Source organism: Flavimarina sp. Hel_I_48 (assembly GCF_000733945.1).
Lineage (GTDB): Bacteria > Bacteroidota > Bacteroidia > Flavobacteriales > Flavobacteriaceae > Leeuwenhoekiella.
In genome coordinates, this window is the sequence record NZ_JPOL01000002.1 from 2,842,811 (window position 1) to 2,900,481 (window position 57,671).

39 protein-coding genes (2 of these 39 running past the window's edge) are annotated in these 57,671 nt (G+C 40.4%); 17 read left to right on the plus strand and 22 right to left on the minus strand.

All coding sequences use genetic code 11. From position 1 onward, the window contains the following. A protein-coding gene (locus tag P162_RS12485) for an exopolysaccharide biosynthesis polyprenyl glycosylphosphotransferase (protein ID WP_031427758.1) crosses the window boundary here: on the plus strand, positions 1 to 28 show its final stretch. Its footprint begins 1,361 nt before the window's first position; only the last 28 of its 1,389 coding nucleotides appear in the window; the start codon falls outside the window, past its left edge; the stop codon is at positions 26 to 28. Here P162_RS12485 and P162_RS12490 read toward each other — a convergent pair. Together P162_RS12490 and lnt are read right to left on the minus strand one after the other, a co-directional pair. Next, positions 22 to 1,326, minus strand: coding sequence for a DUF2254 domain-containing protein (locus tag P162_RS12490; RefSeq protein WP_031427760.1), 1,305 nt, complete (start codon positions 1,324 to 1,326; stop codon positions 22 to 24). The genes P162_RS12485 and P162_RS12490 overlap by 7 nt on opposite strands. Positions 1,327 to 1,481: 155 nt before the next feature. Continuing rightward, positions 1,482 to 3,098 (minus strand): apolipoprotein N-acyltransferase, encoded by a 1,617-nt coding sequence (gene lnt, locus P162_RS12495; RefSeq protein WP_031427762.1) that lies wholly within the window; start codon positions 3,096 to 3,098, stop codon positions 1,482 to 1,484. 339 nt (positions 3,099 to 3,437) lie between these two features. Between lnt and P162_RS12500 the strand changes: the two genes are divergently transcribed. Then, positions 3,438 to 4,349 carry a TIGR01777 family oxidoreductase gene (locus tag P162_RS12500; protein ID WP_031427764.1) on the plus strand — a complete coding sequence of 304 codons (912 nt, stop codon included), beginning with the start codon at positions 3,438 to 3,440 and terminating at the stop codon, positions 4,347 to 4,349. A gap of 47 nt (positions 4,350 to 4,396) precedes the next feature. Here the strand turns inward: P162_RS12500 and P162_RS12505 are convergent, their stop codons facing one another. Beyond that, positions 4,397 to 5,065 (minus strand): YceI family protein, encoded by a 669-nt coding sequence (locus tag P162_RS12505; RefSeq protein WP_031427766.1) that lies wholly within the window; start codon positions 5,063 to 5,065, stop codon positions 4,397 to 4,399. A gap of 152 nt (positions 5,066 to 5,217) precedes the next feature. Between P162_RS12505 and P162_RS12510 the strand changes: the two genes are divergently transcribed. The 8 genes from P162_RS12510 (at position 5,218) to P162_RS12545 (ending at position 13,579) form a co-directional block, all read left to right on the plus strand. Next, positions 5,218 to 5,793 (plus strand): nucleotide exchange factor GrpE, encoded by a 576-nt coding sequence (locus tag P162_RS12510; protein ID WP_031427768.1) that lies wholly within the window; start codon positions 5,218 to 5,220, stop codon positions 5,791 to 5,793. Positions 5,794 to 5,840: 47 nt separating this feature from the next. Continuing rightward, on the plus strand, positions 5,841 to 6,950 hold the full coding sequence (dnaJ, locus tag P162_RS12515; RefSeq protein ID WP_031427770.1) for a molecular chaperone DnaJ: 1,110 nt from the start codon (positions 5,841 to 5,843) through the stop codon (positions 6,948 to 6,950). Positions 6,951 to 7,285: 335 nt separating this feature from the next. After that, positions 7,286 to 8,242: an ABC transporter ATP-binding protein gene (locus tag P162_RS12520; RefSeq protein ID WP_031427772.1), complete on the plus strand. Its 957-nt coding sequence runs from the start codon at positions 7,286 to 7,288 to the stop codon at positions 8,240 to 8,242. A 4-nt stretch (positions 8,243 to 8,246) separates the two neighbouring features. Further along, the gene (locus P162_RS12525; protein ID WP_031427774.1) at positions 8,247 to 9,536 is read left to right on the plus strand and encodes an ABC transporter permease; all 1,290 of its coding nucleotides are present in this window, start codon (positions 8,247 to 8,249) and stop codon (positions 9,534 to 9,536) included. A gap of 3 nt (positions 9,537 to 9,539) precedes the next feature. Then, positions 9,540 to 10,451, plus strand: a complete 912-nt coding sequence (locus P162_RS12530) for a mechanosensitive ion channel family protein (protein ID WP_031427776.1) — start codon at positions 9,540 to 9,542, stop codon at positions 10,449 to 10,451. A gap of 3 nt (positions 10,452 to 10,454) precedes the next feature. Continuing rightward, positions 10,455 to 11,342, plus strand: a complete 888-nt coding sequence (locus tag P162_RS12535; RefSeq protein WP_241077769.1) for a hypothetical protein — start codon at positions 10,455 to 10,457, stop codon at positions 11,340 to 11,342. Between the two features lie 2 nt (positions 11,343 to 11,344). Continuing rightward, complete coding sequence (locus P162_RS12540; RefSeq protein WP_031427780.1) at positions 11,345 to 12,508, plus strand: sigma-54-dependent transcriptional regulator; 1,164 nt, start codon at positions 11,345 to 11,347, stop codon at positions 12,506 to 12,508. 201 nt (positions 12,509 to 12,709) lie between these two features. Continuing rightward, on the plus strand, positions 12,710 to 13,579 hold the full coding sequence (locus tag P162_RS12545; protein ID WP_031427782.1) for a PPK2 family polyphosphate kinase: 870 nt from the start codon (positions 12,710 to 12,712) through the stop codon (positions 13,577 to 13,579). A 3-nt stretch (positions 13,580 to 13,582) separates the two neighbouring features. Here P162_RS12545 and P162_RS12550 read toward each other — a convergent pair whose 3' ends face one another. The 3 genes from P162_RS12550 to P162_RS12560 all read right to left on the minus strand — a co-directional run bounded on the left by P162_RS12550 (position 13,583) and on the right by P162_RS12560 (position 15,531). Then, complete coding sequence (locus tag P162_RS12550) at positions 13,583 to 13,828, minus strand: hypothetical protein (RefSeq protein WP_031427784.1); 246 nt, start codon at positions 13,826 to 13,828, stop codon at positions 13,583 to 13,585. Positions 13,829 to 13,880: 52 nt separating this feature from the next. Further along, a complete protein-coding gene (locus P162_RS12555; protein WP_031427786.1) occupies positions 13,881 to 14,132 on the minus strand; it encodes a hypothetical protein in 252 nt (83 codons plus the stop codon). A 376-nt stretch (positions 14,133 to 14,508) separates the two neighbouring features. Next, entirely contained in the window at positions 14,509 to 15,531 is a 1,023-nt protein-coding gene (locus tag P162_RS12560) for a PorV/PorQ family protein (protein ID WP_051908077.1), read from the minus strand. Positions 15,532 to 15,702: 171 nt separating this feature from the next. Between P162_RS12560 and P162_RS12565 the strand changes: the two genes are divergently transcribed. Continuing rightward, a complete protein-coding gene (locus P162_RS12565) occupies positions 15,703 to 16,443 on the plus strand; it encodes a CDP-alcohol phosphatidyltransferase family protein (RefSeq protein ID WP_031427789.1) in 741 nt (246 codons plus the stop codon). 58 nt (positions 16,444 to 16,501) lie between these two features. After that, entirely contained in the window at positions 16,502 to 17,647 is a 1,146-nt protein-coding gene (bshA, locus tag P162_RS12570; protein WP_031427791.1) for an N-acetyl-alpha-D-glucosaminyl L-malate synthase BshA, read from the plus strand. A 59-nt stretch (positions 17,648 to 17,706) separates the two neighbouring features. On the opposite strand, the gene P162_RS12575 is transcribed toward bshA, so the two are convergent. After that, positions 17,707 to 18,198 (minus strand): hypothetical protein, encoded by a 492-nt coding sequence (locus P162_RS12575; protein ID WP_031427792.1) that lies wholly within the window; start codon positions 18,196 to 18,198, stop codon positions 17,707 to 17,709. A gap of 196 nt (positions 18,199 to 18,394) precedes the next feature. Here P162_RS12575 and P162_RS12580 point away from each other — a divergent pair, with 196 nt between their 5' ends. Continuing rightward, the gene (locus P162_RS12580) at positions 18,395 to 21,322 is read left to right on the plus strand and encodes an FAD-binding and (Fe-S)-binding domain-containing protein (RefSeq protein ID WP_031427793.1); all 2,928 of its coding nucleotides are present in this window, start codon (positions 18,395 to 18,397) and stop codon (positions 21,320 to 21,322) included. A 335-nt stretch (positions 21,323 to 21,657) separates the two neighbouring features. On the opposite strand, the gene P162_RS12585 is transcribed toward P162_RS12580, so the two are convergent. The 9 genes from P162_RS12585 to P162_RS12625 all read right to left on the minus strand — a co-directional run bounded on the left by P162_RS12585 (position 21,658) and on the right by P162_RS12625 (position 29,852). Beyond that, positions 21,658 to 22,149 carry a hypothetical protein gene (locus tag P162_RS12585; RefSeq protein ID WP_031427795.1) on the minus strand — a complete coding sequence of 164 codons (492 nt, stop codon included), beginning with the start codon at positions 22,147 to 22,149 and terminating at the stop codon, positions 21,658 to 21,660. Positions 22,150 to 22,214: 65 nt separating this feature from the next. Then, positions 22,215 to 22,796, minus strand: coding sequence for a phosphatase PAP2 family protein (locus P162_RS12590; protein WP_031427797.1), 582 nt, complete (start codon positions 22,794 to 22,796; stop codon positions 22,215 to 22,217). Continuing rightward, a complete protein-coding gene (locus tag P162_RS12595) occupies positions 22,796 to 23,074 on the minus strand; it encodes a twin-arginine translocase TatA/TatE family subunit (protein ID WP_031427799.1) in 279 nt (92 codons plus the stop codon). Before P162_RS12595 ends, P162_RS12590 begins: the two co-directional genes overlap by 1 nt. A gap of 124 nt (positions 23,075 to 23,198) precedes the next feature. After that, positions 23,199 to 25,505 (minus strand): M1 family metallopeptidase, encoded by a 2,307-nt coding sequence (locus P162_RS12600; protein ID WP_031427800.1) that lies wholly within the window; start codon positions 25,503 to 25,505, stop codon positions 23,199 to 23,201. Positions 25,506 to 25,564: 59 nt separating this feature from the next. After that, the gene (locus P162_RS12605; RefSeq protein WP_241077770.1) at positions 25,565 to 26,050 is read right to left on the minus strand and encodes a DUF6702 family protein; all 486 of its coding nucleotides are present in this window, start codon (positions 26,048 to 26,050) and stop codon (positions 25,565 to 25,567) included. Between the two features lie 75 nt (positions 26,051 to 26,125). Then, positions 26,126 to 26,947: a hypothetical protein gene (locus P162_RS12610; RefSeq protein ID WP_031427803.1), complete on the minus strand. Its 822-nt coding sequence runs from the start codon at positions 26,945 to 26,947 to the stop codon at positions 26,126 to 26,128. A gap of 18 nt (positions 26,948 to 26,965) precedes the next feature. After that, positions 26,966 to 27,757, minus strand: coding sequence for a hypothetical protein (locus P162_RS12615; protein WP_031427804.1), 792 nt, complete (start codon positions 27,755 to 27,757; stop codon positions 26,966 to 26,968). A 90-nt stretch (positions 27,758 to 27,847) separates the two neighbouring features. Then, on the minus strand, positions 27,848 to 29,002 hold the full coding sequence (locus P162_RS12620; protein ID WP_031427805.1) for an MFS transporter: 1,155 nt from the start codon (positions 29,000 to 29,002) through the stop codon (positions 27,848 to 27,850). 70 nt (positions 29,003 to 29,072) lie between these two features. Beyond that, positions 29,073 to 29,852 carry a hypothetical protein gene (locus P162_RS12625; RefSeq protein WP_031427807.1) on the minus strand — a complete coding sequence of 260 codons (780 nt, stop codon included), beginning with the start codon at positions 29,850 to 29,852 and terminating at the stop codon, positions 29,073 to 29,075. A 105-nt stretch (positions 29,853 to 29,957) separates the two neighbouring features. Between P162_RS12625 and pepE the strand changes: the two genes are divergently transcribed. Further along, positions 29,958 to 30,659, plus strand: coding sequence for a dipeptidase PepE (pepE, locus tag P162_RS12630; protein WP_031427809.1), 702 nt, complete (start codon positions 29,958 to 29,960; stop codon positions 30,657 to 30,659). Positions 30,660 to 30,691: 32 nt separating this feature from the next. Here the strand turns inward: pepE and P162_RS12635 are convergent, their stop codons facing one another. Continuing rightward, complete coding sequence (locus tag P162_RS12635) at positions 30,692 to 31,120, minus strand: GNAT family N-acetyltransferase (RefSeq protein ID WP_031427811.1); 429 nt, start codon at positions 31,118 to 31,120, stop codon at positions 30,692 to 30,694. A 120-nt stretch (positions 31,121 to 31,240) separates the two neighbouring features. Here P162_RS12635 and P162_RS12640 point away from each other — a divergent pair, with 120 nt between their 5' ends. Both P162_RS12640 and P162_RS12645 read left to right on the plus strand, forming a co-directional pair. After that, on the plus strand, positions 31,241 to 31,528 hold the full coding sequence (locus tag P162_RS12640) for a GNAT family N-acetyltransferase (RefSeq protein WP_031427813.1): 288 nt from the start codon (positions 31,241 to 31,243) through the stop codon (positions 31,526 to 31,528). Between the two features lie 869 nt (positions 31,529 to 32,397). Further along, positions 32,398 to 47,571, plus strand: coding sequence for a PKD domain-containing protein (locus P162_RS12645; RefSeq protein ID WP_031427815.1), 15,174 nt, complete (start codon positions 32,398 to 32,400; stop codon positions 47,569 to 47,571). Positions 47,572 to 48,414: 843 nt separating this feature from the next. Here the strand turns inward: P162_RS12645 and P162_RS12650 are convergent. After that, on the minus strand, positions 48,415 to 48,972 hold the full coding sequence (locus P162_RS12650; protein WP_164076259.1) for a mechanosensitive ion channel domain-containing protein: 558 nt from the start codon (positions 48,970 to 48,972) through the stop codon (positions 48,415 to 48,417). An 18-nt stretch (positions 48,973 to 48,990) separates the two neighbouring features. Further along, positions 48,991 to 51,471: a M14 family metallopeptidase gene (locus P162_RS12655; protein WP_031427818.1), complete on the minus strand. Its 2,481-nt coding sequence runs from the start codon at positions 51,469 to 51,471 to the stop codon at positions 48,991 to 48,993. A gap of 150 nt (positions 51,472 to 51,621) precedes the next feature. Here P162_RS12655 and bshC point away from each other — a divergent pair, with 150 nt between their 5' ends. Next, positions 51,622 to 53,232, plus strand: coding sequence for a bacillithiol biosynthesis cysteine-adding enzyme BshC (gene bshC / locus P162_RS12660; RefSeq protein ID WP_031427820.1), 1,611 nt, complete (start codon positions 51,622 to 51,624; stop codon positions 53,230 to 53,232). Positions 53,233 to 53,312: 80 nt separating this feature from the next. On the opposite strand, the gene P162_RS12665 is transcribed toward bshC, so the two are convergent. The 3 genes from P162_RS12665 to secA all read right to left on the minus strand — a co-directional run. Continuing rightward, on the minus strand, positions 53,313 to 54,233 hold the full coding sequence (locus P162_RS12665) for a GYDIA family GHMP kinase (RefSeq protein ID WP_031427822.1): 921 nt from the start codon (positions 54,231 to 54,233) through the stop codon (positions 53,313 to 53,315). A 9-nt stretch (positions 54,234 to 54,242) separates the two neighbouring features. Further along, entirely contained in the window at positions 54,243 to 55,559 is a 1,317-nt protein-coding gene (locus P162_RS12670) for a hydroxymethylglutaryl-CoA reductase, degradative (protein WP_031427824.1), read from the minus strand. A gap of 146 nt (positions 55,560 to 55,705) precedes the next feature. Further along, positions 55,706 to 57,671: the 3' portion of a preprotein translocase subunit SecA gene (gene secA / locus P162_RS12675; protein WP_031427826.1), read on the minus strand. Its footprint extends 1,397 nt past the window's final position; the window shows 1,966 of its 3,363 coding nt (coding positions 1,398-3,363); the start codon falls outside the window, past its right edge — the gene reads right to left on this strand; it ends in the stop codon at positions 55,706 to 55,708.

A 57,671-nucleotide genomic window follows, 5' to 3' on the forward strand; every position in this document is an offset into this window, starting at 1 on the left:
CACCATGATTTATTTTAGGGGTCAATAATGCTCTGTAAGACCGCTTTTGTCAAATAGACGTATGACGCGCTGTTTATCAGTTTCATTTTCTATGGAGTCTTCAATATCCCTTTTAAGTGCAGCAAGTTCAGCTTCTATAACGGCTTTTTTATCCTGGGAAATATCAGGTTCCTGATTGATAAACTGTAACGCTTCAATTAACACGTAGCAAACCGCACTATCCTGTTTAGAGTATTGCCGTATAGGTTGTATCAACAGGCGCATCGCTTCATCTGCATCAATTATTTTTTCGATAACCGTGAGTTTTCTGTCGTAAAATTTTTCTACGGAAATCTGCGGTAACTGTAAAAGTAAACGCAGCAATTGCGTGAGTTTTAAGATGGCATCTATGGCCGTCCCGGGATCGTTTATTCCGGGAGACATCGCCTTAACTGCGATTTCCATAAGTTTGATCATTCCGCCTATTCCCTTTTCTCCCTCTAACCGGTCAGGGGATAAGGTGACGCAAAAATCAAGATTTTCTTTTTGCTCTTCATCCACCTGTTTTTTGATTTTTAAAAGAGGTGCCCCTTTCCAAATATGTTGGTTCAAGTAAGGGATTATAAATATATCATGGTGCTCTTCTTTTAGTGAATCAAGGAGCAGCGCAGGATCAAAACCCCTGAAATAGCCAGATTTATTACTTTTAATAACTGTCCATCCCGTAGTATCTATAGTTTTTAAACCATCTTTAGTCTTCTTCTGTATTTCAAGTTTTTTCATGAGATAATTACTACTTGCGTCTGAAATACTGTCCACAATATTTTGAATCTGTATGGCTCTGGAAATATTATGTATGAAATATACAAACAGGCCTATACAAATTACACCCAGTAGCGCAGCAAACATGGTACTGAGCCCCAGGGAGCTAGAGTCTACACCAGAAGCCCCCAGCGAGATCAGGATAATTATACAATAGGAAAGCGTACCTATATAAACGCCAAGGATGATCTGGTGTTTTTTATTAGAGATCAGATCTGGTAGTAATCTTGGGGAAAAATTAGAAGAAGCCTGACTCAACACAGACATTACCATGGTAAAACTGAACACGGTAAGTGATAGAATACCGCCAATCAATGTTGAGAGTATAGAACGAGCGGTCTCATAATCCTGAATGAAAAAGTAGGGGAGGTTCTTTTTCAATTCCTGTATAGGTTCAAAATTTTCTACTTCCAGACCACCAAAGGCAATAAACAAAAATACCAGGGTTATAAGGACAGGGTAAAATGCAATACTATGCAGTACGTTTTTATAGGTATTCTTTAAAAATTTAAGTACTATCTTCATTAAAAGTCGACTTTCTATTTTAAACGTATTTGTATATAAACTCTCAGATGACGCTGTTTATCATTTAGTATTTCCTGAAAAAAGCGCATATTATGAGCAAAAACGCCTTAATTTCGGTTGAAAATAGTGGTTTTTTGTCGGTTTTCAGATAATTACTAACGCAATGTTAGTGCTTTCTTCTTCTTGAAAAAAGAAAGCAGGAGTATTACGAAGGCAGGGATTAGGGCAATTTTTGGTATAAAATTGCCATATTTAGTATAGAAGGTTAAAGTGGCATTTTTATTTAATGTTCCTTTTAAAGTTCCACGTTTTCCATAACCCAGTTGATCTGTGATCTTTCCGGTTTGATCTATAAAGGCGGAAATACCGGTGTTTGCACTCCGCGCGACACTGCGCCTGTTTTCAATGGCGCGCAGCCTCGCATAATTAAGGTGCTGCTTGTGGCCCTGTGTTTCGCCCCACCAGGCGTCGTTTGTAATGATGGCCAGAAATTGGGCGCCGTTGCGTACATAACCGGTGACAAATTCACCGTAAACGGATTCATAGCAAATAACCGGCGCAACATGAGAATGGTCTGATCCCTCAAAAACGGTACGGTCCAGCTGCTTTGTTTTCATGGACACAGTCCCGCCAAGGTCTATCATTATATTTCCCAGCAACGGTTTCAAAGTACTTTGATAAGGAAAGTTTTCCACACCTACCACAAGCTTGCTCTTATGATAAATCTGGCTGCTATCGCTTTTGTTCAGCAATACTGCCGAATTGTAAAAATCACCCCATACGGTATCGCCCACGCGATCCCTACCCAGAAAATTACTGGTGGGCAAGAGGTCTTTTCTGTCCTTATGGAAATTATAGAACTGTATCCCGGTAAGAAAGTTAAGATTAGGGTATTTTTTTAGAAAAAGCTGCGCCTTTTCTTTTTCGCGGGAATAATCAAAAGTGTTGAGTGTTGTGCCAAAACCCTCTGCAAGTACGGTCTCAGGGGCTATAAGATAATTGGTGTTATCGTCTACCGCTTTGGCGGCATCCTCATATAAAAGAGTTGCTATGCGCTCATTTGTAATATTGTATTTCTCTTTGTAAGGATCAATATTAGGCTGAAGGAGCACGATTTCTTCGGGATCTTCCTCTTCGGAATAATTGTTTAATATAAATTGAGAAACAATGATAGGAACCGCAATAAGACTTATAAAACAGGCAATTACATAATAAAATGGTCTTCTATTTTCCTGACTAAAAAAACGATTTATGGTAAAAAACAGCAAAATATTTGTCGCCCAGATCCATAAACTTCCTCCAAATGTGCCTGTGTATTCATACCATTGTATCCAGCTTGTTGAGGTCGCAAATCCATTACCAAGGTTTAGCCATGGCCAGGAAAATTCCCAGTGTAGGTGCATCCATTCAAAAAGCATCCACAGCGAGGAAAGAAAAACAAGGCTGGGAATAGCCGATAGCCGCTGGCGCACAAAAAAATAAATACGCCATACCAGTGTCATAAGTAGAGCATTGGCGAGTACGGCAAACCACATCCCAAAAGGTGTAGAAAAGTAGAGCCAGTTTGTCGTGATAATATTAAATATGAAAAAGCTTATATACGCAAGGCCCAGTACTTTCCACCCTTTTTTATCCTTTGTGGAATTCTTAATTTCTTCAGTAGCGAATAACAGGGGCACAAATGCGAAAAATAATAAAAAAGCAAAACCATACGTAGGCCACGCCATAGCGAGAAGAAAGCCAGATACTAAAGCCAAAAGCAGGTTTTTCATACTAAAAAAGGAGTATTTTTGTCGGTTTTTAAGCTAAAAAAAGTTGTTTTCCTGAAAATGAAGCAGTATATCGCATTCCTAATACACGAATTATAATGCTAAAGATACGCGGATGTGCAAAGCTTTGCAAATAGCTCTAATGGTATGTGAAAATAATGAGAAAATCTACCAGGAATATATAATCAGTATGGCTTCCGTTTTTAAAAATTCAATACATAGATAATATACTATACGGTATGGGCAAGGCCTTTAGTTAAAGGTTTGTATATGCCTGTTAAACCTATAACAAATAAGATTGTATCGCGGGTTTTTCTGATTAATTTTAAGAAAACACAATGTATGCGTGTATTGATTACAGGAGCGACAGGACTTTTAGGCCAACAACTGGTAAAAGAATGCCACACTAAAGGAATTGATGTCAATTATTTGACCACCAGTTCTGATAAACTGGAAGATAAAGAAAACTACAAAGGCTTTTTGTGGGATGCTAAAAACAAGGAGATAGATGCGACTTGTTTAAAAGGGGTGCATACGGTTATTCATCTTGCAGGCGCAAGCATCGCAGAACGTTGGACAGATGAGCACAAGCAAGCCATAATTGATAGTAGGATCAATACGGCCAATTTATTATTCGATTTGCTTAAGGAAAAGGAAAACATGGTAGATCATTTTATATCTGCCAGTGCTATTGGAGCCTATCCATCTTCATTGGAAACCCTGTATACAGAGGAATATCCAGAATACAACCCCAGTTTTTTAGGAGATGTGGTAAACGTATGGGAGCAAGCCGCAGATCAGTTTGAAGAAATTGGCCTAAAAGTGACTAAAATACGTATAGGAGTCGTTTTGGCCGAAAATGGCGGAGCTTTGCAACAATTAATAAAGCCCATCAAAATATATGTAGGCGCTCCTTTAGGATCAGGAAAACAATTTCAATCCTGGATACATATTAAAGATCTCGCTAACATATTTGTTCATTGTATGGAACAGAAACTTGCTGGTATTTACAATGCCACCGCACCACATCCGGTAACGAATGCAACACTGACAAAAACAGCCGCTGAGGTTTTGAATAAACCCTTATGGTTACCTAATGTTCCTGAGTTTGCGTTGAAAGCGGCTTTAGGGGATATGGCAGCAGTTGTACTTGAGAGTCAAAAGGTAAGTTCTGCCAAAATCCAGGGTGAAGGATATGTTTTTTCATATGAGCGTATTGAGAAAGCTTTAGATTGCTTACTATCTACCAAATAAAAAAAGCCCGTCGTACGACGGGCTTTTCAGTTTTAAGTAATAATGGATTACATCTGCTTTTTAGCAACGATATCTATTGTAAGGGTTATATCATCACTGATAAACTTATCTCCAAGATCATCAAATACAGATTTAGAACCGTAGTTTACATTCCATTTGGTACGGTCTATAGTAAAAGGCTCACTTTTAAGAGTCATTGTGCTACCATCTACAGAATAGGTTACCGGAAATGAAATGTTATTTTTGGCATCTTTAATAGTAAGATTACCTTCTAACATCTGTTTTCCATTGTCATCCATAACATCAGTAATTTCAAATGCTGCGGTAGGATACTTTTGAACGTTAAAGAAATCTCCTTCTTTACCTTCTACAGTTCCTTTAAGGTGCTGCTCAAGATTGGTTTTTTGTTCACCTTCCAGGTCAGTATCAGTTATTGTGGTCATATCTATAAGAAAACTTCCACTTAGGCTATCCCCTGCTACTTTTACTACTCCAGATTCCAGGTTAACCGTGCCAGTGTGCGTACCTGTGGGCTTGTTGCCTTCCCATGTAATAGTCGATGCTTGTGTATCAACCATGAACTTTGATGCCTGCATACTGGTTTCAGCGGCTACTTCTGCTTCGCCTGCTTCGGTCTTATTTTTACTGTCTTTACATGATACCATGCCGGTTAAGAGTACGGCAAGGCTAAGTACGGGTATTAATTTAATTTTCATAAACGATTTATTTAGGTATATATTAAGAGGCCAAATTACGATTTTGATTTTTCTCCCTTCTTAAATTTTTTGTAAATATAATCTAGTGACATTTTGACATTTATATTGAAGTGGCAGTACTTTTGCCTCATGTGATTAAAATAAAGATACAGATGAGCACAGATAATATAAAAGAACAAGAGCAAGACCATCAGGATCAGCATAAAGATCACGAAGGAAAATTAGACCAGGAAGCGGTACAGGGTGAAGCACAGCAAGAGGATGACGCCAGTGATGAAGATATTTTAAATGCGTATAAAGCGGATCTTGAAAAGGAAAAGGATAAGTTTTTACGTCTATTTGCCGAATTTGAAAATTACAAACGACGTACTGCAAAAGAGCGAAGCGAGCTTTTTAAAACTGCCGGTCAGGAAGTAATGCAGGCAATGCTTCCCGTACTTGACGATTTTGACAGGGCGTCTATAGAGATTGCAAAGGCAAAAGATAAAAACCTTTTAAAAGGTGTTGAGCTGATAAGAAATAAACTTAGTGAAACCCTCAAGGCTAAAGGTTTATCCCTTATGGAAGTCAATGAAGGGGATGTGTTTGATGCTGAAAAACATGAAGCTATTACCCAAATACCCGCACCTAAGGACGCTTTAAAGGGAAAAATTGTGGACGTTGTAGAGAAAGGCTATATGCTGGGCGAGCGTATTATACGATTCCCTAAAGTGGTCGTGGGCAACTAAAAATTTCCTGCTGCCTACAAAAGGAATTAATTACCAAAGATTTACTGATGAAAGAAGATTATTACGACATACTTGGCATTGCGAAAGGAGCAACTGCTACGCAAATAAAAAAGGCATACCGCAAAAAGGCCATTGAGTTTCATCCTGATAAAAATCCAGATGATCACAAGGCCGAAGATATGTTTAAAAAAGCAGCTGAGGCCTACGAGGTACTGGGAAATGAAGAGAAAAGGGCCAAATATGACCGTTATGGCCATCAGGCTTTTGAAGGTGGCGGCGGCTTCGGTGGAGGTGGCATGAACATGGATGATATATTCAGCCAGTTTGGTGATATTTTTGGTGGTTTTGGCGGCGGTGGCGGCTTCTCTGGTTTTGGTGGCGGTCAGCGCCGTATGAAAGGAAGTAATTTACGCATACGTGTAAAACTAACCTTGGAGGAAATCGCAAATGGAGCCGATAAAAAAATCAAGGTAAAACGTAAAACGTTAGCGAAAGGCACAACGTATAAAACCTGTAGTACCTGTAATGGTCAGGGTCAGGTGATGCGTGTGACCAATACTATTTTGGGACGTATGCAGACAGCTACAACCTGTAATACCTGTGGTGGTTCTGGTCAGATGATAGATTCTAAGCCAGCAGATGCTGACGCTGATGGTATGAAGGCGAGCGAAGAAACGGTTTCCATAAAAATCCCGGCGGGAGTTGTTGAAGGTATGCAGCTTAAAGTATCCGGTAAGGGTAACGATGCCCCTGGAGACGGTATCCCTGGTGATCTTCTTGTTTTAATTGAAGAGCAGGAGCATGATACCCTAAAGCGTGAAGGGGACAACCTTCATTATGATCTTTACGTGAGTATTCCTGATGCTATATTGGGTACTAGCAAAGAAATTGATACCGTAACAGGTAAAGTACGCATCAAGGTGGAAGAAGGTACGCAAAGCGGAAAAATCCTTCGATTACGCGGTAAGGGAATTCCTTCCATAAATGGTTATGGTAAAGGGGATCTACTCGTGCACGTAAATGTGTGGACGCCAAAAGATCTGAATAAAGAGCAGAAAGAATTCTTCGATCGTATGGTGGATAATGAGCATTTTGAGCCGAAACCACAAACGGAGGATAAATCCTTTTTTGACAAAGTGAAGGATATGTTCTCCTGATGTATTGAGATAATCAAAAAATATGTATATTTGAATATCACTAATCACTAGTTAGTGATATTTTTCTTTTTCATAGCAATTTTTTTCCCATCCTCGGTGCAGATTGAGGGTGGGTTTTTGCATTTTACGATATAGGGGAATTGATTGATAATCCTATTATTGCCTTAATATAAAGTCTCGATTCTGATTCATAAGTATATAATTGGCTACTTTGGTAAGATTTCGCCTGTTTTTGGGCATTTTTCCATCATAAATGAAAGATTTTAATCTTTAACGTTGAGGAGCGTTCATAGATTTAAACCATTTTCAATACCTTTATCCCTTATTACATAACTATGGAATATCTTCTTGCCGCAGACCACGTTTCTAAGAAATTTGGCAAGTATACTGCTCTTAATGATCTTTCTATCGCAGTCCCCACGGGAAGTGTTTTTGGCCTTTTAGGGCCTAATGGGGCAGGCAAAACAACTTTGATCCGTATTATCAATCAGATTACTGCTCCAGATGAAGGAAGCGTAACTCTGGGTGGCGAACCGCTGCAGCAAAAACATATTTTGAACATAGGTTACATGCCAGAAGAACGCGGACTGTATAAAAGTATGAAAGTAGGGGAGCAGCTGCTTTACCTGGCACAACTTAAGGGAATGACGCGCAGCGATGCCAAATCCCAGAGCGAATACTGGTTTTCAAGGCTGGGTATTACCGGTTGGTGGGATAAAAAGATCCAGGAACTTTCCAAGGGGCAGGCACAAAAAATACAGTTTATCGTGACAGTGCTTCATAGACCTAAACTACTCATATTTGACGAACCTTTTAGTGGTTTTGATCCTATTAATGCCAATTTGATCAAGGATGAGATTCTAAAATTGAGGGATGATGGTGCGACCATTATCTTTTCTACCCACCGTATGGAATCTGTTGAGGCCATGTGCGATCATATCGCACTTATCAATAAATCCAATAAAATACTGGACGGAAACCTCGCAGAGATTAAGCGTAATTATAGATCAAATACCTATGAGATAGGACTGGAAACTGTTGAGGATACCCATGAAGCCCAGCAACGACTTAACATGGAAGTTACCACTGCACTCCCGGAAAACTGGAATGTAACCCCGGCGACTTTTAAAACTATACATGACCACGATCTCAAACTAACGGTACAGATGCCAGAAGGTGCAAGCGCCAATGATTTGCTGCGCTATCTTACTACAAAAGGAATGGTCAATCATTTTGTGGAAGTGATCCCTTCGGTAAATGACATTTTTATTCAAACCATAAGTTCCAATTAAATAAATGGGAAAACTGAGCCTGATTGTAAAACGGGAATACAAAGCACGCGTGAGCAACCGGTCATTTATCGTAATGACCTTTCTAAGTCCCATAATCGCGGTAGGTATGATATTTCTTATCGTCTATCTTACTCAGGTAAATCAGGATGGACAGCGCACGATCGTTGTTGTAGATGATTCTGGTCTTTTTTACAAGGATTTTGAAAGTACCGAAGAAATAAATTACGTAGACCTCTCACCTGTAGGTCTGGATAATGCCAAAGAAAATGTTAGAAAGAATGGATATTTTGGTCTTCTTTATATTCCCGAAGAAGTCAAAACCCAGCCCAGCACCGTACGTTTTTTTGGAGCAGAAGTTCCCGGTTTTGCCACACTGGATGCAATGGAAGAGCAAATCGAAAAAAAACTTACCGATGAGAAGCTGATAGATCGAGGCGTTAATCTCGATATGATCGAAGAATCAAAAACGGTGGTTTCCATAAATATAGAAAATTTCACCGGTGAGCGTACGTCTAAAGTCTCAAATTGGATTAAGGCCGGTTTTGGCGGTGGCGCTGGGTATCTGCTCATGATGTTTATCATAATCTATGGCAATATGGTTATGCGTAGTGTCATTGAAGAAAAGACAAATCGTATTATAGAAGTGATCATTTCTTCGGTAAAACCTTTTAAATTAATGATGGGCAAGATCATAGGGACGACTTTAGCCGGTATTACCCAGTTTACCATCTGGATTATTCTGGGAGCGGTACTTTTACTGGGCCTTGTAAGCTTCCTGGGCATAGATGCCACTGCGGGCCAGGTTCCGCTGGGCAATATGGCTGCTACAGATCTGGATAAAATGGAGCTTATTATTCTTGATATTCTTAAGCTTCCCCTTATTGAGCTGGCTGTATTTTTCATCATCTATTTTATAGGCGGTTACTTTCTGTACAGTTCCATTTATGCAGCCATAGGTGCTGCGGTAGATAGTGAAACCGATACGCAGCAGTTTATGCTCCCGCTCATAATGCCGCTCATGTTAGCCATTTACGTTGGCTTTTTTGCGGTTATTGACAATCCGCATGGTATTGTTGCCGTTGTTTTTTCTTATATTCCACTTACATCCCCCATTGTCATGCTCATGCGTATTCCGTTTGGCGTGGTCTGGTGGGAGTTGCTTATTTCTGTAGCGATATTAGTGGGGAGTTTTATGTTTACCGTCTGGTTTGGCTCTAAGATCTATCGTGTGGGAATCTTAATGTATGGTAAAAAGCCAACTTATAAAGAGCTAATGAAATGGCTCAAGTACTAAAACATGATTCAGGAAGTACAGGAAAATATAAAAGAAGGGGCTGAGAAAGTAAAAGATATCATCCAGGAGGATATCTGGTCTACGATATCTAAGTTCCTTAATCTGGGCTATACTTTAGGAGAGGGTGAAAACCCTATCAGGCTCACCATAGGAGGTGTGCTACTGGTTATTGTTTCTTTTTTGGTAGCATCCCTTTTGCTTCGGTTGATACGTAGCTTCATTACCCGTAATATGGAGCGTAATGATGAGCTTAAATTTATAAGTATCTTCAAATTCATTCGGTATTTTACTTACCTCATTGTCATTGTGCTTAGTTTAAGTGCTTCTGGGATAAACGTAACGGTTTTGATTACTGCTTCCGCAGCGTTATTTGTGGGTCTGGGGCTGGCACTTCAGGAGCTATTTCAGGATGTTATAGGCGGTATTTTCATAATGATAGATAAGTCGCTTGCAGTAGGCGACATTATTGAACTGGACGGTAAAGTGGGTCGTATTTTTGAGATTAGATTACGTACCACAAGGGCGATTACCCGTGACGATAAGGTGATAATTATCCCCAACCATAAATTTATAAGTGAGATTATTTACAATTTCACTCAAAACCATAACACAACGCGTGAAGCGGTCAACGTTGGCGTGGCCTATGGTAGCGATACAGAACTGGTAAAAAAGATTCTTTTGGACTGTGCTGACGCACAGAATGGCATTCTTAAAAGTCCGGCACCTTTTGTGCTTTTTGAAGATTTTGGCGATAGTGCGCTTCTATTTGGGATTTATTTCTTTATTCAAGATAGTTTTGTGGATCCGCGTATAAAAAGTGAGATGCGTTTCAAAATAGATCAGGAATTCAGAAAAAGCGGTATTACCATACCATTTCCCCAGAGGGATGTTCATTTTTATAAAAATAATTCATAGGATTTGCATATCAATTATTTAAGAGTCTTTTTAGTATGCATATTTTCCGTCGCTTTTGCGAATGCGCAAACTACAGATATTGCGCGCGTGGAATATATGCATATCCCCTTTGCAAAATCAAAAAACTCCCTGAGCCGTTATCGCGCGCTTCTACAGATCCCGGTTCCTTTAGATAAAGAACGAAATCATATTTTGGTTTTGGGTCTGGAGTATCGCTTTATTGACATTACCATAAAAGATTCGGTTCCTTTTGATCCCCTTCAGGTAAATTCCGTTGAGCGTATGGAACTTGCATTGGGATATGTGTTTAAAATAGCGGGCAACTGGCGTCTGGGCATACGTACTGCTGCCCGGATAAGTTCTACATTGAATCAGAGTGCACATGGTGACGATTACATTTACAATGCCGCCGTTTATGCAATTAACAACGTAAGCAATCCCAAAGATGGTAAACCCTACCGCTTGATTTTTGGGTTGAACTATTCCACGACGCCCGGCCGCAATTACCCACTGCCGCTTATTGACTATTCAAAACGATTCCGTCCCAATTGGGATTTTACCCTGGGCGTGCCTAAGACGAGTGTTCGGCATTATTTAAATGAATCGCATAAAGACGCTTTTCAGGCGTTTGCAACGCTTGATAATTTCTTCGGAAACCTGCAGCGTCCCATTACTATTGATGGGAAAACAGCCGAAAATATATCCATGACCATAGTGCTTGGTGGTCTGGGCTATGAGCATTTTTTTACTAAAAAGCTCCGGTTTTTTGCCTATGCAGCGCATTCCGTTTCTAATGATTTTAGGCTGCGGAACAACGATAGGGATGATATCTATACCATAAATGACGATAATTCTTTCTATTTTAGGGGAGGAATGAAATTTAAATTTTAGACATGTCAAAAATATTGATCATAGAAGATGAGGCTGCCATACGCCGCGTTTTGGTAAAAATCCTCACAGAAGAAAATAAGGATTATCAGGTAGAGGAAGCGGAGGATGGCGTAGCGGGAATGGAAAAATTAAAAGATACCGACTATGATCTTGTTCTTTGTGATATAAAAATGCCAAAAATGGACGGTATTGAAGTGCTGGAGGCTACAAAAAAGATCAAGCCCGAAATTCCCATTGTGATGATTTCCGGTCACGGCGATCTGGATACCGCAGTAAATACCATGCGCCTGGGCGCTTTTGACTACATTTCTAAACCCCCAGATCTCAACCGTTTACTCAATACGGTCCGCAATGCCCTGGACCGGAAAAGCCTGGTTACCGAAAATACCATGCTCAAGAAAAAAGTGAGTAAAAAATATGAAATGGTGGGCGAAAGCGACGCCATTTCAAAAATCAAGGAAATCATTGCGAAAGTCGCCCCTACCGAAGCGCGTGTTCTCATTACGGGACCTAATGGTACAGGAAAAGAACTGGTTGCCCACTGGATTCATGAAAAAAGTGAGCGTTCTAAAGGTGCGCTTGTAGAAGTGAATTGTGCGGCAATACCGGCAGAACTTATAGAAAGTGAACTCTTTGGCCATGTGAAAGGTGCGTTTACTTCTGCTGTAAAAGACCGCGCGGGAAAATTTGAAGCAGCAAATGGCGGTACACTTTTTCTGGATGAGGTAGGGGACATGAGCCTTTCTGCCCAGGCAAAAGTTTTGCGTGCACTTCAGGAGAGCAAGGTTTCCCGAGTGGGCAACGATAAAGATATCAAAGTTGATGTACGCGTGGTTGCTGCTACCAATAAGGATCTTAAAAAAGAAATAGAACAGGGCAATTTCAGGGAAGATTTATACCACCGCCTGGCCGTAATATTAATCCGGGTACCGGCACTTAATGAGCGCCGCGATGACATACCCTTATTGGTTTCTCATTTTGCCGCAAAGATTGCCCAGGAGCAAGGCACCACACTTAAAACCTTTACAGATGATGCGGTTAAAAAATTGCAGGAATACGACTGGACGGGAAATATACGGGAACTGCGCAATGTGATAGAACGTTTAATCATCCTGGGATCTGCGGAAGTTTCTGAAGAAGATGTGGCGCTTTTTGCCAGTAAATAGGCAATAATTGACACTAAAAGGGAGTTTATTGATCCAAATCACTAAATTCTGGGCGGATATCCGTTAGTCGTACTAAGGATTATTTTCATTATAAAGAGCAGATCATGGTCTGTTTCCTGAAAGGACAACTTTTTATTGGCACGCTTTGCGAAGGATCAAAAAAAATATTTCTACGGAATATAACCCTCTAAAAGAAATACTATGAAAGCAGACGATTATAAAGTAAAAGGGACAATAAAATTGCAGGACGTCCCTACCCATGAGGATTTTGGTAAAAAGGACGACCTAGAAGACGAGTTGGATGATGTAAGCAAAGACCTTGCAGACATTCAAAATAAACTATATGCACACGGCAAATACGCTGTGCTTATTTGCATTCAAGGTACAGATACCGCGGGTAAGGACAGCCTAATTCGGGAGGTTTTCAAAAACTTCAATGCGCGCGGTGTTGTAGTGCATAGTTTTAAAGTTCCCACCAAGAATGAACTCAAGCATGACTATTTATGGCGACATTATATCGCGCTGCCAGAACGTGGAAAATTTGGTATTTTTAACCGTACACATTACGAGAATGTAATCGTTACCCGCGTGCATCCTGATTATGTATTGGGTGAAAACCTGCCGCAGATAAATACGGTAGATGATATTACACCTGCATTCTGGGATAAACGTTTTGAGCAGATCAATAACTTTGAAAAGCACATAGCAGAGAACGGCACCCTGGTATACAAATTCTTTTTGCATCTTTCTAAAGATGAACAAAAACATAGGTTACTCCGGCGGTTGAACAAACCAGATAAAAACTGGAAGTTTTCAGCAGGAGATCTTGAGGAACGTAAACTCTGGGATGAATATCAAGCCTGTTTTGAAGATGCCATAAACAACACCTCAAAACCACACGCTCCCTGGTATATTATCCCAGCAGATGACAAACCTACCGCACGTCTTATACTTGCCAAAATACTTTTAGAGGAACTTCAGAAATATCCAGATATTCAGGAACCGGAACTGGATTCAGAAACAGCATCAAAGATAGAGGAATATAAGGAACAGCTACATGGGGAAGAATAAACACTATACTTTTAAATTCCTGGCTTTTAGTTCTTCCTCAAGTGGTTTATTCTTTTTGGAACCTTTTATCAGTTTGTAAATTAGAAAAAGGGGTAGAAGCGCTAAAAGTCCCAGGCTGTTTTTTACAGTGCCATAAATTAAGATACCTATTAAAAATCCGATAAAAAGGGCATTTGTCACTGCCGACGATTTCATTTTTTTCGCTTCTGCCAGTAGTTCTTCATCTGTAAATTCTGAGAGTTCTTTCATTTTTTAAATTTTGAAAAGCCTTAATTCAAACAAATAGGTATTAGGCTAAGGGCTATCGCGATTTTATTTCAGTTTTAATTTTTTTGATTGAAACCAATTGTATGGGAATAATCGCACCGCAGGAGATTGCAACAGTAATCAATGCTATAAATACGGCTTTATTTTCTAAATAAATCAGGCCATACATTGTAACTGCAACAAGTAAACTAATTACACTGATTAAGGCTGTCGTAATGACTTGAGTCGTTTTTAATTCTGATTTTAGTTCCTGAACGCTTTTACTTTTTAAATTTTCGTCACCCATTATTTTCGTTTTATAGGTAAAATACTGATTATTGAAGTGTTAAAGCGCAGTTGCGCTAATGAATTTGTACATATTTAACCCGAGAGCAGAGGTTTGAGCAATACCATACTGAAATGAATTCCGCGTTAGGGATTGAAGTGGAAATCCTTTTTGAGAAGCATGATCAAAAAGATTGCAGCGCAAAGCCCGACCCGCAGGGAAACGCCCAAAAACCATTAAATATCCAAACAGTGTCTAAAAACCATTTAATTCAAGCATATTTTGAGATATTCAGCTTAATATCAAGACGCTTTACTTAATAATTAAAATTTTGAGAAAATAAAGGCAAGTGATTTACAGCTTCAACTATTTAATAAAAACTGTTTGTTCCTGCGTACTACCGAAAAAGCTTCCAATCCAATTTTACCGAAAAAACATTGCTGTATATCGCAGCGCTCTGATCGCCTATATCGGTCAGGGCATAGTCGATGTGAATGCCTTTGTAATTGAATCCTACGCCAATATTTGGCTGAAAGCCCAATTGCTCACTACCATCAAGTTGGGTAAGATTTTGAAAATTTCCCACCCCCGCTCGCAGAAAAACCAAATTGGCATATCCAAATTCAAGTCCAGCGGCGGGACTTGCACTAACCGCAGATGATGAGATAATATCGTTGGTTTGGGTAAAACGCATAAGTACGTCCACTTCGGCTTTTATGGAATAATCGTACCTAATGAGCCATTCCCGTTGCGCGCCCACTTGCAATTTAGGCAGGGTGACTTCTAGCGTTTCGGGGAGTTCCTGATTTTGTCCGGCAACGGCATCACTTATAGTGGCGAAAGCTTCTTCATCAATGCTCCATGTATTTACAGAAGTGGTAATATCCCGGGCCATCGCGCCAAAACTCCATCCCCCCATACGGTACTGCACTCCAAAATCAAGACCAAAACCCCAGGCATTTGCAAAATCGCCAATTACACGACGTATTATTTTCGCATTCGCACCGAAATCGAGTCCGTCAAGGAACAGTCGGCGTGCATAAGAAAAAGTCATTGCATAATCTGCAGTAGAAAAAAGACTGATGCGGTTATAATCTATATTCCCATTGGCATCAATGAGTTGTGTGGTATTCAAAATGTCATCTACCCCAAAACGAATCAAAGAAATGGCCACGGCACTTTCCTTATCCAATGGCATCGCAAAACCGGCGTAATCGTAGAGCGCGATATTGGCAAAATAACTGGCATGCATAAGTGACAGTTCATTATCTTCAATATTTACGAGTCCGGCAGGATTCCAGTAGCCCGCATTCACATCGCGGGTACCGGCCACTACGGCATTGCCCATGCCCAGTGCCGCAGCATCAACGCCAATATTCAAAAACTCGTTAGAATATTTGCGCACCACCTGGGACTGCATTGTGGAGCAGATAAGGAAGAAGAAAAGGACAGAATAAATTTTATACAATAGCTTTACTTTGAGGACAAATATGTCCAATTTTGCTCACATTATAAACTTTATTTTAGGTACATTATTGTTTGAGTGCATCTAGGAATGCAGAGTTTGCTACTTTTACAAAAATCGATTTTTATGAATATAAACCGTTACATTCCCAATGCCTTCACTATGGGCAACTTATTTTCTGGAATGGTAGGGACTTACTTTGCCGCTAACAATTCCCTTGAGATTGCGGCCTATGCAGTGCTCGCGGGCATATTTTTCGATTTTTTTGATGGTTTTTTAGCGCGCAAGCTCAACGCCCAGAGCGAAGTGGGGCTTCAACTTGATTCCCTTGCAGATGTGGTTACCAGTGGCGTGGTACCAGGAATAATCATGTTTCAGCTTCTTAACAATATTAATGCCTGGGGCGATCACACGCAAAAAATTGCAGCGACTGACTGGAATTCCCTGTCTATCCTGCCGTTTTTTGGTTTTGCGATAACACTCGCCTCAGCGTACCGGCTGGCCAAATTTAATGTTGATGAGCGCCAGAGCGAATCTTTTATTGGGTTGCCCACACCGGCAAATGCGCTTCTTATCATTAGTCTCCCACTTATTTTGATGTATCAACCCAATGCACTGGCAGATAATTTACTTACCAATGCTTATTTTCTTCTTGCCCTTACCATTATCAGCTGCATACTGTTAAATGCTGAAATCGCGCTTTTTGCCCTTAAATTCAAAACCTGGGGAGTTGCTGCAAACAAGATTAGATATGGATTTTTACTACTTTCGGTAATTTTATTGTTCAGCCTTCAATTCCTGGCTATACCTTTGATTATCTTGCTGTATGTATTGATTTCTTTATTGAGCCATAAAAGTACTTCTTAAACAATTCAACAAACATTTTTTAGTGACCACAATGCTACGGATTTAGTATTTTTGTAGTATGAAAATTGCTATAGTTTGCTATCCCACCTTTGGTGGAAGTGGTGTAGTGGCCACAGAACTGGGTATCGCGCTTTCCAAGCGGGGTCACGAAGTTCATTTTATCACTTATAAACAACCGGTACGCCTGGATCTGCTGAATGAGAATATTTTCTTTCATGAGGTCAACGTTCCAGATTATCCCCTATTTCATTATCAACCCTATGAACTTGCCCTTTCGAGTAAGTTGGTGACCATTATCCGGGCTTATAAACTTGATGTGCTTCACGTACATTATGCGATACCACACGCCTATGCTGGTTTTATGGCAAAAAAGATGTTGCGACAGGAAGGGATCACCATACCTATGGTCACCACGCTGCACGGGACAGATATTACGCTTGTGGGAAACCATCCGTTTTATAAACCTGCGGTTACCTTTAGTATCAACAAGAGCGATGTGGTAACTTCGGTTTCTACGAGTTTGAAGGAAGATACACTGCGGTTGTTCAAGATCAAAAAGAAGATCAACGTGATCCCGAATTTTATTGATCTCAGTGGTGTAAGTAGTGGTTTTACAGATTGCCAGCGCGAATTAATGGCAAGTGATAATGAGCGCATCATAACCCATATCAGTAACTTTAGGGAAGTAAAGCGTATTCCAGATGTCATTAAAATCTTTAATCAGATTCAGGAACATATTCCCTCTAAATTAATTATGGTAGGTGAGGGTCCAGAACGGGAACCTGCGGAAGCATTGTGCGACGAACTTGGTATTTCTAAAAAAGTAATTTTTCTGGGGAACAGTAATGAGGTAGATAAAATACTTTGTTTTTCTGACCTGTTCCTGCTTCCGTCAAAGGCGGAAAGTTTTGGCCTGGCCGCGCTGGAAGCCATGGCAGCAGGTGTGCCCGTGGTTTCTTCAAACGCTGGCGGACTCAGGGAAGTCAATAAAGATGGCGTTTCCGGTTTTCTCAACGAGGTAGGTGATATTGATGGTATGGCGGCAAATGCCATATCGATCTTGAAAGATGATAAGGTTTTGGAGCAATTTAAAGCTCAGGCAAAAAATGAAGCACGGCAATTTGATATAGAGACGATTGTGCCCATGTACGAAAAAGTCTATTTAAAAGCGCTTAAAAAAGACCAGAAAAAGCAGGTTATTTAATCAAAAAACGCCATTTTCCGACTGAAAAATGGCGTTTTTAATAGGTTTTTAATTATGTTTTAAAACTGATACCTTACACTAAATGCAATATCAAAATCGAGGTCATCATTAAAATCGTTGAATCCTATTTCTGGCCTAAAATCTAAGGCGATCAATAGTGGAAAGTTAAAATTATATTCAATCCCGATGTCCCCGGCTCCATAAGCAAAGAACTCTGAGTCATCGTTATTGTTCCTATCAAAGTCGTTGCCATAATTTACTGATCCTATACCGCCACCAGCACCGGCAAACCAGTTAAACCCGCCATCAAGGTTCCATACCCATTGATACAGACCAGTGAGTTTAAAGGCGTCAAAATTATCATCATTGCGCCATCCCAGATCAAATTCAAGTCGGTTGTTTTCAGTAAGTCCGCGTTGATAAGAAACTTCCGCCCCCACACCATTATTACCACCAAAACGGATACCAAGGGCATTTTTTGAGATTTCTTGAGCCTCTACCAGCGTGCAGGCGAGAACGGTAAATACAAGGGATAAAATAAGTTTTTTCATAAATTGTGATAGGTTGAAAATAGATTTATAAGATCAATGTATACGTTATATACGTACTACATTGACAATATACTATTCGATTAACCTGCAAATAGAGGATGAATAGTATAAAAAACCGGTTTAAGATCATTAAAATTTTGTTAACCTTATCCTGTTTTACCCGGTATAAAAAGTCCCATAATCGTACCTTTGGTATATGAAGCCTGACCTTACCGCACATTTTGAAGAACTACAGTCCCGTTTTGAGGGCACTATTTCGACTGATACACTCCACCAGCATATTTACGCCACAGACGCCTCTGTGTACCGCGATCTTCCGCTTGCGGTTGCTTTCCCAAAAACGGTTGAAGACCTGCAGGCGCTCGTACATTTTGCAATAGAACACAAAACGTCATTGATACCGCGTACCGCTGGCACTTCACTTGCCGGTCAATGTGTAGGAAAGGGTATCGTGGTTGATGTTTCAAAGCATTTTACCGCTATACTTGACTTTGATGAAAAGAATAAAACGGTGACCGTACAGCCCGGGGTCATCCGTGACGAACTGAACCGATATCTGGAGCCTTACGGACTCTTTTTTGGTCCCAACACGTCCACATCAAACCGTTGTATGATAGGCGGTATGGTTGGCAATAATTCCTCTGGCACTACTTCTATAAAATACGGGGTCACCCGGGATAAAGTACTTTCATTAAAGACGGTGCTCAGTGATGCGAGTTTGGCAGAATTCAGCACTATTTCTGCCGAAAAATTTTCGCAAAAGCGGAAATTAAACACCTTTGAAGGGCAATTATACGACCAAATCGCCCATTTACTGGAGCCTGAAACCATTCAGCAAGAGATTAAAAATGAATTTCCAAAACCGGAAATACACCGCAGAAATACGGGTTATGCACTGGATAAATTACTGGAAAATGCTGTTTTTGATCCAGAAAATCCTACCGATTTTAATATGTGTTCGTTATTGGCGGGAAGCGAAGGAACGTTAGCGTTCACAACCGAAATCACCTTAAAATTAGATCTCTTACCTCCGGAAGAAGGCGTTATGGTCGCTGCCCATTTCAATAGCATATCTACCTGTTTGCAAGCGGTTGTTCCGGCCATGGCGCATGATCTGTATACCTGCGAAATGATGGATAAGGTTATTCTTGACTGTACGCTGAATAATCGCGAACAGCAAAAAAACCGATTTTTTATAGAAGGCGATCCCAAGGCTATTTTAATGCTTGAAGTACGGGACGCAACAAAAGGAGGGGCGATAGAAAAAGCAGATGCTTTAATTAAAGACCTTGCGCAAAGTCAGTTGTGCTACGCATTTCCCGTGCTTCATGGTACGCAGATCAGTCAGGCCATAGAACTGCGCAAGGCCGGTCTGGGCTTGTTGGGCAATATTGTGGGCGATAAAAAAGCGGTTGCCTGTATTGAAGATACTGCTGTAGCGGTAGAAGATCTGGCCAGCTATATTGCAGAATTCTCCCAGCTGATGGATGGTTATGGTCAGGATGCGGTGTATTATGCGCATGCCGGTGCTGGCGAACTGCATTTGCGACCTTTACTCAACCTGAAAAAGAAAGAGGATGTAGTACTTTTTAGAAAGATTACAACAGATGTCGCCCATCTTGTCAAAAAATACAAGGGAAGTATGAGCGGGGAGCATGGTGATGGTATTGTAAGGGCAGAATTTATCCCAATGATGGTAGGTGAAGCCAATTATAAACTGATGCAAGCGGTCAAAAAAACCTTTGATCCCCACGCGATTTTTAATCCGGGGAAAATCGTGGATACTCCTCCCATGGATGCCAAGTTTAGGTATGAAATTGACCGAAGAGAGCCCAAAATCAAGACAAAAATGGATTTTGGGGATTCTGAAGGAATTTTGCGTGCGGCCGAAAAATGCAACGGTAGCGGGGATTGCCGCAAACTCCCTGAAGCGGGCGGAACCATGTGCCCCAGTTACCGCGCTACGCGCAATGAGAAAGATACCACGCGGGCACGTGCCAACGCCCTGCGCGAATTTTTAACGCAACCAGATCGTAAAAACCGGTTCAATCATAAAGAACTCAAAGAGGTTTTTGACCTTTGCCTAAGCTGTAAAGCCTGCGGAAGTGAATGTCCAAGTAATGTGGATGTGGCTACGCTAAAAGCTGAATTTGAATACCAGTACAAGAAAGAAAATGGAAGCTCCCTGCGCACGCGCAGTTTTGCTTATAATACCAAGATAAACAGTGCAGCTTCGGTGTTGCCGGGGCTTACCAATGCAATTTACCGCAACAGGTTTACCTCTGGGTGGCTTAAAAAATACCTGCATATTGCCGGTGAACGAAGTTTTCCGCCACTGGCGAAAAAGAATTTACGGTCGTTGTCAAAAAAGTATAAGGTAACAAATCCGCAACAACCTATAAAATCGGTTTATCTTTTTATCGATGAATTTTCAAATTATCTGGATGCGGAAATAGGGCGTGATGCCATTGAACTTTTACAGGGATTGAATTATGAAGTTCTTTTTGTAAAACATGCCGAAAGTGGACGCTCTTTTATTTCTAAGGGCTTTCTCAAAAACGCCAGGCATGTGGCTAAAAAAAACGTGAAAATATTCAAGGATATTATTTCTGAAGAAACGCCACTTGTAGGCATAGAACCTTCGGCTATTTTGAGTTTTCGGGATGAATATCCCAGGCTCTTAAAAGATGTTGCCGCGGCAAAAGTGCTCGCTAAAAACTGTTTGTTGCTTGAAGAATTTTTAGATAGGGAAGTACAGAATGGCAATATTGTGACGTCATCCTTTACAAAAGAACCACAGACCTTAAAAATACACGGTCATTGTCATCAGAAAGCGCTTTCTTCAATCATACATACGTTTAATCTGCTCAATCTGCCCGAAAATTACAAACCCACGATTATTCCCTCAGGATGCTGTGGTATGGCTGGCTCTTTTGGCTACGAGGAGGAGCATTATGAGGTGAGCATGCAGGTGGGGGAACAGACACTTTTCCCCGCCGTACGCAAGGCTTCACCTGAAACAATAATTGCTGCTTCAGGAACGAGTTGCAGGCACCAGATCAAAGATGGCACTTCCCGGGAGGCACTGCATCCTATAAGCATTTTGCGCAGGGCGCTGGTTTAATGTTTGAGAATTAAGTCAATTTTATCTCCTGCTGTAGAATTAAAGTGTGTCGCAAATGCTGTTTAATTTTTAGGGCAACTACTGGAACTTAGAGGGAAACTGCTTTCTTGCTCTTGTATTCCTGCTGCTTCTAAAATTTCTGCTTCGATTGGTTAAGTAACTTACCGATGTCATTGCAACAGATAATAAAATAATTGCAATAAGTATCTCGCATGCTTCGCCAGGTAATTACATATCAGTAATTTACGAAAAAAACAACAGCGTTATAATATTTTTTTGGGAAAATAAATGATTTGAAAAATCTCGTCTTTTATATAATAAATGACCCAAATTGGTTAGAAATTAGGCTCTTTTTCGGTTAAATCTTCGAGCATATTATGAAAATCGAGTTGCAGGTCCTCATGTAGTTTTTCGATCTTTTTTTCGATGGAAGTACGTTCCCGTAAATAAAGGTTGGTCAACATCGTATTCTTCTTGATGGAGGGTTTTACCTCAAGCAATTTTTCGCAGAAATGGAGGAGGAGAGTAATTTCCGTTTCTTTGTTTTTAGAATATCGAATGAACTTTTTGACCATACGAAGGATCTTCCGAACACTCTTTTTAATGTAATAAAAAGTTCGCGTGGTAATCGCATCAAACCCATCGTCGATTTCCTCTTTTACACTTTCAATGTACCCTTCTTCGTGAGCCGACTCAAAAAGTATATAGGTAAGTAGTTCTTTGTTTTCCTTTTTATATTTTGAAAGTTGCAGGCACATTTCCATAAGTTCTTCACGGGAATGTTCTTTTAACGCCTTCTTTAATTCGCGTACGCCAACTGCTTTCATAAATTGTTTTTCAGTTCAGAAGATTACTTTAGATAAGACTTGAGACCAGGGGTTTTTCGTAGGTATTAATTCTTTATCTCACTAAAATTTGATCCATACTTCAGTAAAAACTGTTTGTAGAGCCAATAAAAGAGAATGGCCATAAGTACGCCCACACCGGCACCTACCAGAATATCAGCTGGATAATGTACACCTACCAGGATTCTACTCATCACAAATAAAACAGGCCACAGGTACAAGGCATAAATCCACTTGAAGCGCTTGCGTAAAACCAGCACGGCAAAAGTGGTTACGGTAAAGGAAGATGCAGCATGACCGGAGAAAAAGGAAAAGTTATGCGGTTCCTGCACAACACGGATTAGATCTTTGAGCAAGGGCTGGTTACTGGGGCGCAACCGTGCAACATGAATTTTTACAAAATTTGTAAAACCAACGGTAACAAGCAGATCAAGAATTAGGAATAGAACTCCGGTAAGTGCCTTTCTCCAATTGAAGGCAATAAAAAAAAGACCAAGTAAAACGACATAAAGTGGGATCCAATGCCTGGGTATGGTGATATATATCCAGAAGGCATCATAATCCTCTATGCCCAGGTTGTTGAGATAAACAAATAAATCCCTATCCCATTGTGCCAGTTGTTCCCACATTAAAAGCGGCGTTTCACAGAGCCGGTGATATCCTCAATGCTCTCTTTGGCCTTGTCAATCTCACTTTTAACGTCTTTCGCTATATCTGTATTGATTCCGCGTTCTTCGGCACTTTTGGTTATTTCTGACTTGATGTCATCTGTAGCCTGGCGCAGCGTACGCATTCCCTTGCCAAGACCCCTGGCAATATCAGGAACTTTATCTGCCCCAAAAACCATTATTACGATAAAAACAACAAAGGCGATCTCGCCCCCGCTGATAAAAAGTGGTGTTATCATAGACAACAAATATAGTGGGAAAAAACAAAAGCTGGCGAATTTTCGCCAGCTTTTTACTATAGGTTTAACGCTATTTTAGATTAAAACGGAATTACCGTTTTTAAAATATCGTAGCATTTAATCCTTAATTTTCAACGCCTTCCTTAAATTGATCAAACTCACTCTCTCCCTGAGGTTGAGCCGGCCAACTGTTGTTAGTAAGGTCAACATCTGCTGTTTCCTGATCTGGGTCAATATTTACGCCTATCAGTTCTTTATCTGTTGCCAGCACTTTGCTAACTTCTTTGTCATTGAGGCGCCATACTTGCACAGGATAGGTTTTCTTCTCTTTTGTACCATCTGCATATGAATATTCTACGATAAGAGGCATAGGTATACCACCAGGTTTTGTGAACGTAATTGCATAAAAGTGCTTGGGCACTTCCATTCCTTCGCGTTGTTCTGGCGTAAAATTGTCCATCATGAAGGCTTTTAGCTTAGGCGCATTTTCCAGGGTGGACTTGTCTTTCATTTCTGGTTTAAACTCTTCGCTATCTTCTGCGACAACATAAAGAGCTTCCACATCTGAAGGAGCCATGCTATATTTTGCAAGGGTCTCTTTCCCTTTTGCGGTAGGTGTATCGGTTACATAATATGATTTTACCTCTTTAACTCCTATGTCTACATTATCTGTGGTGTAAAACCAACCCCTCCAGTACCAGTCAAGGTCTGTTGCCGAAGCATCTTCCATCGTACGGAAAAAATCTTCGGGAGTGGGATGTTTGAACATCCAGCGCTGGGCATAGGTTTTAAAGGAATAATCAAATAATTCACGTCCCATGACGGTTTCCCTTAAAATATTAAGCGCGGTGGCCGGTTTTCCGTAGGCATTATTCCCCAGTTGGTATACATTTTCCGGGTTTGACATAATGGGCGCTATGAAGGCCTGATCACCTTTCATATAATCAACAATGTTAGACGGTATGCCGCGACGTGATGGATATTTTGAATTGGGAGCAATGGCGTCAGGATATTTTTCGCCAAAATCCTGTTCGGTAACATATTGAACAAATGTATTGATCCCTTCATCCATCCAGCCCCACTGGCGCTCATCGCTGTTTACGATCATGGGGAAAAAGTTGTGTCCCACTTCGTGGATGATCACACTGATCATCCCATATTTTACGCGGTCTGAAACCTCACCGTTTTCGTCTGGTCTACCATAGTTCCAGCAGATCATGGGATATTCCATCCCCTGGTTTTTAGCATTTACAGAAATCGCTTTGGGATACGGATAATCAAAAGTCATCCTGCTATAGGAATTTAAAGTCTGTACCACGGCTTTTGTAGAAAATTCTTCCCATAAAGGATTACCTTCTTTAGGGTAAATGGAAATCGCCATCACATCATGTCCTGGGAATTTTACCGCCTGTGCGTCCATAATATATTTACGGCTGGTGGTAAATGCAAAGTCACGAACGTTTTCTGCGCGTAATTTCCAAGTTTTTTTTGCTTCGGTAGTTCCTTTTTCGATCTTTTCAGCTTCGGCCTGGGTTCTGATGATCACCGGTTTGTCATAGGATTTTTTAGCCTGCTCCCAGCGATTGATCATTTCTTTTGAGTAAACCTCTTTCCGGTTGACCAATTCTCCCGTACCGTCTAACAAATGATCTGCGGGTACGGTAATATCTACTTCATAATCACCAAAGGGAAGCGCAAACTCGCCGCTGCCCCAGAACTGATAGTTCTGCCATCCCTCAACATCATTGTATACACACATTCTGGGGAAGAACTGCGCGATAACGTAGTTTTTATTTCCATCAGGAAAACTTTCATAACCAGAACGGGCACGGTCTACGGTATGTTCCACAATATTGGTATCCCAGGAAACCGAAAATTCGAATTCATCGCCAGATTTTAGCGTTTCGGGCAATTCTACCCGCATCATGGTGTAATTTATGGTGTATTTAAGCGGTTTTCCATCCTTAGTGACGCTTTTAATATTGAACCCACCATCAAAGGGCGCCTTCATATAATCTGACACAAAACTCGCTGTAGGCATAACCTCGCTCATACCGCTGCCGTTCTTGTCTTTTGCGGGAGAATCTTTCTTACGGATGTTTTGATCCAGCTGCAGCCACAGATACGTCAAATCATCTGGAGAATTGTTCTTATAGGTAATGGTCTCAGAGCCGGTGATAGTTTGATTATTATCATTCAGTTCTACCTGAATCTTATAATCGGCCAGATTCTGGTAATAATTGGGCCCGGGCGCACCAGAAGCGGTTCGGTAAACATTAGGTGTTGCCCACATGTCGCTGAGCTGCCTAAATTTATTCAGATTAGAATGACCTTCTTGTTTTTTCTCTGGCTGCTGTTGCTCTTCCTGCGCCACAGCGGCAATGCAGAAAAGCAGCATAAATGCCATTAAAGGTAACTTGGCGTATTTCATAAAGTAATGATTAAAATTTAAGAATTTCTAAAAGTATTGAAAAGTATGATCTGATTGCCCTATTCATCAAGATTTAACATCGCGCTATCTTTTGATGCGGTGAGCATAAAACTTTTTCGGGTTTCTCCCACCTGGGCATGTACGACGTTTTTTTGTGCGGGGAAGACGTCCATGAGTAACGTATTCTCGATCTCCATGCTTTTAATGGTGTTTATATCTTTTATTTCAATAAAACAAACCACATAGTCATTTTCATCTTTGTGGCCCAGATAATTCATTTTGACCTGCTCTTTATTGATGGTTATTTTCAGCTTTTGCTGAATGTATTTATTAATGTAAGTGTCCAGTTTTTTCTGGTCGTAACTTTTTTCAACTTTGATACCACTATCGAAGCGCTCTTGCAAGGCTTTTTCAAGATCGTCGTAAAACAGACGGGTAGTTACCTGTACACTTTGTTCTTTCGGAATAAAATCGACCTGGGTAACGCTGAGGTAAAACTTGTGCCAGGCGGTAGAAATGCCCATTAAGCCAATTAAACCGAGCATTAAAAATGTTTTTTTCATAAAAAAGGAGACTAAGGAAGTTTGTAAATGTGCAAACTTTATTCCAAACACGATAAGTTAATCTGGCAATGCCTTATGCATTCTATACAGAATTGCTTTCTGCTTTAAAAAACGGATCAACTTTAGCGGATTCGCATATGCGGTAAGTTGTAGCGCTGCTTCATCGTTTTCATAAACAAAATAGCAAAAATCGTCTATTAGATTTTCGGAAATGTTAAGATGTTCTACATAAAAAGCATTATTGAACCGAACCTGGGCTTTTTTTACGCGACCTTCCATAATTGAAATTTCGAATATTTTTTTTTGCATTTTTTTATCGCCATTCAACATACTAATGAGTCCGCCGAGACCAAAACCACCGACTCCCTGCAGTGCCCTGAGCTCGCTGCTCCGTTTTTTTGAGGTAGGGGCAAAACCTACATTTGTCTGGTCAAAATAGGGGATAACCTCTACGCTTTTTGCATCGCTATCCAGCCTTCCGCTAAGGTCTATATCACTTATATTCACTGTTTTTAGTTCATTAATGGCTGCTTTTAGGGCAATAATCAGGCTTTTTTGTTCAAAAATCTGTTCGTTTACCACAATTTTTTGATGCTCAAACTGTAAAGCGGAAATATAGAGCGTATCATAAAGTCTTGCGGGAATGCTAAAGGAACCATCTTCTCTGGTAATGGTGCCGCGCTGAAGGTTTAAGTTCATGATGTGCAGGTACGAATTTTCTAAACTATCATTCAGGATTTTACCTTCTAGCGACCTTATGTCTTGAGCTTGTAGTAACGCACAGCAAAAAATGGCCATAAATAGAAGAAAAACGTCTGTAAAAGATCGTTTTTTGATAAAAGGAGCATTTTCACAGCTATAATTGGCTATAATATACATCCGCAGGGCTATTTCGGTTTATTGCTGGTCTTGTTGCCTGAACTCAAGATATTCTGGGGCAAGTTTTTGAAACATTTTAATAAGCTCTAAAGGATTATTGCTTTCGGCATATTTTAAACGCCATTCCTTCCCCTCAAAAACATAATGAGCAAAGTCATCTATAAGTTCGTAAGGAATATTGAATTGCCGGGTGTACATACTGTCTGTAAAAACCTTGCGGGCTTCCTGCACCCTGCGTTCCATGGCTGAAAGTTCCACGCGTTTTTTCAGCATTTTTGTGCGTCCCGAAAAGGCATTGATCAGCGCCCCCACGGGAATGATGCCGCCACCACTCGTTTGTGCTTCATGCAGCTGCCGCTCCTCAATTGTCAATGATTTCCCGGTATATATGGGAAGACCAGCTGCCCCAGGATCAAAAGGTTTTTTAGCGCTGGAATTCTTGGCATCGGTTCCCAATAAACCGCTGAGATTTATATCCCTCACGGTGACTTCGGGCAGATCATTGACATCTTCTTCCAGCCGGAATTGAATTTGTTTTTCCGCAAATATTTCTGGGGTGATCACAATTCTTTTATGCTTTAACTGTACTGCGGAAATAAACAGCGTGTCCTGAACATGCACGGGAATGGTAAAAACCCCGCCTTCATTTGTGATCGTACCTTGTTGTGTGGTGAGATTGAGAATATGGAGGTAGGCTTTGTCAATACTGTCATTGAGTACGCGGCCCTCAAGCATGACCGTTTGCTGTGCATGGAGGTTGTAATTGCCCAGCACCGTAAAACTTAGTAAAAAGAATAGATATCTTATCAAATGAAAAATTTATAGCGCCTGCGAGCAGCTTTTTGATAAGGACTGCACAATGGATGTTGCGTTGCAATTAGTAACGCGCTCAAATGGTATTTATTTGCGAACGGCTTCAGGTTCAGCATTTCTTTTAAAGAATATTCTTGAAATAGGGATCAACATCAAACTCGCAAGGAAGAAAAGCAAAAACGACCATCTTAGATTTATTAGTTGGGCAAGATAACCCACAAGCGGGGGCCCCAGCAACATACCAATTATACCGTAAGTAGCAATGATAGAAATCGCCATACCGGGCGAATATTTTTTTGAGGTACCGGCCAGGCTAAAGGTCATGGGGATTATTGCGGCAACACCTATTCCCACCAGGCAACAACCTATGAGTGCCGGCCAGAAATAGGGTAAAAACACCATGAGTATAATCCCAAAAGCGGTGATACAGGGACTATAGATATACAAACGGCGCATGCCAATGTAATCAATGACCGCATCAGAGAAAAACCGGGAAAGCGCCATAAAGATCATAAAGAGGAGATAGCCCCAGGTAAAAACATCCTCGCCCACAACTTCCTTAAAGTAAACCCCACTCCAATCAAACATACCACCTTCGCATAATGCAGCAAAAAATACCATGAGACCCAGTGCGCCTATAAATTTATCAGGCTTACCTAAAACCAACTTATTACCTTCTTTTGCACGGTCATTATTTAGTAAAGAACGGTACATAAACAATGCGATTGCGAGCACAAAAATCGCTACGCTAAGCAAGTGATAATAAATAGGGATCTCGAGGCCTATCATTAACGTAGAAAGCCCAACACCCGCCAGCCCGCCACTGCTCCATAAACCATGAAATGATCCAATGATCTTTTTATCAAAAGATTTTTGCAAAGTGACCGCCTGCGTATTAATGGAGATATTTATGATGCGCATGCAAAAGGAAAAAAGACTGATGGATATCACTAGACCAACTATATTATCTGCAAAACCAATACAGCTTAGCGCCACGGCAAATAAGAAAAAGGCAACGAGTAGGGGAGAGCGGCTATTGTACCTGGAAATAAGCCACCCAGAAATGGGAAGGCCAAGCATGGAGCTAATAGGCATGGCCAGTAGCAAGCTTCCCAGTTCTGCCTCATTAAGGTCAAAATAAACCTTGAGGGTAGGGATGCGCGATGCCCAGGTGGAAAAGCAAAAACCAATGATAAAGAAATAAGTTCCCAGGGCGACGCGCTGCCTTATCTTTTCTTCCATAAACTCCAATAATTAATGCAAAAACCGATTAAAGGGGGCAAAATTGCACTAAAAATGGTGATTTTTGGGTCTATTCCTGATTAATTTCCTGTTTGAATTCATCTCTTTTATTCAGTAAAAACTGAATGAGATTGAGCTCGTTCCCTTTGGTCAGCATATTTTTTTCAAGTCCGTTAGCAGCTACATAATCCAGGAAAGCACCTATGTTCTCCTCATCAATATTTAGATTTTTTTTGAAGAATGCATTACCATACATCAGGCTTAATTCCTCTTCTGCGGTATCTTGAAAGTCGCTGGTTTCAGGATCCCTCTTGTCAAACAATGCCTTGAAGATATTTATAAAATCGAGGCCATATTTCCAGTCATCCTTGTCTAACGCATCATTTTCTACCGGGCTGGCATCATCAATATAACTTCGGCGCAGTCCCACGGCAGGTATATTCACACTGGGAGTGTCACTACTCACGATAACGCGGTTGACATCAACTTCAATGTTACCGGTAAGGTCTGTAGGTGTAATTACGATCTCGTCCAGTTTGTTGAGGTTCTCGCGCAGGGTAACGATAATTTTTTTATTTTGAATCATACCCAGGTCTACCTGTAGTTCAAAGGGAGTAAACTGTATAGACTGCACCAATATTTTATCTCCCTGGCGTACATTCAAAAAGAAAATACCATTTCGGTTTGTTATGGTACCGCGGGTTGAGGATTCATTAAAAATCACTATACCTTCATTATCGTCTCCTGGTGGTACATTTACCTTTCCTTCTATCAGCATACGGTTGTTAAAAGACTGAGCCGTAAGCTGGTTAATACTCAAGACTATTAGGAAGGTGTAAAATAATTTCATATCATGTATTTTTTCTGAATTTCCGATAAGAAATGATAAAGAAGAACCTATGCGTGTGTAAATTTTTGTTAAATTGATTCCTACAAACCGATATAACCAACTTGAATGAAAAAAATAATACTCGCCAGTACCTCTACCCTTTACGGGGAAGAGTATCTAAAATACTTATTGCCTGCCATTAATACTCACTTTGAAAAGGTAGAACGCCTGGTCTTTATACCTTACGCCCGTCCCGGAGGCCTTTCTCACGATCTGTACACAGAACGGGTGCAGGAGGTTTTCAACGAACTGGATATTGAAGTGAATGGCTTACATCAGTTTGATGATCCCATTGCAGCATTAGAGGGGGCGCAGGCTATATTTGCCGGTGGCGGAAATACATTTTTACTGGTAAATGAACTTTGTAAAAGAAATCTAATGCCAGTGTTACGCAATGTTCTCTTCAATGGTACTCCTTATCTAGGAACAAGTGCCGGAAGTAATATTTGCGGTATTACCATGCAAACTACTAATGACATGCCCATTGTCTACCCACCAAGTTTTAAAACCATTGGTGCAGTCCCCTTTAATATCAACGCTCATTATATAGACCCAGATTTTGACGGTACGCATATGGGGGAAACCCGGGAAACCCGTATAAAAGAATACCATAAATTTAATAGTCCACCAGTAGTGGGATTGCGTGAAGGTAGCTGGTTGACCGTTACTGGTGATACCATTATATTAAACGGTCAGCATGAAGCAAGGATATTTACCCAGCATGCTAAACCTTACGAATTGGCTAGTGGGGAGACACTTGTTTTTTAAATGTAAACCAATAATTTGTAATTACATCTGGCTTATAATTTTTTTAGAAAATGATGTGCCCAGATCTCATAGCCTTCATTTAGATAGAATTTGTGACTAGGGTAATTCTGTACATAACTGTTGAGTTCTGAAGTCTCACAGCCTTTCTCGCGTGCGTAATCAAAGATCCACTCAAAGACATCTTTTCCCAGACCTTTTCTCCTATATTCCGGTATGATATACACATGGTCTGGCTCACAGGTTTTGCCACAATAATGACGGGTAGCAAACCATAGTCCAAAAACACCTACTAACGTACGCTCTATAAAAATACCCTGGCATTCATAATTCTGCTCAAACATACTTTCAAACCTTTTTATGAGTAGCTCATTTTCTATAGTATTGCCCATGAGTTCATGAACGAGTGGCAAAAAGATGTTAATATCTTCTTTAAATAGTCGCTTGATTTTTAAAGCGGTCATAATTTCGCTATTTTGAATGAAATATTTTTATTCTAAGGAACCATCTGTTTCTAAGATGACCTTTAAACGAATCTTTGGATTTAAAAAAAATCTAAAATTAATTCTTTTACTTACAAAATCATGAATCAATCCATAAAACATAACGAGAATGATAGCCGCGGCGTCTTTTTAATAGAAAGCGATAATGGGATTATATCAGAACTTACCTACTCAAAAGACCGCAATGGGATCATGACCATTGACCATACGGAAACAAAACGTGGTGAAGAAGGAAAAGGGTATGCAGGTAAACTTGTGGAACATGCAGTGGCATACGCACGTAAAATGGAGTATAAGATTGATCCCTTATGTCCGTTTGCTGAGGTGAAATTTGATGAGCATCCCGAATATCAGGATGTACGTTCCTGATTTATTTTGAAATAAAATAGCGTTCTGATAATTTCAAATGTTGTTTTAAAATAAATTTTTTTGAACGAATTTTTGTCCATAAAATTCACACTCTTTCTTGATTTTAGTGAATACTATGATTTACTAAGTAAATACTCACCCTTTTACGCTTGACGGGGTACTTATTAAGTCATAAATATTATGAATATCAATCCGCATTTTTCAAATTAAAAGAAAAATAGCGGATTTCTTCTTTTTAAAGGTTTTTATAATTTCCTTCTTTAAGAGACTTCCTTTTTTCTGTAATCCTCAATGTAGTCATCATATTATACGAATGCCTTATTCTGCTTAATATTTTAGCTAAAACTTTATGTTGGTATGCCAAAGTTGACTGTGTAATATTTCCACAGTGTTTACATTTTAAGCCTTAATTACCGTTTTCGAGCAAGTTACCTTAAAAATGCAACTTACAAATTTCTTTAAAATTAACTTTAAATTAACGTTAAATAGACATTTTGTAGGAATTTACTTATAGTATATTTTTTTTGAACAACTATTAGCAAATTATTTTTTTATGCATAAAAATCAAGCATCATAAGGCCTACCGATGAAATACACAATTACCGTAAAACGGCTTATCGAAAAGTACGTACCACTTCTTTTTTGGTTTTTATATTTATCTAATTTAGCACATGTCATAACCCAACTTATGACAATCATTTTGAATGGTTCCCTAACACCATAATATCAAAATGGTTTTTTTCAAACCATTAGATTTAAACATCCATTAATCAATGTCTCTCTCATTATGAGTAACATACGGCCATTGGTATGTCTAATTTTGAAAATTTAATTTACCCTAAGATCATCTAATATTTATTGCTAAAATTATGAAACAACCTTACACCAATCTGAAATTATCCTTTAGGCCACTGTATTTTTTGGCCCTTTTAAGCATTTTATTTTTCGGTTTATCCTCCTTTACGAATATTAAAATATTCGATCTTAGGAATGCAAAAGTTCTTGAAAATGAAAGGCATGATCCACCTCAAAACGAGGTGTGTTCCCCTATAAGCATCCTAGCCTGCGAAGATATTATCAAAGGGCTTCCGTTAAATCTTAATTTTACTGAGCCTGTATTGAATACTCTGGGAGATGTAAACGGAACAGGAACTGGCTTTACCGCAGCTTTAGAGCATTCAGAAGCTAGACGATCTGGTGACCTTCCAGTATCAAACGCAGCGGTCAATGGCTACGAGCCCTCGTTGATAAGTATCAATAATGGTGGTCTGGAGTTAAAATCCCAAGCAGGTATAAACTATTTAAATCCTCCGGAAAGTAGCAATAACAACAATCAGGTAAATACCCTTGGTATAGGTTTACAAAGTATTGTTACGCCGCTCACCCTGGAGACAACATTAATAAATATAACTACAGGAACTGGTTCTGCCCAGGCAGGAATATGGTTCGGTATTGATGAAGATAACTTTGTCAAGCTTAATGTTTTGGCAAATAGTGTAGAGCTGCGAAAGGAACTGGGCGGTAGATCTATAAATGGAGATACGTCTCCAGATCAGATCTTAATAGATAATTTGGGTACAGTTGGCCAAAATGTAAAATTGAGGATGGTAGTTGATCCTATAGCAATGTCAATTACCGCTTACTATGCCATTAATGGTGGCGACTTTATTCAAGTTACTAAAAGTGATTATTCTGCTTTGAGTCTTCCCGAAGTTTATCTTTCAGGCAGGGATCTAAATTCTGAGATTTCTGATGTTAGCTTTGCAGGTATATATGCTACGCATCGTAATGGAAGTCAATTTACCGCACGTTTTGATTCTTTCTCTGCAATAGTAGAAAAAGAGGAGCTTGACCTTTCTTTTGATAAGGAAGCTTTAATATTTGAAAGTATCGAAGGGGATGTTATTGACCCACAAAGTGTTTCACTTACTGCAAATAAAGGAAATCCTACTTTTTCTCTGTCAGACGATCCTAGTTCTGGTGACTGGTTGATCCTTCCGGTAAATCCAGAACTTGGGGTATTGGAATTCAATATCAAACCTGATCTAGCTCCAAATACCTATAGCACGACCATAATTGCGATTCCTTCAAATGGGGATTACACTTCTGCAGAATTGCAGGTTAGTTTGGTTGTACGATCCAAGGAAAATGCCAGAACTGAGAACGATATTTCAGATTTTGACATTACTTCTGCCACGGGCCCAGCGGTACTCAACCTAGAGGGACATTTGGTTAATATAGAAGTGGAAAGGGGCACAGATCTTACTGCATTGACTCCGGTAATCGGCGTATCTGCTGGAGCATCCATCAGTCCAGATTCAGGTGTTGTTCAGGATTTTACCAACCCTGTTTTATATACAGTAACTGCGGAAGATGGCACGATGCAAGAATGGTCTGTTCGCGTTACAGAGGCCGCACTGGAGAACTTTTCATTTATAGAAAATTTTGAAACTTATAGTATAGGAAACCTTCATGAAGTTTCTAACGGTGCTTGGTCTAAAGAGAGAGTTACTGATGCATCTATACCAGTCGTTAACGAAGGTCTTACATCTAATACTGACTTCAGTATTGATTTGTCCCAGGGTCAACAAACGCATGATTATGAAACACTGATTTCAAATCCCAAAGAACTGGTTGCTGGACAGCCATTTTATTTTAATACCTATTTCAACGTTGCAAATCTAGGAGTAAATACTACAGATAGAATACGTTCTGTAGTACGAATAGATGATAATTTAAGCGGTGATCAATGGATACGTGAGCAGATTGCCTATACAGTGGATAACAAACTTGTCGCCATGCTGGGTCTGGAGGGATCTGGCTCAAATCAAGGTGCTATTGCGATTGATCCAGGTAAAACCATTCAATTTGTAACCCGTGGGGTATGGGATGGAAATGGTACTATAACCTATTCATGGACTATTGATCCACAGCTCAATCTTGAGCAAAACGTATGGACGGGAGCGGGCACACATGCCGTGCAAGGCACCCCTCGGGTAGGTCGTATATTCATAGGTTCCAACGGAATAAACAACGGTAGCTTAGGGCCCATACGATTAGGGACCAACTATTCTGAAATAGTGACCGAAGAAAACACGGAGGATGAACCGGAAGCCAAACCTCTCTTGTCTCTTTCCCCACAGAGAATTGTGGGTGACGTCATTGTAGATGCTAACTTATCCCTAATTAAACAAATAACAATAACCAATAGCGGTACGGCTCCCCTCAACGCAATTGAAGTGGTGATCAATGGAGAAAATGCTGAAAGTTTTTCAATAAATGGAATTCCCCAAACGGTTGCCCCTTCAGAAAGCGCAACCTTTGAGGTGGTTTTTAAACCAGGTAGTGTAGGACCCAAGTATGCATCATTGCGCGTTACTGCCGCAGACGTAAATCCCATGACGGTTTCACTAAATGGTCTGGGTAAATTAGGAAATGGTGGAGATAAAGAGCCATCCTTACAATGGGTTCTCGATACCCAGTTAGGTGAAGGTGCCGTTACCGTAGGTGACAACAATGCGGACACAAATATCATCGATTTGGCAAATGGCCAAAATTACAATACGTTGCTGGGTGACGAACTGGATATCAAAAGTTTTGAACGTGCAGCTTCGGGTAATGTTACATTGGAAGTTCTTAGTGCATTTGGACCAGAAGGTGCTGATCCCGTGACTGCATTTGGATGGTATGAAAGTGGTGATTCCGCAGTTCTTAATGAAATTTTTACTATTGGAAATGTATCCGGTAATGGCCAGACTTTAAATCCTGTTATTGATGGGGCAACAACATTTGATCCTGGGACTGCAAGCTTTGGTTTTTATAGTAGATGGCCATTTTTTAATAATCGTACGCTTTATAGCGAGGATGCCCTTAATACATTTAACGGAGCCATACCTCATCATGTTAGGGTATATGAACTTCCAGGCGAAGAAAACGCCTATATTATAGCCACAGAAGAACACATCAGCGGTTTTGATTATCAAGATATTGTTGTTATTGCTCGTAATATCAAACCCGCTGGGGAAGAAGTTGCCGGTTGCAATCCTATTTCAATTTTAGAATGTGATCAGCTTGAAGTTTCACTTCCTTATGAACTCTCCTTTGACGGTACCGAAGGCGGTCTCTCAAATACAGGTTTTACCATGGTAGATAATCCATCTGCGCGTATCCCACAAGATGGTGCCATAAACTACCCACAGGTACCGGGTTATGAACCCAGTCGTATTTCTTTTTCAAATGGCAGAATGACCTTAAAAGCCGCAAATGGGATAGCATACGTCAAAAATGGTACTATTGCGGGAACAAGTACAGATGTCAATTCGCAGATCAATACATTGGGAGTTGGTATCAATACAGCAGAATATTCAAATTTCAGTCTGAGGACAACTCTTGTAAACCCATACAGCGACGCTACTCAAAATTCTGAACAAGCTGGTTTATGGTTTGGCCTGGACGAGGATAATTTTGCAAAACTTGCTATCGCTAACGGTGGTGTTGTAGAACTTAGGACCGAAACCAATGGTTTGTCAGTTGATAGTGATGCTGTAAGTTCTCAACCTATCGTTAACTATAATAACAGTACTATTAATTTGCGACTGTATATAGATGAAGTAAATAGTTTGCTTACAGGTTATTATTCCGTAAATGGTGGGGGTGAAGTTTCCATAGGTTCCCTGAGCCTTCCCGCAAGCTACTTAGAGGGTAAAGAGAAATATGACAACATTAGTTTTGCAGGTATTTTTAGTTCTAAAAGAAGAGAACAAACCGCAGATGTAAACTATACTTTTGAAAGTTTTGCATTAGAGGCAGACGATGCTATAACAGATACTATTGATCCTATTAATATCAATTTTTCTGATTTAGCAACAGCGTCACCTGCGGGTTACAATAAAGATAGTGGGGATTCTTACGGTGATCGTGGGAACGGTTATTCCTACGGCTGGCTCAATGCGGAAACCAATGTTCCTGCAGTAGTAACAAATAGCGCCAGAATGCGTACTGTAAGTGGGGTAGGTGTTCTCAATAACTCCTTGATCCATATGCAGTATGGGAACGTAGATACTGATCCTAGCAAGGGTTATTTGCCAGATGCCAAGTGGGAATTGGCATTGCCCAATGGTTCTTATAATATAATCGTAAATGTAGGGGATCCAGAATTGGATTCACCATCTACAAGTACCCCTAAGCACACTATCAATGCCGAAGGTGTAAACGTGATAAACCAGTTTATACCTACTGGAGTCAAAGGTGCTGCTACCCGTTTCAAATCTGGAAGCTCCAGAGTCGTTGTTAGGGATGGAAGACTAACAATTGATCCAAGGGGTGGTTTCAATACTAAAATCAATTCAATACAAATTGAACAGGTAGGACTTAGTGATATCCCATATTTTACGGGCGTAAACCCACAAGATGGTGCTATTAATGTACCTGTGAACGGCTTCCAGATTGCTATTGAGATCGTTGTTCCAGAAGGTTATGAGCTTGATAAAACAACTACAAGCAATGCTAAAATCTATGAAGTTACAGCTGGGGGAGAGCAACTGGTTCCAGCAAATACGAATGATACCGGTGGAGGGGATGCCATTATCCTGACCCCATTAAACAAATTAAAAGAAAACACCACGTACATCTTAAAAATGCCTACGACTATTGAGGCTAATAAAATAGGTGATATTCAAGATAGAATTGCTTTTGAAGCTTTTGAGTCCCGTTTTACGACAGGTGAAGAAGATTTAGATACAAATCAGCCAGGCCGTGACCTTACAAACGTTTCATTTACTCAGGTGCGCGGAGCTGCATTGGGTGAGCGTGTCCAAAACGAACGTTTTTCAAGTATGCAGGTGGGACCTGATGGTAAACTTTACGCGAGTACCATAGGGGATTTTCAGTCTGATGGTAAGATATTCAGATGGGATATGTCTAATGATGGCACCCTGACCAATCTTGAAGTACTATCACCAGAGTTATCAGGAGCTAGTAATCCCGTAAATGGTAGCCCTCAAAATAACGACGTTCGTTTGATTATTGGTTTCAGGTTTGATCCTAATGCCACGGCAGAGAACCTTGTCGCTTATATTACACATAGTAAATCTTCAGAAAGTGATGGTCCAGAATGGGACGGTAAGTTGACACGCCTGAGCGGTCCAAAATTAGAATTGGTACAGGATGTTATAATACACTTGCCAAGGTCTAAGAAGGATCATTTGACAAACAGTCTGGCATTTGATATAAATGGGGATTTATTCATAAGTCAGGGTAGCAATACCGCTGGGGGTGAGCCTGATCCTGCATGGGCTTTCAGGCCAGAGCGTTTGTTGAGCGGTGCTATCCTTAAGGTAGAACTTGATAAACTTCCGGGTAATTTACCATTAGATGCCTACACTACTAATAATATAGGTGTCATAAACAGTGCGCCTACAAATTCCATCACTATGAGTGATGGAACGTACAATCCGTATGCTACAAATTCACCACTTACTATTTTTGCAACAGGTATACGTAATGCGTACGATCTACTGTGGCATTCTAATGGTTGGTTATATGTTCCAACCAATGGTACAGCTGGTAACAATACTAATTCACCCAATTCTCCAAGTACGGCAAATTATGAGTTGGCTAGACGAATTGATGGACGTACCACAGTTCCTAACGCACCAGCACTCCTGGGAGGTAATACTCAAAAGGATTGGCTTTTCAAAACCAAGGGAGGTACTTATCATGGTCACCCAAACCCATATAGGGGAGAGTTTGTACTTAACCATGGAGGAACATCCTATAGTGGTTTACCGGGACAGGTAAGAGAACCTTATAAAGATGTTACAAAATATCCATCTAACGTTCAGCCTGATCCTAATTACATGCAACCTGCATTTGATTTTGATTTTAACAAATCACCGAATGGGGTTATAGAATATAAGAGTGATGCCTTTGAAGGAAAATTGAAAGGTTTAATAATGGTGGTCCAGTTTAGTGGTCAGGACAATCTTTTATTACTTGATCCAGGAAGTAATGGTGATATCGCATATAACTACAATTCTGTCACAGGACTTGGTGGATTTGATGATCCTATCGAAGTAGTTGAAGATCCAAAAACAGGAAATATCTATGTGTCAGAATATGATAGGGATGGTAGTAGCTTACCTCAGCTTACCCTGCTCAGAGCTTCTGATCCTGCACAGCCTGGAGCTGTCATTGCTGCTAACACAAAGGAATTAATCTTTGAAACAACGGTAAATAACCAAGGATCTCAAAGTCAGCAGAAGAAGGTTACTATATCTAATGAAGGGGCAGAGGTGCTTAATATCACAGGAGTTTCCGTTAGTGGAAATTTTGCAGATCAGTTCAAAGATGCAAATCCTTCTGGAGCACAAAATATAGCACCTGGTGGAAGTGTTGAATATACGATCACGTATGCTCCTAATCTGGACCAAAGCAATATTGGTTATCAGGATGCCGCTTTTGTAATAAATAGCAATGATGAGAAAAATCCTCAATTTACCATAGGTCTTTTCGGTCTTAAGAAAAAAGGATATGAAGGTACCGGGGAACCTGCATTGCAGGATGTTGTAAATGCACTTGGTATAGGTCTTGATATTGGCTGGACAACGCTTGCTAATAATACTGACCCAGACCCTATTGCAGATGAAATTGAAGTGGAACGTTGGGTAAAACTCAATGCAGAAACACCTGTAAGAATTACGCCGGTAGGAAGATATTCTCCTGCAGAATCCCTGCCATTTGGTTGGTATACTAATGATGGCGAAATATTCACTCAGGAAATAGGAGTGTTGCAAGATGGTTTAGCAAACGCGCAAACGCTTTATCCACCTATGGAATCGAATGAATCCTCTGTTAATTTTGATCCACGAGGGGATGTATTTGGATTTTATGTTGAATCGCGGTCTTTCGGAAGATTTAATTATACCGAAGATATATTAAATGAACTCAGCGGTGTTGCACATCGATCGCGTATTTATCCTAATAAGGACAGAGAGGGGAATATTATTCCAAATAGCTATTTAATCACTTTTGAAGACGCATCAAATGGGGATTATCAGGATTATATGTTCATAATGGACAATGTTGTTCCTTTTAGTGAGGCTTTGCTTGCCTTCGGTTTTGATAAAGAGTCGTTGAAGTTCAGCACATCGGTGAACGAATTGGAAATAAACGATCAGGATGTTACCTTAAGTGTTTCCGGTCCTATCAAAGCAAATGAGATTAGTCTTGATGCTACCGAAGATTGGGTTGTGCTACCAGAGAATTTTGAATTTGAGAATCCGTTTAATATTGGCATTGATGCAGAAGGTTTGGCTATCGGAAACTATACAGCGGTTGTAACAGCTTCTGCTACGAACTACGCCAGCGCCAGCCTGTCAATCAATCTTTCTGTAACAGATGAGGTAGTTTATGTGTACCAATTTAACTTTCAGACTCCTGATGACATAGAAATCTCGCCTGAAGGGTATATTGATGACATAGGGCAACCATATGCTGCCCAGAGTACAGACATGGGTACCGTAGAATTTGGATGGGTACTTCCAGGTACTTTGACACCTGCAAACGCAGCGGTAAATGCACGAAACAGGAATACGGGAACAAACGATGATCCCTTATTAAAAACATTTAATATTATAGGCCATAGGACAGCGGCAACTTATCCTCTTAGGGACTGGACTGTAAAACTTCCTAACGGCAGCTATTTTGTAAACATTAGTGTAGGTGAAAATGAATTCAGGGATAGTAACCATGTTCTTGATGTTAATGGAATAACCGTTGTGGATTTTGATCAGCAGAACAATAATCCTAACAATCTAATTTATGCAGAAGGGACGCGACTTGTAGATGTTACTGATGGCATCTTGCGCTTGTCGCTCAATGAAAGAGGTGTTAATGCGAAGCCAAATTATATACGAATAGCCCCAGTAAATATAGCAACACTGCCACCTACCATTACGGCCACCTTAGACGGTTTGATGTTCGAAGAAAATGTGTATAGAGGTACAGTGGAAGTTACGCTTGCAGCGGAAGATAGAAGCGGCAGCGGATCTATTGAAAACTTGGCTTATATTATTAACGGCGCTCCTTCAATTGCGTACACAGAACCTTTTACGGTTGATGGGTCAGGCGATTACAGTATTTTGGTAGAAGCCGAAGATGGAAATGGTAACACTGCGGTCAAAACGATCGAGTTTAGCATTGAGAAACCCTCGGGAGCCGTTCTCTATATGGAGAACATGACTAAAATACCAGGTACACAACGTGGTTTCCCTGCAGATGATTATTATACTTTTTATAGAATAGGAAATCCTAATACCGGCGGTGCGGCACCTAACGTTGCGCTTACTCATGACACAAATATCATGAGGTTGAACAATACGGGTACAGGTACGTTGATCATTTCAGATGTTCAGATTTCTGACACCAGGGACTACACGTATTCCTTTGTCAATAATATTGGTGAAATGAGTTTCCCTATAAGTATTGAACCTGGTGCATCACGTGATGTTCAAATAAGAATCACGGCTTCTACCACTAATGGTCGTAGTGCCTTGTTCAAGGAAAATATCACCATTATCTCTAATGCAGATAATGGGGGTGAAAGTATAGCAACGCTTAATGGAGGATTTACACCTCAACCAGAAGGCAACGACGAGATCACCGCACAACAGGTTTTTGATGCTTTTGGTTTTACTTCTACAATGAGAAGTATCGTCAACGATAACGGCACCATTACCCCAACGAACAGTGAGCCTACGAGACCAAGTTCAAATTATCCAAAGGCTGAAAATATTGATGCCGGATATGAAGGAGATTTGATCTTGTCTTCGAACTTTGTACAGGCAGATAAGTCAAAACCGGTGCTTGGATTGCAGCTTTCTGCACTTCACGGTAAAGGTGCAGACAATGGGCGCTTTGTATCTGTAAGTGGAAACACGACTGTAGGAGGTATGGACTTTAGACATACAAATACCTATTATCAAACTCTTTTGCCTAATCGTGGCAGTGACCTCAATGCAGACCGGGTAAGTTCTATAAGTGGATCTTTCAGGTTAGCCGTTGCAAATTATTTATCGAGTGGAGGGAATAATATTAGTGGTGATAGACCAGACCTATTGGGCTTAAGGGTCTATAAGGCAAAAGATCAAAATGGCAATATAATTCCAAATGAATACATTGTGCTACAGGATTTTATTCAAAACGGTTGTGGTGCAGGATCAGCCAATTGTGACTGGAATGATAATACGTTTTACTTTATCAATATTAGACCAGAGGCGGTACCAAGTGCGCTACCTATTGAAGACTTGTTCGTAAATGTAGGAAGTACGTTTGAAAATGATCTTTCTGGATATTTCCAGAAAGGGTATCCTGGTAATAAATTGTCTTTCTCTGCAACGCTTGCAGATGGTTCAGAGCTTCCATCATGGATGGAGATCGATGATAAAGGTAACTTATTAGGTGCGGTACCAGAAGATGCAGATCCTAGTTATGTTTTGACGATTACAGCTAAAGATTTGAATGGACTTTTGGTAACCGAAAATGCTTTAATTAATGTTAATAGTGCTCCGGAGGCTGTTATCGCTGCAACACCACTCAAAGGGCAATCACCGCTAGAAGTTACTTTTACTGGCGAAAATTCAACTGATAACGGCGATTTATTGTCTTATTTATGGGATTTTAGCGATGGTGAAACTAGTGAAGATGTAAACCCTGTTCACGTGTACAATGAACTTGGTACTTACAATGCAAAGTTGACCGTTACAGATGAAAATGGCCTTGAAGATAGTGCAATCATAACCATTACAGTTGCAGAAAATGTAGCTCCCTTGGCATTAGCTTCTGCAGATCTGATTGAAGGCCAGGCACCCCTTAAAGTAAACTTTACAGGCGACAACTCTTCAGATGACCTTGCGATTACCAATTATCAATGGAATTTTGGCAATGATCAAACCTCAGAAGAAATAAACCCTACCTACACATTTGAAGAAAGTGGTGTATATGAGGTAAGTTTAACCGTTACCGATGAAAAGGGATTGTTTGATTCTCAATTTTTGACTATTACAGTAAACGAAAATACGGCTCCTATAGCGATAGCAAGCGCTGATCTTACAGAAGGAAAAGTTGCACATACTGTAAATTTTAGCGGAGATGCATCAACGGATGATGTAGAAATAGTTACATACTCTTGGGATTTTGGGAATGGAACCTCTTCAGATGAAATGAACCCGCAATATACTTACGAGACAGAGGGTACCTACGAGGTCACCCTTACTGTTGCTGATGATAGAGGAGTAGAGAATACTTCTAATGCTATACTTATCTCTGTGTTGCCAGCCAATACAGCACCTGTTGCAATTGCGGAGGCTGATGTTACTTCTGGAGCTATACCTTTAGCAGTTCAGTTTACAGGTAGTAATTCTCAGGATGACAGTGAAGTGATAACTTATTTCTGGAACTTCGGTAATGGTGACACTTCTGATGAAGCCAATCCATCCTATGTATTCTCACAGCCAGGTAATTATACTGTTGTACTTGTTGTTGAGGACGAAGAAGGTCAGTTTGGTGTTGCAACTCTAACGGTTACCGCAGGTCTGGACAATACAGCTCCAGTGGCGGTTATTGATGGTGGCCCATTTACTGGAAATACCCCACTTGATGTTTATTTTGTAGGCGATAATTCTACAGATGATAAGGGTGTTGTTAGTTATATTTGGGATTTTGGTGATGGTAGTTTCGCTAATGTTAATAATCCTACGCATCGTTACAATAGCCCAGGTTCATACCTTGTACAACTTACGGTTTATGATGCTGAAGGTCTTCAGGATAATGCGCAGACCAGTGTGATTGTAAATAGTGTAGGTGGTGGAGCCATTGCACCAATAGCTGTTGCCAATGCAAACATTACACAAGGAACAAGTCCATTGCCGGTCAATTTTGATGGCTCAGAATCCAGTGATGATACCGGTACCATTGCAAACTATCGCTGGACGCTCAATACCGTTGAGATTTCTAATGTAGCGACTTTTGACTACGTTTTTAATGAAGAAGGTAGCTATGAGGTAATCCTAACTGTAACAGATGAAGATGGACTTTCAAATTCTGATAACATTACCATTGAGGTAGATGCGGCAAACATTGCACCAGTAGCTGTTGCCCAGTCTGATAAGACACAAGGGGAAGCACCACTTAATGTTATGTTTACTGCCAGTGCTTCTACAGATGACAACGCTATTACCGCTTACAACTGGACTATAGCCGGGACATCGATCAGTAATGCAGAATCTTTTGATTACACTTTTACAGAATCAGGGGTTTACGAAGTAAATCTAAAAGTAACCGATGCGGAAGGTCTTACCGCTACTGATATGCTTACAATTAACGTAGAGCAAGCAGACGTAAACAACGATTTTGCCCTACGAATTAATGCTGGTGGCCCTGAAGTAGTACACAATGGACAAGTATTTGCATCAGACCGCAATTTCGTGGATGGCAAGCAGTACACAAACACAGAAGCAACGGTTTCAACCTTGTTTCAATCTGAAAGAAGTTCATTGTCGCGTAAGTTTGATTATGTGCTTCCTGTTCCAGATGGAACCTACACGGTAAACCTTTATTTTGCCGAAATATACTGGGGTGCAAATGGAGGTGGCCCAGGTGGCAACCGCAAGCGTGTTTTTGATGTTGTAATCAACGGTGATTTAGTGTTGAACAACTATGACGTGAATGCAGATGTAGGCCCTCAGACCGAAGTTGTAAAAACATATGAAGTTACGGTAAGTGGAGGTCAACTGGTCATTAATTTCTCGGGACTGAGCGCTGTGGGTGGAATCGACCAGCCAAAACTATCGGCACTTGAAGTAGTTGCTGTAGGTGATCCTGTTAATCAGGCGCCTAAAGCTATAGTTTCTGCCACACCTCTGAGTGGAAATGCACCACTTGAAGTTTTATTTACAGGAAGTAATTCAACAGATGATAAGCAGATCGTAAATTATCTATGGTCGTTTGAAGATGGAGCGACTTCTACAATACAGGATCCCGTTTATACTTTTACAGAAGCAGGGGATTATGTTGTGACACTTCAAGTTGAAGATGAGGAAGGATTGACGAGTAGTGCAGACGTTACTATTTCTGTAAGTCCTGCCAATACAGCTCCAGAGGCTGTTGCAAGCGCGACACCATTAAACGGAACGGCACCACACCTTGTTAATTTCACCGGTAGTAATTCTACAGATGATAATGAGATTGTAAGCTATTCATGGATTTTTGGTGATGGTGGTACGGCTTCGGTTATGGATCCTGAGTATACCTACACCACTGCTGGCACTTACTACGCAAGCTTGACGGTAACCGATGCGGAAGGTCTTACAGATACAACTTCACCTATTACCATTCAGGTAGAAGGAACTTCTGGAAATGATGACGTAGCTATTTATCTGAATACAGGTAGTAGTGTAAATGTCAATTTTGAAGGAAGGGAATTTGTGGGAGATGTTTCATTGGCAAACCTATATAACAGTGCGCACACCTATGCAAACCCAAATGCAAGTACTATAACTCTTTATCAAACAGAGCGCGGTTCTGCAGAAAACCTGGAAACATTAAGTTATGCTATCCCTGTACCCAACGGTACTTATAGGGTTCAGACATATCACAATGAGTTGTGGTGGGGCAAAGGCCGTACCGGTGGAGCTGGTAAACGCGTATTTGATATTTTAATTGAAAACGACCTGGTCAAGGATAATTTTGACATATTCAAGGTTTCTAATAACAATCCCACTCGCTTAGACTTCAATAATATTGTGGTGACAGATGGTGTTCTTAATATTGACCTACCGGCTACGGCAGACAGGGCAAGTATATCAGGTATTGCAATAGAAAGTTCAGTCAATCAGAAACCTGTTGCGGTAGCTTCGGCAACGCCTAAAACAGGTAGCGCGCCTTTACTTGTTAATTTTGATGCTAGCGTTTCAAGAGATGATGTAAAGGTTACAGGATATCTATGGCAATTTGAACCTGGGGTGACAAGCACAGAAGTAAAACCTGACCATGTCTTTACTGAAACTGGTACATATACTGTATCACTAACAGTTACTGATGCGCAAGGTCTAAGTGATCAAACCAGCTTAACGATTCAGGTAAATGAGGCTCCTAATGAGAGCGAAGTTGCGATGTACCTAAATACCGGAAGTGCAACAAACGTGAATCTTGAAGGGCATACTTTTGTAGGCGATATTAATACTCCGTCAATCTATAACGGAAGTTACACTTATGAGGATTCAAGTGCTCCAGTTACATCCCTATACCGTACAGAGCGTGGTACAGAGGCTAATTTGGGAACACTTAACTACGCCATTCCTGTTCCTAATGGAATCTATACCGTTAGCACATATCACGCAGAATTATGGTGGGGTAAAAAAGGTAGTAGGGCGACAGCGGGCAAACGTGTTTTTGATATTCTGATCGAAGGGAATCTTGTTAAGGATAACTTTGATATCTTCAGGGAATCCAATAACCGCCCAACTAAACTTTCTTTCTATAACATCGAGGTGAAAGATGGTATCCTCAATATGAGCCTACCAGCAAGTGTTGATAAACCAACTATTTCTGGTATTGCAATAGAGGGAAGTTCAGTAAATCGCGCTCCAGTGGCCATAATTACTGCCACACCTAAAACGGGAACTGCTCCATTTGAAGTGAGTTTTAACAGCGATAATTCTACAGATGATAAAGGAATCGTAGCATACCGTTGGGACTTCAAGGATGGTTCTGTATCCACCCAGAAAAACCCTAGGCATGTATTTGCCACAACCGGCAATTATAATGTTAGCTTAAGGGTAACAGATGGTGAAGGTTTGACAGCTACCGCTGAAGTTCTTATTGAAGCAAATGGTTGTAATGCTGTACCAGAGCCCTGGTCATCTATAGACGTGGGGGATGTTGCTGCTATAGGATCAACCTGTTATAACAATGGTGAGTTCAGCGTAAGCGCATCTGGTGCAGATATATGGGGTAGCCGGGATGAATTCCATTTTGTTTACCGTCAGTTAACTGGCGATGGCGAGATCATTGCACGCTTGTCTAGCCTAACCGAAATAAATAATTGGACTAAAGCAGGGGTGATGATGCGTGCCGGTACAGCAGCTAATGCAAAACATGCATTAATGACCCTGGCAGCAGATCCTACTATTTCTGGAAAAGGAAGCTACGGTTACGCTTTTCAAAGCAGGAGTACGACAGGAGGCTCTACACTTAGTAATACTCCTAAAATACTGCCTAATGCTGGGCTACCGTATTACGTAAGGCTCGTTAGGACTGGAAATAGCTTTACCGGTTATATTTCTCAAACTAACGGAAACTGGACACAGGTTAGCAGTGCCACCATAAGTATGGATGCAACTATTCAAGTGGGTATTGCGACGACTTCACATAAAGATGGTACGCTGGCGCAAGCTGTTTTCAACAATGTAAGTGTTAGAAATACAGGCGAGACCAGTGCGATAACCGCGGCCCCATTGAGTGGTGTTGCACCTTTAAGGGTTGACTTTAACAGCAGCAATACGCAGGAAAGGGCTTACATAGATGCTTCCTTGACCTACTTCTGGGAATTTCAGGATGGTAAAACATCTACCAAAGTGGATCCTAAGCATACCTTTGAGAAAGCTGGCTTCTATCCTGTAAGCCTGACCGTGAAACGAGGGGAAGAAGTTTTATATCAAAATACCGTTGAGGTAGTTGTGGATGGTGTAAGCGATGGTTCATTTGCAGAAGAGATCCTTCAAGAGGGTGTTCAAACCACACGTTTATATCCTAACCCTGCATCAACTAATGTAACGCTTGAAGTCGCCAAACAATCGAAGAGCATTACCAAAATAAATATCTTTGATGTTCGTGGCAGGATGATTCTGGAATTTGACGCTGAAAAGATAAACGACAATGGCCGTTATTATCTTAACGTGGAAAGCCTTGAAGCTGGCGTCTACATGTTAACCATTTCCGGAAATGAAGGGTTGGTCGAGCAGAAAAGATTACTTATTAAAGGTTGATAGGTATTGAACATAATTTTAAAAGGAGGCCCTAGGGCCTCCTTTTTTTGTTTGTGACATCTACATTTAAGTTCTAATTTGAAGTATTTGGCTAGTTTATTTTATTGATAAATATGGAGTAAAAAGGTATAAAATAAGCGGTAATTTGAGCTATTTATAAGGGTTTTCAGTTTTATGGTATTTATTTTGTTGAAATTTCTATGGCAGTGAAGCCAATGATCGAAAATTGGAAGTCCAATTTAGATAATCAGAGTAAGTAGAAATTCCGATTAAGAGAAAACGGAAATCTGTCCGAATCGTAGAATATACAGCGAAAATTTATTTGGAAAAGAGGCTGTATTTAGTCATAAAACGCCTGTTTTTTGACCAAAAAAGACCTTTTTTACATATCCGTTAGTAGCCTTAAAATTATTTTAATTCTAAAAATATCATCCCTGAAGCATAGATTTAAAACAATCCTATGCTTTAAAAACGGATGTTGCGTTAGGGATTGCAGTGTAAATCCTTTTTGTGAGGAACGAGCAAAAAGATTGAAACGTAAAGCCCGACCCGCAGGGAAACGCCCAAAAACAGCATAAAATAATTAAAGATCAGCAGTTTTGTAAGCGAAAAGAAACTGTGAAAATGTTGAATTTGATCTCTCATCGCCGCATAAAAAACGGCTCTGTCGAGATATTAAGAATATAAAAACTTTAGTATTCATCATATCTCAAAATAGAATAACTATTCCGCGTTAGGGATTGCAGTGGAAATCCTTCTTGTGAGGAACGAGTAAAAAGATAGAAACATAAAGCCCTACCCGCAGGGTAACGCCCAAAACCAATAAAAAAGAAAACGTACTTTTTAAAGGATATTCTCTTCGCTGATCTCTTTATTTCTGCTTTGTCGCTGATGCTCAAAAAATTCCTCGGGTTTTAAAATACGCATGGTTTTCTGTACTACGACCGTATTGGAAAGGGTATAAACCTGATCATCTTTATTACGAAGGTGCAGAAAAAAGAGCGTGATATTTTCAACACGCCCTTCCATAGGAAAGTCCTTATCGATGATTTCCACAAAGTCACCTATTTTCAATGGATGATTGAAAAACAGGATCAGTCCAGAAGTGATATTACTCAACAATGACCATTGCGCAAAAAAAGCAACCCCCAGGATCGTAAGCGCAGAAGTCACATAGGTGAATACTTCAGCGCCAGATAGTCCCCAGATGGCCGCCAGAAAAAAGGCGAGGATTACAAAAAAGAAAATATTGACAAGCTTGATGACGATCTGCTTCCGGGTAATGTCAAAATTTGCCTTTAAAAAACGTTTTATCACCAGTCTGACAACGAGATAACGAATCAATAAGAGTATAAGCAGAATACCTACACTTTGTAGGATATGATAATAAAATAGAGGCACGGGCAATAGGTTTTAATTTCAGAAAGTATACGAATTATCATTTACAAAGAAAATCGCATTTGCAAAAATAAGCTTTCCATTCTGCCAAAACGCCCTAAAAAGTGGATCGTCTACCATATAAATTACGCTGCCCCTTCCTATGCGCTGTTCTCCAAAAACCAAAGAATTTTTGAGTCCTTTTAAAGCATCTTCCCCGGCAAATCCAGAGACGTTCACGGGCTCTTTGATATACCCCACATTAAAACCATCTTCTAAATAAGAGTAGCTGTCGCTACCCAGTTTGAGGCTAAAATAATCCTGACCATAACCAAACGCCAGCGGATGTGTGGTGTCCAGTTCTGTTTTAAAAATGCTCCCGGTAATGAGGTCTTTGGTGCTTTCTTTTTCAAGATCAGAATAGGGTATCAGCTTAACAACACTATCGTTTTTTTCTTCTTTTGGTTTGTTTTCTTTAAGGCCGAAACCGTCGTTACCAGCCAGTGTTTTGAGTGCGCCATCAACTGCAATGAGTTTGCCGCCATCCTGAACCCAGTTTTTTATTTTTTCGATAGACTTATCGTCAACTACAGCATTATAATAACCATTTGGCATGATCAAAATATCAAAATCATGAAGGTCTGTCGCCACTAGATCACTCGTATTTATGGGAAGTACGGGATAATTGAGATCCTGCTCAAAGAAATACCAGGTAGCACCAAATGCCAGCGAGGAAACTCCATCGCCTTTAAGCAATCCAACTTTTGGCTGGTTGATGATCGACACATCTCCAGAACCAAAATCTGGTCCAGAAGTGGCAAAACTGGTTCGCGTGGATTTTAAGTCCCGGTGAAATTTATTGGCGATTTCAGTCAATTTTTGATCAAAATCGGGCATTTTTGCGTTGTCGCTACGCGTGATTACCAGAGAACCACGCTCGTATTTAGCACCATCGTTTTCAAGGGGTTTATAGGTAAAACGGACTTTTATATCATTTTTGATCAATTCTGCCAGGAAACGGGCATCTTCCATACTGTCCCATTTGCTGATGTAACCTGCCGCATCTGGCGTTGCCGTAGCCGAAGCGTTCCTAGATGGCACGGCAGCGTTCGCTTCTACCAGAGAAGTGCTCGCCACAGCTTCCAGGCCGTAGGCTTGTGGCAGGCTCCAGGCGGTTATGTCATAAGTTATAGGCGTTGAAAGCTTCGCATTTGCATCAAAAAGTACCTTTACCATGGTGCTTTTAGGTTGGTCTGTGCTTATTACAAGAGCCGATTCATAGTCCATTTTTCCTTTTCCATTTTGACCATAATTAAAGCCGCGAACGGAACCTTTACCGGTATAACCATATTGAATCTCATGACGATCCAATAAGGTTGCGAGTGCGGCAAGCCTATCTGGACTGCCTTTTAATACATAACTTTTGTATTCAAAATCCTTAGGGCTAAAGAACTTATGGAATTCTGTATTAAGTTTTTCAACATTTTTTGAAGCGGTTTCTACAGTTGCCAAACCAGTGGTCACGTGATGCGCAACGCGATCTACAAGCGTAAGTACATAACCTTCATCCGTTTTGATTCCCAGGCCGGCACTTCCGTTTCCGCCCTGTTCGTAAGTCATCCCAATCGCGCCCATATATAGCGGATAAGTATCACCATAGCTGGGATACAGCAGGTCAAAACGCTCCCTCGTAAAGAAAAGCCAACCGTTTTGATCAAAATATTTCGCGTTGTTTTTACCAATTTCCGTTTGAAAATCACGCTGAAAATCGGTGATTACTTCGTGAAATGGTTCCGCGGCAGGCGCAAAATAATAAGGTTCGTTGATGCCCTGCTCATGAAAATCCACATGAATTTGAGGCATCCACTGGTTGTAAACTTTTAATCGCTGCCGCGTTTCTACCTGCGAGGCCCAGGCCCAGTCACGATTGAGATCAAAAAGATAATGGTTTGGCCGGCCACCGGGCCAGGGTTCATTATGTTCTGCTGCCGCGCGATCTATACTGTAGGGCTCGGTTTTTACCTGGTTGTACCAGTTCGCATAACGATCCCGGCCGTCTGGATTTACACAGGGATCCATGATTACGACTACATTTTGCAACCATTCTTTTTTTTCGGTAATTAGTTTGTAGACGGTTTCCATAGCAGCTTCCGTGCTGCTGGCCTCGTTGCCATGCACATTGTAGCTCAGCCAGACTATTGTTTTATCTGGAGTGGCGCTTCCATCTAAAAGTCCGGCATTTTTTAGGTTGTTTTGGCGTATTTCTTCCAGATTGCCCAGGTTTTCTGGTGTAGAAACCACCGCATAGGTAAGTGGCCGCCGCTCGTTTGTCTTTCCATATTCCTGATACGTGACCCAATCCGAATTTTCGGCAACGTCTTTGAAATAATTTACCACGTCTGCATGCCGTGAAAATTGGGTGCCAAGGGTGTAGCACAGAAATTCTTCCGGGGATTTTAGGTTCTGGGCACTGAGTGTGACCGATAAAAATAAGAATACAAGAGCGAGTCGGTTTTTGAGCATAAAAGTTGGAATTTTGAAATCTAAAACTACTAAAAACTAGACAATAGTGAATCCTTCCATTTAATGTAACTTTGATATTTTAGGATTATGTATTTTTTGCGCTATAAAGTGCGAAGATGTGTGATTTTTACATCAAATATGCTGCTTGCTATGAACATTCATAAAATCCCCTATTCAGAAACCGGTTATTTTTCTAAAATCATCTGTGACTACCTGGAAAAAAAGGAATCGATAACTTCCTTTTACCACCGTTCTGCTGAGATAGAGTCCTTCAAAGCGCAAATAAAAGAAAAGAAAAGTTTTACCGCTGAAAACAGACAAATCCTGGTAAAAACACTTCAAAACCAGTATAAATCGATCAAAATCAGCCAAAAAACGGCCGAAAATATCGATTTATTAGAGAAAGATTCAACGTTTACCATAACTACGGGCCACCAACTCAATCTTTTTACCGGACCGTTATATTTTCTATACAAAATCATTCATACGATCACGCTTTCCCAGAAGTTAAAATCCCATTATCCCGAGCAGGATTTTGTGCCCGTATACTGGATGGCGACAGAGGATCATGATTTTGACGAGATCAATTACTTTAATTTAAATGGTAAAAAATTCCGCTGGAACCGTACCGACATCACAGATAATAATAAGGGTGCCGTTGGTGAATTGTTTACCGAAGGCCTGGATGCCGTGCACGAACAGTTTTGCGCAGAAATAGGAAGTACCAGAATCGCTAAAAAGCTTTGCAATCTTTTTTCTGAAAGTTATTTAGAACACAAGAATCTCACGGAAGCTACGCGTTACCTGGCAAACGAACTTTTTGCTGAATATGGCCTGGTGATTATAGATGCCAATGCAGCAGCTTTAAAGCGGAATTTTATCCCTTTTATGGAACGGGAATTAAAAGAGCAGATTTCCTTTAAAACAGTAGAAAAAACGACTGAAAAGCTTGAAAAATCAGGGTATTCCATCCAGGTTTCTCCCAGGGAAATCAATCTTTTTTATTTAAAAGACGGACTAAGAGAACGTATTATTGAACGTGATGGGGCATTTTTTGTTCACGATACCCAAATGGAGTTTTCGCAAGAAGAGATTCTAAAAGAACTACAAAATTATCCAGAACGCTTTAGTCCCAATGTGATTATGCGTCCCTTGTATCAGGAAGTGATTCTACCGAACCTCTGTTATATAGGTGGAGGCGGGGAGCTTGCGTACTGGCTTGAACTAAAAGACTATTTTGAAGCGGTACAGGTTCCTTTTCCCATACTCATGCTGCGCAATTCTGCCCTGATCATGACCGAAAAACAGTTCGACAAAGCAAAAAAAATGGATCTTGAGATTGCAGATTTATTTCAGGATAACAATGATCTGGTAAACCGTAGAATACGTAAAATATCAAATATTGATATTGACTTTTCCCCTCAAAAGGAACATCTGATCAATCAATTTGAAGAAATGTACACTATCGCTGAAAAAACCGATGTAACCTTTCTTGGCGCCGTAAAAGCGCAGGAAGTAAAACAGTTAAAAGGTTTAGATCATTTAGAAAAGCGTTTGCTAAAAGCCCAAAAAAGAAAGCTTGGCGATGAAGTTAAACGACTTACCGCACTACAGTTAGAACTCTTTCCTCGGGAAAATCTGCAGGAGCGCATAAATAATTTTTCAGAGTTTTATATCGAATATGGCGAGAAGCTAATACCCCAATTAATGGAGTCGCTAGATCCGCTTAACGAAGACTTTAGCGTTATCGTTTTTGAATAGAAGCTTCTGTAAATTTATGGGAAAGTAATAAGTAGAATCAAACTTTCAGATGGTAATTTTTAATCTTTTCTTCTGTGGTTTTATAGAATCATAGCATTGTAGGGAACAATCGTAGTAAACCCTTTAACCTTAAAATACTCCATTTCCTTTAGCGAGCCGGTCGCCAGTATAAAATCGCCGCCCCAGCCGCCCAGGCTTTTAATACTACCTTGATAATCAGGAAAAAGTCTTGATTTTACCGTTGGCAAACCTAGCAAGTTTGAAAGAATATTTTCATGTTGTGTCATTAAATATTCAAATTCATTCAATGTTGAAACCACTAAAAGAGACCGGGTCAGTTCTGAGATCTCTTTTACTTTATCTTGAAGTTCGTTTAATGGCTGACTTCTATACTTTTTTACCGCCTCACGGGTATTTTGCTTTTGATTTAAATGAATAAAAAAAAGCTGGTCTGAAAAATTTGGAGCAAAAGGAGCGTCTTCAACTATTGGTTTTTTATCTTTTAAATGATATAAAATAGGTGCGTCATGGTGTGCGCACGCAATATCATAACCACTACCTCCAAAGGTTTTTTGTAGTAAGTCATAGGGGTTGACCATTGCCCAGGACGCTACATTATTTATAAGCGTAGAAGAGGAGCCCAGGCCCCAATCCCGATGAAAATCAAGTTCGGTTGTAACCTGAATATTATTATCAGCGGCTAAAAAATCCGGATTCAGCTCTTTTGCGGCACAAAGTATTTGATAAAGTCGAGCTTTTGGATCGTTTAAATTCTGCTGAAAAGCCTTATTATTTAAGCTTTTCAGGTCAATATTTGCCTCAAACCAGCAGTTTTTATTTTCGTCCAGGCTTGACCAAAATAAACCTTCTTTTTTTGATTGGGTCACGGTTAGCGACTGTCCTTTTTTTGTGGGAAGTGCTAAAGCTAGCGCACCATCAAGTACGAGGTATTCACCCGTTATGAGTAGTTTTCCGTTACTTTGAAAGATTTTTTGGTTCAAGGATTTCTCTTATTTTCTAATGCTTTCTACGTAATGCTCAACTGCGCTATGGGTAACTTTATGGGTTTTGAAATGATTTATTGCCTGGGATTTTTCATCATCATTGGCGCTCATTTGGTTCAGTATGTTCATGAGGTGCATTTTCATATGTCCCTTTTGAATTCCCGTAGTGGTAAGTGACTTAATGGCACCAAAATTTTGCGCAAGACCTGCAACCGCAACGATCTGCATCAATTCTTCTGCACTGGGATTGCCCAGAAGTTCCAGATTTAATTTAACAAGTGGATGGATGTTTGTAAGTCCGCCCACGGTGCCCAGGGCAAGCGGTAATTTTATGGAGAAGGTAAAATTTCCATTTTCCAGTTCTACTTTTGTAAGGCTGCTGTAGCTTCCTTTTCTTGCCGCATAGGCATGAATACCCGCTTCTACCGCCCTAAAATCATTACCGGTAGCGATAACCACGGCATCTACGCCATTCATTATACCTTTATTATGGGTAACGGCACGGTAAGGTTCAATTTGTGCAATCTTTACCGCTTGTTCAAATTTTGTTGCAAAGAGCTGCGCATCAAAACCTGGACCATCAGCGAGTTCTTCAATGGGGCAACTCACAGATGCTACGGCGATACATTCTGGTACATAATTGGAAAGTATGCTCATGATAATCTGTAGCCTACCGTCGTAATCCCTTGCGATCTCGTGGCTTTCAAATTCCCGCTGAAAGGTTTCGGCAAATTGTTCCAGGCAACTGTTGATGAAATTGGCACCCATGGCATCAAGTGTCTCAAAGGTGCATTGTAACTGATAGTAATTATTTAAATGCTTCGTTTTATTTTTTAAAACAATATCCAGAATGCCACCACCACGGTCTTCCATTTTTTTTGTAATGGGCTTCGCTTCTTTTATGAGCTTTGATTTTATTTCTTCAAAAAAGAGAATGAGCTCGTCAGGTTCGCCGTCATAAGTAAAATGAACGTGGCCTACCTTCACTGTACCCAGAATTTCAGTTTTAAAGCCTCCGCGGGTCATCCAGAATTTTGCGGCTTTACTGGCGGCCGCCACAACAGAACTTTCTTCAATTGCCATGGGGATAGCATAAGGTCTGTCATTTATTAGAAAGTTGGGCGCAACGCCCAGCGGCAAATAATAATTTGAAATCGTGTTTTCAATAAACTCATCATGGAGTTGCTGTAGTTTATCATCCCCGTTCCAATATTGCTTTAAAATAGCTTTAGCGTTGGGGTTCTCGCTCAAATACTGGTCAGAAATCCAGTCTATTTTTTCTGTTTTGGAAAGGCGGGAAAATCCCTGAATAGTTTTAGACATAATGCACAACAAAACGATTAAAGGGTAAATATACCATTTTAGTAGGTTTTATATGAAATTATACCAACTACAGGTTCAATGCTAGCCATAAAAAAACCTCAAAAGCTTTCTAAGCTTTTGAGGTTTTCAATAAATCTGATTATTGATTAATCTTCAACTAATACCCAATCACCCTTATCTAAAAGGGGAATTGCTTGTTTGTATTTGACGGTTTTATTATCCCCGTTCATTACATTTTTAATTGTCACCCTGTCGTTACGGTTTATCTTGGGTCGCTCACGTACAATGGTTTCGGTGATTTGCTGCTGCTGGGGCTGTGTGTTATTACCAGCCTGTCTGTTTTGTGCGGCACGCTCGTCAAGATTTTGTATTTCTTCTTTAGAGGTTTCGGTTTTCTCCTTCTTTTGAGTGGTTTTCGCCTCTTTTATCTGGTTTTGCTCCTGTACGGGTAGTTCTCCTTTAAATAAGAAAGAAATCACATCTTTATTTACCTGTTCTATCATTTGTTTGAACAGTTCAAAAGCCTCAAACTTATAGATAAGCAATGGATCCTTTTGCTCATGAACAGCCAACTGAACGCTTTGTTTTAGTTCGTCCATTTTGCGCAAATGCGTTTTCCACGCATCATCTATAATGGCAAGGGTAATGTTTTTCTCAAAATCTGTGATAAGCTGTTTACCTTCACTTTCATATGCACCTTTTAAATTGGTAACCACGCGCAGTTCTTTGTTTCCGTCAGAAAAAGGAACAACGATACGTTCGTAATTACTATCTGGGTTTTCATATACATTTTTAATGATAGGAAAAGCCATTTCCGCATTGCGCGCCATCTTCTCTCGATAATGTTCCAGCGAAGCTTTGTAAACAATTCCGGCCAACTTTTGAACACTCATGGAGGCAAATTCTTCCTTGGTGACGGGACTGCTCATAGAGAAAAACCGAATAAGTTCAAATTCAAAATTCTTATAATCCTGAGCGACTTTGTTCGTTTCGGCTATTACTTCCGCAGTATCATAGATCATGTTTGCAAGATCCACACGAAGGCGTTCGCCAAAAAGTGCATGATAACGACGCTTGTAGATAACCTCACGTTGCGCGTTCATTACATCATCATATTCAAGCAAGCGCTTACGTACACCAAAGTTGTTTTCTTCAACCTTTTTCTGGGCACGTTCAATGGATTTTGAAATCATCCCATGCTGAATAACTTCACCTTCTTCAAGGCCCATTCTATCCATCATTTTTGCGATACGTTCTGAACCAAAAAGGCGCATAAGGTTGTCCTCAAGGGAAACGTAAAACTGTGAACTTCCCGGGTCTCCCTGACGACCTGCACGACCACGTAACTGGCGGTCTACTCGTCTTGAGTCGTGACGTTCTGTACCTATTATGGCAAGACCGCCCGCTCCTTTCACATCTTTGCTCAATTTAATATCCGTACCACGACCAGCCATGTTTGTGGCAATGGTTACCTGACCAGAGTTACCGGCATCGGCAACAATATCAGCTTCTTTTTTGTGAAGTTTTGCATTCAAGACGTTGTGCGGAATTTTGCGTAAAGTCAACATTTTGCCTAAAAGTTCAGATATTTCAACCGAAGTCGTACCTATAAGTACAGGCCTGCCGGCTTTTGTAAGTTCTGTGACTTCATCAATTACCGCATTGTATTTTTCACGCTTGGTTTTATAAACCTTATCATCTTGATCATCACGGGCAATAGGACGGTTTGTAGGTATTTCAACCACATCGAGTTTGTATATTTCCCATAATTCTCCAGCTTCGGTAACGGCCGTACCGGTCATACCAGAGAGTTTGCGGTACATCCTAAAGTAGTTCTGAAGCGTTACCGTTGCAAACGTCTGTGTAGCGTCTTCAATTTTTACGTTCTCCTTAGCTTCTATTGCCTGGTGAAGACCATCGCTATAGCGACGACCATCCATGATACGTCCTGTCTGTTCATCTACAATCTTGACCTTATTGTCAATAACTACGTATTCTGTATCCTTTTCAAATAAAGTATACGCCTTGAGGAGCTGGTTCATGGTGTGAATACGCTCACTTTTTATGCTGAAATCCCTAAAAAGCTCTTCTTTCTTTTCTGCTTCTTCTTCT

Coding starts and splice junctions, on each gene's coding strand:
- P162_RS12490 (WP_031427760.1), bottom strand. CDS start 1,326: ATGAAGATAGTACTTAAATTTTTAAAGAATACCTATAAAAACGTACTG.
- lnt (WP_031427762.1), bottom strand. CDS start 3,098: ATGAAAAACCTGCTTTTGGCTTTAGTATCTGGCTTTCTTCTCGCTATG.
- P162_RS12500 (WP_031427764.1), top strand. CDS start 3,438: ATGCGTGTATTGATTACAGGAGCGACAGGACTTTTAGGCCAACAACTG.
- P162_RS12505 (WP_031427766.1), bottom strand. CDS start 5,065: ATGAAAATTAAATTAATACCCGTACTTAGCCTTGCCGTACTCTTAACC.
- P162_RS12510 (WP_031427768.1), top strand. CDS start 5,218: ATGAGCACAGATAATATAAAAGAACAAGAGCAAGACCATCAGGATCAG.
- dnaJ (WP_031427770.1), top strand. CDS start 5,841: ATGAAAGAAGATTATTACGACATACTTGGCATTGCGAAAGGAGCAACT.
- P162_RS12520 (WP_031427772.1), top strand. CDS start 7,286: ATGGAATATCTTCTTGCCGCAGACCACGTTTCTAAGAAATTTGGCAAG.
- P162_RS12525 (WP_031427774.1), top strand. CDS start 8,247: ATGGGAAAACTGAGCCTGATTGTAAAACGGGAATACAAAGCACGCGTG.
- P162_RS12530 (WP_031427776.1), top strand. CDS start 9,540: ATGATTCAGGAAGTACAGGAAAATATAAAAGAAGGGGCTGAGAAAGTA.
- P162_RS12540 (WP_031427780.1), top strand. CDS start 11,345: ATGTCAAAAATATTGATCATAGAAGATGAGGCTGCCATACGCCGCGTT.
- P162_RS12545 (WP_031427782.1), top strand. CDS start 12,710: ATGAAAGCAGACGATTATAAAGTAAAAGGGACAATAAAATTGCAGGAC.
- P162_RS12550 (WP_031427784.1), bottom strand. CDS start 13,828: ATGAAAGAACTCTCAGAATTTACAGATGAAGAACTACTGGCAGAAGCG.
- P162_RS12555 (WP_031427786.1), bottom strand. CDS start 14,132: ATGGGTGACGAAAATTTAAAAAGTAAAAGCGTTCAGGAACTAAAATCA.
- P162_RS12560 (WP_051908077.1), bottom strand. CDS start 15,531: ATGCAGTCCCAGGTGGTGCGCAAATATTCTAACGAGTTTTTGAATATT.
- P162_RS12565 (WP_031427789.1), top strand. CDS start 15,703: ATGAATATAAACCGTTACATTCCCAATGCCTTCACTATGGGCAACTTA.
- bshA (WP_031427791.1), top strand. CDS start 16,502: ATGAAAATTGCTATAGTTTGCTATCCCACCTTTGGTGGAAGTGGTGTA.
- P162_RS12575 (WP_031427792.1), bottom strand. CDS start 18,198: ATGAAAAAACTTATTTTATCCCTTGTATTTACCGTTCTCGCCTGCACG.
- P162_RS12580 (WP_031427793.1), top strand. CDS start 18,395: ATGAAGCCTGACCTTACCGCACATTTTGAAGAACTACAGTCCCGTTTT.
- P162_RS12585 (WP_031427795.1), bottom strand. CDS start 22,149: ATGAAAGCAGTTGGCGTACGCGAATTAAAGAAGGCGTTAAAAGAACAT.
- P162_RS12590 (WP_031427797.1), bottom strand. CDS start 22,796: ATGTGGGAACAACTGGCACAATGGGATAGGGATTTATTTGTTTATCTC.
- P162_RS12595 (WP_031427799.1), bottom strand. CDS start 23,074: ATGATAACACCACTTTTTATCAGCGGGGGCGAGATCGCCTTTGTTGTT.
- P162_RS12600 (WP_031427800.1), bottom strand. CDS start 25,505: ATGAAATACGCCAAGTTACCTTTAATGGCATTTATGCTGCTTTTCTGC.
- P162_RS12605 (WP_241077770.1), bottom strand. CDS start 26,050: ATGCTCGGTTTAATTGGCTTAATGGGCATTTCTACCGCCTGGCACAAG.
- P162_RS12610 (WP_031427803.1), bottom strand. CDS start 26,947: ATGTATATTATAGCCAATTATAGCTGTGAAAATGCTCCTTTTATCAAA.
- P162_RS12620 (WP_031427805.1), bottom strand. CDS start 29,002: ATGGAAGAAAAGATAAGGCAGCGCGTCGCCCTGGGAACTTATTTCTTT.
- P162_RS12625 (WP_031427807.1), bottom strand. CDS start 29,852: ATGAAATTATTTTACACCTTCCTAATAGTCTTGAGTATTAACCAGCTT.
- pepE (WP_031427809.1), top strand. CDS start 29,958: ATGAAAAAAATAATACTCGCCAGTACCTCTACCCTTTACGGGGAAGAG.
- P162_RS12635 (WP_031427811.1), bottom strand. CDS start 31,120: ATGACCGCTTTAAAAATCAAGCGACTATTTAAAGAAGATATTAACATC.
- P162_RS12640 (WP_031427813.1), top strand. CDS start 31,241: ATGAATCAATCCATAAAACATAACGAGAATGATAGCCGCGGCGTCTTT.
- P162_RS12645 (WP_031427815.1), top strand. CDS start 32,398: ATGAAACAACCTTACACCAATCTGAAATTATCCTTTAGGCCACTGTAT.
- P162_RS12655 (WP_031427818.1), bottom strand. CDS start 51,471: ATGCTCAAAAACCGACTCGCTCTTGTATTCTTATTTTTATCGGTCACA.
- bshC (WP_031427820.1), top strand. CDS start 51,622: ATGAACATTCATAAAATCCCCTATTCAGAAACCGGTTATTTTTCTAAA.
- P162_RS12670 (WP_031427824.1), bottom strand. CDS start 55,559: ATGTCTAAAACTATTCAGGGATTTTCCCGCCTTTCCAAAACAGAAAAA.